Source organism: Paraburkholderia sp. J11-2, from assembly GCF_905220185.1.
Lineage (GTDB): Bacteria > Pseudomonadota > Gammaproteobacteria > Burkholderiales > Burkholderiaceae > Paraburkholderia.
Genome location: NZ_CAJMYY010000021.1, coordinates 113,699 through 170,000 on the forward strand (window position 1 = coordinate 113,699; position 56,302 = coordinate 170,000).

At 65.7% G+C, this 56,302-nt stretch carries 52 protein-coding genes and 1 tRNA gene (2 of these 53 cut by a window edge); 30 read left to right on the forward strand and 23 right to left on the reverse strand.

The genetic code is table 11. The annotated features are described in order from the left end of the window. Both U5A57_RS27205 and U5A57_RS27210 read left to right on the forward strand, forming a co-directional pair. Positions 1–328: the final stretch of a glycoside hydrolase family 15 protein gene (locus U5A57_RS27205; RefSeq protein WP_321914721.1), read on the forward strand. The gene continues 1,535 nt to the left of window position 1, outside the view; only the last 328 of its 1,863 coding nucleotides appear in the window; its start codon lies off the left edge, out of view; it ends in the stop codon at positions 326–328. A 226-nt stretch (positions 329–554) separates the two neighbouring features. Further along, the gene (locus U5A57_RS27210; protein ID WP_321914722.1) at positions 555–1,862 is read left to right on the forward strand and encodes a polyhydroxyalkanoate depolymerase; all 1,308 of its coding nucleotides are present in this window, start codon (positions 555–557) and stop codon (positions 1,860–1,862) included. Between the two features lie 120 nt (positions 1,863–1,982). Here U5A57_RS27210 and U5A57_RS27215 read toward each other — a convergent pair whose 3' ends face one another. Next, positions 1,983–2,615, reverse strand: coding sequence for a TetR family transcriptional regulator (locus tag U5A57_RS27215; protein WP_321914723.1), 633 nt, complete (start codon positions 2,613–2,615; stop codon positions 1,983–1,985). A 460-nt stretch (positions 2,616–3,075) separates the two neighbouring features. Between U5A57_RS27215 and rsxB the strand changes: the two genes are divergently transcribed. The 3 genes from rsxB (at position 3,076) to U5A57_RS27230 (ending at position 5,115) form a co-directional block, all read left to right on the forward strand. Beyond that, entirely contained in the window at positions 3,076–3,921 is an 846-nt protein-coding gene (gene rsxB, locus U5A57_RS27220; RefSeq protein ID WP_321914724.1) for an electron transport complex subunit RsxB, read from the forward strand. A gap of 36 nt (positions 3,922–3,957) precedes the next feature. Further along, a complete protein-coding gene (nth, locus tag U5A57_RS27225; RefSeq protein ID WP_321914725.1) occupies positions 3,958–4,602 on the forward strand; it encodes an endonuclease III in 645 nt (214 codons plus the stop codon). Positions 4,603–4,680: 78 nt separating this feature from the next. Further along, positions 4,681–5,115 (forward strand): DUF1841 family protein, encoded by a 435-nt coding sequence (locus U5A57_RS27230; protein WP_158757325.1) that lies wholly within the window; start codon positions 4,681–4,683, stop codon positions 5,113–5,115. Between the two features lie 129 nt (positions 5,116–5,244). On the opposite strand, the gene U5A57_RS27235 is transcribed toward U5A57_RS27230, so the two are convergent. Further along, positions 5,245–5,640, reverse strand: a complete 396-nt coding sequence (locus U5A57_RS27235) for a cytochrome c (RefSeq protein ID WP_321914726.1) — start codon at positions 5,638–5,640, stop codon at positions 5,245–5,247. 18 nt (positions 5,641–5,658) lie between these two features. Further along, the gene (locus tag U5A57_RS27240; protein WP_158757323.1) at positions 5,659–6,024 is read right to left on the reverse strand and encodes a c-type cytochrome; all 366 of its coding nucleotides are present in this window, start codon (positions 6,022–6,024) and stop codon (positions 5,659–5,661) included. Between the two features lie 430 nt (positions 6,025–6,454). On the opposite strand from U5A57_RS27240, the gene U5A57_RS27245 reads away from it, so the two are divergent. The 5 genes from U5A57_RS27245 to U5A57_RS27265 all read left to right on the forward strand — a co-directional run bounded on the left by U5A57_RS27245 (position 6,455) and on the right by U5A57_RS27265 (position 11,735). Beyond that, positions 6,455–7,306 carry an AAA family ATPase gene (locus tag U5A57_RS27245; RefSeq protein ID WP_158757322.1) on the forward strand — a complete coding sequence of 284 codons (852 nt, stop codon included), beginning with the start codon at positions 6,455–6,457 and terminating at the stop codon, positions 7,304–7,306. A gap of 34 nt (positions 7,307–7,340) precedes the next feature. Further along, complete coding sequence (locus U5A57_RS27250) at positions 7,341–8,513, forward strand: VWA domain-containing protein (protein WP_321914728.1); 1,173 nt, start codon at positions 7,341–7,343, stop codon at positions 8,511–8,513. A gap of 112 nt (positions 8,514–8,625) precedes the next feature. Further along, positions 8,626–9,852, forward strand: a complete 1,227-nt coding sequence (locus tag U5A57_RS27255; protein WP_321914730.1) for a benzoate/H(+) symporter BenE family transporter — start codon at positions 8,626–8,628, stop codon at positions 9,850–9,852. 232 nt (positions 9,853–10,084) lie between these two features. Next, positions 10,085–11,044 carry a transaldolase gene (gene tal, locus U5A57_RS27260; RefSeq protein ID WP_321914731.1) on the forward strand — a complete coding sequence of 320 codons (960 nt, stop codon included), beginning with the start codon at positions 10,085–10,087 and terminating at the stop codon, positions 11,042–11,044. A 265-nt stretch (positions 11,045–11,309) separates the two neighbouring features. Further along, the gene (locus tag U5A57_RS27265; RefSeq protein WP_321914732.1) at positions 11,310–11,735 is read left to right on the forward strand and encodes a VOC family protein; all 426 of its coding nucleotides are present in this window, start codon (positions 11,310–11,312) and stop codon (positions 11,733–11,735) included. A gap of 33 nt (positions 11,736–11,768) precedes the next feature. On the opposite strand, the gene U5A57_RS27270 is transcribed toward U5A57_RS27265, so the two are convergent. From U5A57_RS27270 to U5A57_RS27310, 9 genes are all read right to left on the reverse strand, one after another. Beyond that, complete coding sequence (locus U5A57_RS27270) at positions 11,769–12,905, reverse strand: FUSC family protein (RefSeq protein WP_321914776.1); 1,137 nt, start codon at positions 12,903–12,905, stop codon at positions 11,769–11,771. Positions 12,906–13,131: 226 nt separating this feature from the next. Continuing rightward, on the reverse strand, positions 13,132–14,682 hold the full coding sequence (gene mctP / locus U5A57_RS27275) for a monocarboxylate uptake permease MctP (protein ID WP_321914733.1): 1,551 nt from the start codon (positions 14,680–14,682) through the stop codon (positions 13,132–13,134). Beyond that, positions 14,679–14,915, reverse strand: coding sequence for a DUF3311 domain-containing protein (locus U5A57_RS27280; protein ID WP_321914734.1), 237 nt, complete (start codon positions 14,913–14,915; stop codon positions 14,679–14,681). Before U5A57_RS27280 ends, mctP begins: the two co-directional genes overlap by 4 nt. A 312-nt stretch (positions 14,916–15,227) precedes the next feature. Further along, positions 15,228–16,163 (reverse strand): spermidine synthase, encoded by a 936-nt coding sequence (locus U5A57_RS27285; protein ID WP_321914735.1) that lies wholly within the window; start codon positions 16,161–16,163, stop codon positions 15,228–15,230. 259 nt (positions 16,164–16,422) lie between these two features. Beyond that, the gene (locus tag U5A57_RS27290; protein ID WP_321914736.1) at positions 16,423–17,043 is read right to left on the reverse strand and encodes a hypothetical protein; all 621 of its coding nucleotides are present in this window, start codon (positions 17,041–17,043) and stop codon (positions 16,423–16,425) included. Positions 17,044–17,156: 113 nt separating this feature from the next. Continuing rightward, complete coding sequence (locus U5A57_RS27295) at positions 17,157–17,651, reverse strand: DNA-deoxyinosine glycosylase (RefSeq protein ID WP_321914737.1); 495 nt, start codon at positions 17,649–17,651, stop codon at positions 17,157–17,159. Between the two features lie 18 nt (positions 17,652–17,669). Next, complete coding sequence (locus tag U5A57_RS27300; RefSeq protein ID WP_321914738.1) at positions 17,670–18,320, reverse strand: chorismate--pyruvate lyase family protein; 651 nt, start codon at positions 18,318–18,320, stop codon at positions 17,670–17,672. Positions 18,321–18,434: 114 nt separating this feature from the next. After that, entirely contained in the window at positions 18,435–20,348 is a 1,914-nt protein-coding gene (htpG, locus tag U5A57_RS27305; RefSeq protein WP_321914739.1) for a molecular chaperone HtpG, read from the reverse strand. Positions 20,349–20,472: 124 nt separating this feature from the next. Then, on the reverse strand, positions 20,473–21,978 hold the full coding sequence (locus tag U5A57_RS27310) for a PLP-dependent aminotransferase family protein (protein WP_321914740.1): 1,506 nt from the start codon (positions 21,976–21,978) through the stop codon (positions 20,473–20,475). Positions 21,979–22,169: 191 nt separating this feature from the next. Between U5A57_RS27310 and U5A57_RS27315 the strand changes: the two genes are divergently transcribed. From U5A57_RS27315 to U5A57_RS27345, 7 genes are all read left to right on the forward strand, one after another. Then, positions 22,170–22,859, forward strand: a complete 690-nt coding sequence (locus U5A57_RS27315) for a VOC family protein (protein WP_321914742.1) — start codon at positions 22,170–22,172, stop codon at positions 22,857–22,859. 22 nt (positions 22,860–22,881) lie between these two features. Beyond that, a complete protein-coding gene (locus U5A57_RS27320; RefSeq protein WP_321914743.1) occupies positions 22,882–23,787 on the forward strand; it encodes a DMT family transporter in 906 nt (301 codons plus the stop codon). A gap of 109 nt (positions 23,788–23,896) precedes the next feature. Then, positions 23,897–25,105: a PLP-dependent aminotransferase family protein gene (locus U5A57_RS27325; RefSeq protein ID WP_321914744.1), complete on the forward strand. Its 1,209-nt coding sequence runs from the start codon at positions 23,897–23,899 to the stop codon at positions 25,103–25,105. A gap of 51 nt (positions 25,106–25,156) precedes the next feature. Then, positions 25,157–25,621, forward strand: coding sequence for a RidA family protein (locus tag U5A57_RS27330; protein ID WP_321914745.1), 465 nt, complete (start codon positions 25,157–25,159; stop codon positions 25,619–25,621). Between the two features lie 127 nt (positions 25,622–25,748). Then, positions 25,749–26,627 (forward strand): PhzF family phenazine biosynthesis protein, encoded by an 879-nt coding sequence (locus U5A57_RS27335; RefSeq protein WP_321914746.1) that lies wholly within the window; start codon positions 25,749–25,751, stop codon positions 26,625–26,627. A gap of 314 nt (positions 26,628–26,941) precedes the next feature. Next, the gene (locus U5A57_RS27340) at positions 26,942–29,314 is read left to right on the forward strand and encodes an EAL domain-containing protein (protein WP_321914747.1); all 2,373 of its coding nucleotides are present in this window, start codon (positions 26,942–26,944) and stop codon (positions 29,312–29,314) included. Positions 29,315–29,426: 112 nt separating this feature from the next. Further along, positions 29,427–30,644, forward strand: a complete 1,218-nt coding sequence (locus U5A57_RS27345) for a chromate transporter (protein WP_321914748.1) — start codon at positions 29,427–29,429, stop codon at positions 30,642–30,644. A gap of 20 nt (positions 30,645–30,664) precedes the next feature. On the opposite strand, the gene U5A57_RS27350 is transcribed toward U5A57_RS27345, so the two are convergent. Genes U5A57_RS27350 through U5A57_RS27360 form a run of 3 tightly spaced genes read right to left on the reverse strand, consistent with a single transcriptional unit; the run spans position 30,665 to position 34,335 of the window. Next, positions 30,665–31,687, reverse strand: a complete 1,023-nt coding sequence (locus U5A57_RS27350) for a histone deacetylase family protein (protein WP_321914749.1) — start codon at positions 31,685–31,687, stop codon at positions 30,665–30,667. A gap of 23 nt (positions 31,688–31,710) precedes the next feature. After that, positions 31,711–32,970, reverse strand: a complete 1,260-nt coding sequence (locus U5A57_RS27355; protein ID WP_321914750.1) for a Zn-dependent hydrolase — start codon at positions 32,968–32,970, stop codon at positions 31,711–31,713. A 45-nt stretch (positions 32,971–33,015) separates the two neighbouring features. Continuing rightward, positions 33,016–34,335 (reverse strand): MFS transporter, encoded by a 1,320-nt coding sequence (locus U5A57_RS27360; RefSeq protein WP_321914751.1) that lies wholly within the window; start codon positions 34,333–34,335, stop codon positions 33,016–33,018. Positions 34,336–34,486: 151 nt separating this feature from the next. Here U5A57_RS27360 and U5A57_RS27365 point away from each other — a divergent pair, with 151 nt between their 5' ends. Further along, a complete protein-coding gene (locus U5A57_RS27365) occupies positions 34,487–35,437 on the forward strand; it encodes a LysR family transcriptional regulator (protein WP_321914752.1) in 951 nt (316 codons plus the stop codon). A gap of 66 nt (positions 35,438–35,503) precedes the next feature. Here U5A57_RS27365 and U5A57_RS27370 read toward each other — a convergent pair whose 3' ends face one another. The 4 genes from U5A57_RS27370 to U5A57_RS27385 form a co-directional block, all read right to left on the reverse strand. Then, positions 35,504–35,962 carry a CopD family protein gene (locus U5A57_RS27370; protein WP_201693629.1) on the reverse strand — a complete coding sequence of 153 codons (459 nt, stop codon included), beginning with the start codon at positions 35,960–35,962 and terminating at the stop codon, positions 35,504–35,506. A 109-nt stretch (positions 35,963–36,071) separates the two neighbouring features. Continuing rightward, positions 36,072–38,387 carry a DNA topoisomerase IV subunit A gene (parC, locus tag U5A57_RS27375; protein ID WP_321914753.1) on the reverse strand — a complete coding sequence of 772 codons (2,316 nt, stop codon included), beginning with the start codon at positions 38,385–38,387 and terminating at the stop codon, positions 36,072–36,074. 78 nt (positions 38,388–38,465) lie between these two features. Then, complete coding sequence (locus U5A57_RS27380) at positions 38,466–40,457, reverse strand: DNA topoisomerase IV subunit B (RefSeq protein ID WP_321914754.1); 1,992 nt, start codon at positions 40,455–40,457, stop codon at positions 38,466–38,468. Between the two features lie 302 nt (positions 40,458–40,759). Continuing rightward, entirely contained in the window at positions 40,760–42,688 is a 1,929-nt protein-coding gene (locus tag U5A57_RS27385; RefSeq protein WP_321914755.1) for an ATP-binding cassette domain-containing protein, read from the reverse strand. A 240-nt stretch (positions 42,689–42,928) separates the two neighbouring features. Between U5A57_RS27385 and U5A57_RS27390 the strand changes: the two genes are divergently transcribed. From U5A57_RS27390 to U5A57_RS27430, 9 genes are all read left to right on the forward strand, one after another. Beyond that, complete coding sequence (locus U5A57_RS27390; protein ID WP_158757294.1) at positions 42,929–43,111, forward strand: rubredoxin; 183 nt, start codon at positions 42,929–42,931, stop codon at positions 43,109–43,111. 234 nt (positions 43,112–43,345) lie between these two features. After that, a tRNA-Arg gene (locus U5A57_RS27395) sits at positions 43,346–43,420 on the forward strand. A gap of 100 nt (positions 43,421–43,520) precedes the next feature. Further along, complete coding sequence (locus tag U5A57_RS27400) at positions 43,521–43,793, forward strand: hypothetical protein (RefSeq protein WP_321914756.1); 273 nt, start codon at positions 43,521–43,523, stop codon at positions 43,791–43,793. Between the two features lie 93 nt (positions 43,794–43,886). Next, positions 43,887–44,186 carry a hypothetical protein gene (locus tag U5A57_RS27405; RefSeq protein WP_321914757.1) on the forward strand — a complete coding sequence of 100 codons (300 nt, stop codon included), beginning with the start codon at positions 43,887–43,889 and terminating at the stop codon, positions 44,184–44,186. A 138-nt stretch (positions 44,187–44,324) separates the two neighbouring features. Continuing rightward, positions 44,325–45,668, forward strand: a complete 1,344-nt coding sequence (gene dcm / locus U5A57_RS27410) for a DNA (cytosine-5-)-methyltransferase (RefSeq protein ID WP_321914758.1) — start codon at positions 44,325–44,327, stop codon at positions 45,666–45,668. 50 nt (positions 45,669–45,718) lie between these two features. Next, a complete protein-coding gene (locus tag U5A57_RS27415; RefSeq protein WP_321914759.1) occupies positions 45,719–46,168 on the forward strand; it encodes a very short patch repair endonuclease in 450 nt (149 codons plus the stop codon). A gap of 181 nt (positions 46,169–46,349) precedes the next feature. Continuing rightward, positions 46,350–46,853 carry a YbhB/YbcL family Raf kinase inhibitor-like protein gene (locus tag U5A57_RS27420; RefSeq protein ID WP_321914760.1) on the forward strand — a complete coding sequence of 168 codons (504 nt, stop codon included), beginning with the start codon at positions 46,350–46,352 and terminating at the stop codon, positions 46,851–46,853. 71 nt (positions 46,854–46,924) lie between these two features. Next, positions 46,925–48,331, forward strand: coding sequence for an MFS transporter (locus tag U5A57_RS27425; protein ID WP_321914761.1), 1,407 nt, complete (start codon positions 46,925–46,927; stop codon positions 48,329–48,331). Between the two features lie 110 nt (positions 48,332–48,441). Further along, positions 48,442–49,038 (forward strand): hypothetical protein, encoded by a 597-nt coding sequence (locus tag U5A57_RS27430; protein WP_321914762.1) that lies wholly within the window; start codon positions 48,442–48,444, stop codon positions 49,036–49,038. Between the two features lie 135 nt (positions 49,039–49,173). Here the strand turns inward: U5A57_RS27430 and otsA are convergent, their stop codons facing one another. From otsA to U5A57_RS27450, 4 genes are all read right to left on the reverse strand, one after another. Beyond that, positions 49,174–50,634, reverse strand: coding sequence for an alpha,alpha-trehalose-phosphate synthase (UDP-forming) (gene otsA, locus U5A57_RS27435; protein WP_321914763.1), 1,461 nt, complete (start codon positions 50,632–50,634; stop codon positions 49,174–49,176). Positions 50,635–50,857: 223 nt separating this feature from the next. Then, positions 50,858–51,079 (reverse strand): hypothetical protein, encoded by a 222-nt coding sequence (locus U5A57_RS27440; protein ID WP_321914764.1) that lies wholly within the window; start codon positions 51,077–51,079, stop codon positions 50,858–50,860. A gap of 481 nt (positions 51,080–51,560) precedes the next feature. Beyond that, positions 51,561–52,946: a sigma-54 dependent transcriptional regulator gene (locus tag U5A57_RS27445; protein WP_321914765.1), complete on the reverse strand. Its 1,386-nt coding sequence runs from the start codon at positions 52,944–52,946 to the stop codon at positions 51,561–51,563. 306 nt (positions 52,947–53,252) lie between these two features. Next, positions 53,253–53,561, reverse strand: a complete 309-nt coding sequence (locus U5A57_RS27450; protein WP_321914766.1) for a hypothetical protein — start codon at positions 53,559–53,561, stop codon at positions 53,253–53,255. A gap of 428 nt (positions 53,562–53,989) precedes the next feature. Here U5A57_RS27450 and U5A57_RS27455 point away from each other — a divergent pair, with 428 nt between their 5' ends. The 3 genes from U5A57_RS27455 to U5A57_RS27465 form a co-directional block, all read left to right on the forward strand. Next, positions 53,990–55,081, forward strand: a complete 1,092-nt coding sequence (locus tag U5A57_RS27455) for a sigma-54 dependent transcriptional regulator (protein ID WP_321914767.1) — start codon at positions 53,990–53,992, stop codon at positions 55,079–55,081. 351 nt (positions 55,082–55,432) lie between these two features. After that, positions 55,433–55,945 (forward strand): hypothetical protein, encoded by a 513-nt coding sequence (locus U5A57_RS27460; RefSeq protein ID WP_321914768.1) that lies wholly within the window; start codon positions 55,433–55,435, stop codon positions 55,943–55,945. Positions 55,946–55,950: 5 nt separating this feature from the next. Then, positions 55,951–56,302 carry the 5' portion of a hypothetical protein gene (locus tag U5A57_RS27465; RefSeq protein WP_321914777.1) on the forward strand. Its footprint extends 206 nt past the window's final position, so 352 of the gene's 558 nt are visible here — the first part of the coding sequence; the start codon lies at positions 55,951–55,953; its stop codon lies beyond the right edge, outside the window.

Genomic DNA, 56,302 nt, shown 5'->3' on the forward strand with positions numbered 1-56,302 from the left:
CAACGATGGACTGCCGCCCGGGGAAGGCACCTTCCTTGCGTGCAGTTTCTGGATGGTCGACAACCTGGCCCTGCAAGGCCGCATGGACGACGCACGCCGCATGTACGAGCGCCTGCTCTCGCTCGCCAATGACGTGGGATTGCTCGCCGAGGAATATGACCCCATTGCGGGGCGTCTGGTCGGCAACTTCCCGCAGGCGTTCTCGCATGTGGCGCTCGTGCATACCGGCTTGAACCTCATGCGGCATGAACAGGACATGGCGAAGGAAACGGGACATCCGGCGGTCGACGGCGCGTCGGCCGAGCCAGCTGTTGCATCCGCATCGTAAATGTTCGAAAGCGCCTGGACGTTTTTGCGAGCTGGGGTACACTAGGCATGCTGCGTTGCACAACGGCCAGGCGCAGAACAGTACCGCCCGCGCTAAAGCCCGCCGGGCGGCGGCCGATAAACAACCTGATTGACTGACCGACCAACCTTGCCGGCCCGCATCTGTTCCGCGCCTCACCCGCGCGCGACCCGGGTGCGAACCGCTCCTTGAAGATGCCGGAGCGCCCATGCTCTATCAAATCCGTGAATTCCAGCGTGCGTTGTTGAGCCCGCTGACCGCCTGGGCCCAGGCCGCCTCGAAATCGTTCTCGAATCCGACGAGCCCGTTTTCACTCGTGCCGGGCGCCACGCGCTTCGCCGCGGGCTACGAACTGCTCTATCGCCTCGGCAAGGACTACGAGAAGCCCGAGTTCAACATTCGCCAGATCGTGAAGGACGGCTTCAATATTCCGATCGTCGAGCAAACCATCATCGAAAAGCCGTTCTGCCGCCTGCTGCGCTTCAAGCGCTACGCCGACGACACCGGCGCCGTGGCCGCGCTCAAGGACGAGCCGAGCGTGCTCGTGTGCGCGCCGCTCTCGGGCCACCACTCCACGCTGCTGCGCGACACCGTGCGCACCCTGCTGCAGGACCACAAGGTGTACATCACCGACTGGATCGACGCGCGCATGGTGCCGCTCGAAGCCGGTGCGTTCCATCTCGACGACTACGTGGCGTACATCCAGGAATTCATCCGCCATATCGGCGCGAAGAACCTGCACGTGCTGTCCGTTTGCCAGCCGACGGTGCCCGTGCTCGCGGCCATCTCGCTCATGGCGAGCCGCGGCGAAGACACCCCGCTCACGATGACGATGATGGGCGGCCCGATCGACGCGCGCCGCAGCCCCACCGCCGTCAACTCGCTCGCCACCGAACACTCGCTCGACTGGTTTGCGAACAACGTGATCCATACGGTGCCGGCCAACTATCCGGGCGAAGGGCGCGAGGTGTATCCGGGCTTCCTGCAGCACGCGGGTTTCGTCGCAATGAATCCGGGCCGTCACACTACGGCGCATTGGGACTTCTACAAGAGCCTGCTGCGCGGCGACGAAGAGGACGCCGAAGCACATCGCCAGTTCTACGACGAATACAACGCGGTGCTCGACATGGCCGCCGAGTATTACCTCGAGACCATCCGCACTGTGTTCCAGGATTTCAGTCTCGCTGAAGGCACGTGGGACGTGGCCGGCGAACGCGTGCGTCCGCAGGACATTCGCGACACGGCGCTCTTCACGATCGAGGGCGAGCTCGACGACATTTCGGGCGCGGGCCAGACGCGCGCCGCGCACGACCTGTGCACGGGCATTCCCGAGGCGAACCGGCATCATCTGACCGCCGAGAAGTGCGGCCACTACGGCATCTTCTCGGGCCGCCGCTGGCGCACGATCATCTATCCGCAACTGCGCGATTTCATCCGTCAACACCAGCAGGGCGCCGGCCAATCGGGCAAAGAAACGCCTGCCCGCGGCCGCTCCGCACAAGGCGCTGTCGCCTGACGCAGACGCGCGCTCCATGCGAGCGCACACAGTACGCGCCAGCAGCACAACCCGCGCGCCGTCCCAGGACGGCGCGCGGCGTTTGTGGAGCGTGAAACGATCTCGTGCGCTTCGCTTGCGCTACTTGCGCATCAGATACGCGAGCAGCATTTCCGTGTTGAGCTGAATCATTTCCGCGCGCTCGGCAGCCGAACTGAAGTCACGACCGAGCGTGGCGTTCAGCGTATAACGGTTCGATACGATGTAGTAACCCATACCCGAGAGCGTCACATAAAGCCGCAGTGGATCGATGCTCGGGCGGAACAGTCCCGCAGACTCGCCGCGTGTGAGGATCGAGCCGAGCGTCGCGACGATCGGCGAGATCATCTCGCGAATTCGTGTGGACTTCTGCATATAGCGCGCCTCGTGCAGATTCTCGTTGTTCACGAGCCGCAGCAGTTCCGGATTGTCTCGATAGTAGTCCCACACGAAATGCGCAAGCCGCGTGATCGCCTCGACGGGTGCAAGCCCCGCGAGATCGAGCGCGCGCTCGGCTTCGTTGAGCGCGCCGAATGCGTGCTCAAGCACTGCCGTGAACAGTTGCTCCTTGCTGCCGAAGTAGTAGTAGAGCATGCGCTCATTGGTTTCCGCGCGTCGCGCGATCTGGTCGACGCGTGCGCCGAACAGGCCGCCATTGGCGAATTCTTCCGCCGCGGCGAGCAGAATGCGGCGGCGTGTGCCTTCAGGATCTCTTTTGATTTTTGGCTGATTCATGGTGGCAGGATCTCGTTAAGCCGCGTTGTCCGGTTTACGTTGTCGGGCGGTACCACGCCGGGCCTCTCCTAGCCCTGGGATCGACAAACGTTGTGCGGGGCGCGCCAGGTTAATGGACAGACACCCTCCGACCTACGGTCTTGCGTTCCTTCTTGTTTGTTTGATGTCGTTGCGAGCCGACACCGTTCTTCCCCCTGTCGCTTCATGCAAGACGCCATGCCAGCCGCCCATGCATTGCGCCACGCTTTTACGTCTACTGATTCCCCCTCAACCGCAAAGCGCTTCGCATTAAGCGCTTTGATTATGGCACATGGCCCGCCGATGGCAATGCGGGAAATCGGCGATAATGCAAGCTTTGGCGCTGTGCGTGTGCGCCCTGTCAGGCCAGCCGCGTAACCCTGCGCATGGCCATGTGCGCCCAAGGTCGCGCCACCGCCCGCCCCGCCCCGATGTAGCGAACGTGAACGATTCCAAAACACTCGCAGATCGCATCGAAGATCTGCTGCCCCAGACCCAATGCACGAAGTGCGGCTACGACGGCTGCCGGCCCTATGCCGAAGCCGTGGCAGCCAGCACCGCCAATTACAACCAGTGTCCGCCCGGCGGTCTCGAAGGCGTCGAGCGCCTCGCGAAACTGCTCGGCAAACCCGTCATCCCGATCAATCCGGACAACGGCGTGGAGCGCCCGCGTCCCGTGGCGTTCATCGACGAACAACTGTGCATCGGCTGCACGCTGTGCATGCAGGCATGTCCCGTCGACGCGATCGTGGGCGCGCCCAAGCAGATGCACACGATCGTCGAGGATCAGTGCACGGGCTGCGACCTGTGCGTCGCGCCCTGCCCGGTCGACTGCATCGCAATGATTCCTGTTACGGGCGAAGCAACCGGCTGGGACGCATGGACACAACAGCAGGCCGACGAAGCCCGCGTGCGACATGACCGGCGCGCAGCGCGCCAGGCCGCCGAACGCAATGCGGCCGAAGCGCGCGCCGCGGCACGCCGCGCGGCCACGAGCGCGCCTGCCGCCCCGGCACCGCAAGACACCGCCATGCAGCCCGCAAGCCCCTCCGCCGACGACGCCGAAGCGAAGAAGAAAGCGATCATCCAGGCGGCACTCGAACGTGCACGCCGCAAGAAGGCGGAACTGGCTGAACAGGGTGTGGGACCGCGCAACGTCGAGCACGTGAGCGCCGATGTTCAAGCGCAGATCGACGCCGCCGAGGCGCGCCGCAAGCGTATCGGTATCGAGTCGAATGCATCGGACGCAGCGAATCCGGCGCCCGACGACGACAAGCCCGCGCGCTAGCGCATCGCACTGCCAAAGGCCCCACGCACAACGAGCATGAACGCCACCAAGCGCCGCGCCATCTACGAAACGCTGCAAAGCCTCAATCCGCACCCCACGACCGAGCTGGAGTTCAGCACGCCGTTCGAACTCCTGATTGCCGTGATGCTCTCCGCGCAGGCCACCGACGTTTCGGTGAACAAGGCCATGCGCAGGATGTTTCCGGTCGCCAACACGCCGGAGACGGTGCTTGCGCTCGGCGAAGAAGGCGTTGCCGATTACATCAAGACGATCGGCCTGTATCGCACCAAGGCCAAAAACGTCATTGCGACCTGCCGCATTCTCATCGAGCAGTACGGCAGCGAGGTGCCGCAAACGCGTGAGGCGCTCGAAGGCCTGCCCGGCGTGGGACGCAAAACCGCGAACGTCGTGCTCAATACGGCGTTCGGCCAGCCGACCATCGCCGTCGACACGCATATCTTTCGGGTTGCGAACCGAACGGGGCTCGCGCCCGGCAAGGACGTGCGCGCCGTCGAAACCGCGCTCGAAAAATTCACGCCGCCGGAGTTCCTCCAGGACGCACATCACTGGCTCATCCTGCACGGGCGCTATGTGTGCAAGGCGCGCCGCCCCGAATGCTGGCATTGCGTAATCGAGCCGCTGTGCGAGTTCAAGCCGAAGACGCCGCCGCCGGAGCTCTGAGCGAGCGCGAGCCCCCGGGCGTAAAATAACGAGTTCACGCGTTGCACGACGCCGCATCCCCCACTCGACCGACTCAAGATGTTCAATCCCAGCCGCGACGAAGTCCGCCGCTTTTTCACCGAGACCTGGCGCAAGCAGCGTGCGGGCGAAATCCTCACGCCGCTAGAGGCGATCGCCGCCGACTGGATCGTCGAGCACCCGGAATATCACGCCGAACTCGCCGACGCCGATGCGGCCGCCGCGCAGGACTACTCGCCCGAGCGCGGCCAGAGCAATCCGTTCCTGCATCTGTCGATGCACCTCGCGATCAGCGAGCAGTTGTCGATCGACCAGCCGCCCGGCATCCGCGCGGCGCACGACCGGCTCGCCGCACGCATGGGCTCCACGCACGACGCGCAGCACGCGATCATGGAGTGCCTCGGCGAAACGATCTGGGAAGCGCAGCGCACGAACACGCCCCCCGACACGGACGCCTATCTCATGCGCATCGAGCGCCGCGCTTCACGCGACTGAGAACGCACGAAAGCGCGACTGAAGCCAACGAAGCCGCAAAAAAACACCCCGCGAACGCCTCGCCGAAAACGAGGCCCACGCGGGGTGTTTCACATGATGCAGCACGCATGACGCGCGCCGCATTCACGCCTACTTCTTGTTGACGAGGTCGCCGCCGAGCGACTCGATATACGCGGCGATATCCTTCATGTCGCTCTGCGAGAGGCTCTGCACCTGCGCCTGCATGATCGGATTGTTGCGGCCAAGGTGCGGATTGCCTGTGCCCATCTGATACTGGCGCAGCGCCCAGTAGATGTAGTCGGCGTGCTGGCCAGCAAGCTTCGGATATTCGGGGCTCACGGGCTTGTTCAGGCCCGGGCCGTGGCAGGCCGCGCAGTTGTGGCTGTCGGCGAGGGCCTTGCCGTTGGAGACGTCGGCCGCGTGCGCGGGATTCAGCGCGAGCGCGGCGGCCAGCGCGAGAGCGGTGCCCGCGAGCTTGATGGTTGCACCGGCAAACGAAGGCATAGCCGTGTAGGGCTTGTTCATGGGTTCTCCACCTGCCGGTTATTTGTTCGGATTGTCTTTCGACGCGGCCGTTTGCGACGCATAGTAGGCCGCGATGTCGGCGATGTCCTGTTCGGTGAGCGAGGACGCGATCGCGTGCATCGTCTCGAAATGCCGGTCGCCCTTCTTGTAGGCGAGCAACGCGTTCATGATGTACTGCGCGTTCTGGCCGCCCAGAATGGGCACGTGGTAGACCTCGGGGTAAGCGGTGCGGTAGTCGGGAATACCATGACAGCCGATACACATCGCCACCTTGTCCTGACCCGCCTTCGCGTTGCCCACGACGTCCGCGTGAGCCGTGACCGCGAAGCACGCCAGCATGGTTATTGCGCCCGTGATGACGTGCTTGCCGACAATTTTTTTCATAGCATCCAACCTGGCTTGAGGGGATTCGAACGCCCGAACCGCAGGCCACGGCCTGCGCCGCATTACTGCTGTTTTACTTTTGGGGTCGCCGTGCAGGCCGAAAAAAATCGGTCCGAGTATACCGCGACGCCGCAGCGGCCGTCCACCGGCCGCGCCACGCCTGGCGGGCCTCGGAGCGCCTGACGGGGCCCTGCGGCAGGCCGGCGGGGCCCACCGGGCGGCCACGCAGCGCCGTGTCGCGCAGGCTCGCTGGCAAGCAACCCGGAGGAACCCTGGCACACACAACGGACTCGCCGCGCGCTCGCCGCAGACGCCTCTGAGCCTGCGTGACCGTGCCCCAAAGAGCGGACCCAACGATACGCGGTGGCGCGCCGACGCAACACCCCATCTGACTTATACTGGGATTTTTTTCCCAGCGAGCGGATTCACCATGCGCGCCACGCGTTTCGAAGGCTCATCGCAGTACGTCGCCACCGACGATCTCAAGCTTGCGGTCAACGCCGCGATCACGTTGAAGCGCCCCCTGCTCATCAAGGGCGAGCCCGGCACGGGCAAGACCATGCTGGCCGAAGAAGTGGCCGCGGCGCTGGGCATGCCGCTCATGCAGTGGCACATCAAGTCCACCACGAAGGCGCAGCAAGGGCTCTACGAGTACGACGCGGTCTCGCGCCTGCGCGACTCGCAGCTCGGCGACGAGCGCGTGAAGGACATCGCCAACTACATCGTGAAAGGCGTGCTGTGGCAGGCGTTCGAGTCGGAAGAGCAAAGCGTGCTGCTGATCGACGAGATCGACAAGGCCGACATCGAGTTCCCGAACGACCTGTTGCGCGAACTCGACCGCATGGAGTTCTACGTGTACGAGACGCGCCAGCTCATCAAGGCGAAGCAGCGTCCGCTCGTGATCATCACGTCGAACAACGAGAAGGAGCTGCCCGACGCTTTCCTGCGCCGCTGCTTCTTCCACTACATTAGCTTTCCCGATCCGGCCACGATGCAGCGCATCGTCGAGGTGCACTATCCGGGCATCCGCAAGGAACTGCTCAACGCGGCGATGGAAAGCTTCTTCGAACTGCGCAACGTCGCGGGCCTGAAGAAAAAGCCGTCTACGTCCGAACTGCTCGACTGGCTCAAGCTCCTGCTCGCGGAAGAGATTCCGCCCTCGGCGCTGCGCGCGGCCGACGGCTCGAAGTCCATGCCGCCGCTCGCGGGCGCGCTGCTCAAGAACGAGCAGGACATGACGCTGTTCGAGCGCCTCATCTACATGAACCGCCACAACCGTTGACCAGGACCCCGCGCGCGAAAGCCGGAGACACCGCATGCTGATCGACTTCTTCTACACGCTGCGCGACGCGAAGCTGCCGGTTTCCGTGAAGGAGTACCTCACGCTCGTCGAAGCGCTCAAGGCGCGCGTGATCGCGCCCTCGCTCGACGACTTCTACTACCTCGCACGCATGACGCTGGTGAAAGACGAGCAATACTTCGACCGCTTCGATCAGGCGTTCGGCGCGTATTTTCGCGGCATCGAGAAGAAGTCCGAACTCGCCTTCGAGATACCCGAAGACTGGCTCAAGAAGCGTCTGGAGCGCGACTTCACGCCCGAGCAGCGCGCGCAGATCGAAGCCATGGGCGGGCTCGACAAGCTCATGGAGCGCCTGAAGGAGCTTTTCGAGGAACAGAAGGAGCGCCACGAAGGCGGTAGCAAATGGATCGGCACGGGCGGCACCTCGCCCTTCGGCCATGGCGGCTATAACCCCGAGGGCATCCGCATTGGCGGCGAAGGCGGCCAGCGCAGCGCCGTGAAAGTGTGGGACGCGCGCGCGTATCGCGACTACGACGACCAGGTCGAAATCGGCACGCGCAACATCAAGGTCGCGTTGCGCCGTCTGCGCCGTTTCGCGCGCGAAGGCGCCGCCGAAGAACTCGATCTCGGCGACACGATCCGCAGCACCGCCGCGAACGCGGGCTGGCTCGACCTCAAGATGGTGCCGGAGCGCCACAACAACGTGAAAGTGCTGATGCTGCTCGACGTGGGCGGCTCGATGGACGATCACATCAAGCGCACGGAAGAACTGTTCTCGGCGGCCAAAGCCGAATTCAAGCACCTCGAGTTCTACTACTTCCACAACTGCGTGTACGACTACCTGTGGAAGAACAATCGCCGCCGCCACGCCGAGCGCACGCCCACGTGGGACCTGCTGCACAAGTTCACGCCCGACTACAAGCTGATCTTCGTCGGCGACGCCACCATGAGCCCGTATGAGGTGCTGCAGCCGGGCGGCTCGGTCGAATACAACAACCCCGAAGCGGGCGCCGTGTGGCTGCGCCGTCTCGCCGACCAGTTCCCCCATTTCGCCTGGCTCAACCCCGAACCCGAGCGACTATGGGAATACCGCCAGTCGGTGTCGATCATCCGCGAGATTCTCGGCCACCGCATGTATCCGCTCACCGTCGCCGGGCTCGAAACGGCCATGCGCGTGCTGAGCAAATAGGCGCCCGCACTCCCGCCCCTTTCCGCTCTTTCGAGGCGGCGCGTTGCCTGAGTGTGACCAGGCCGCGCCGCCCGATGTCGCCATACCTACGCAAAATCTGGAGACCACCTGCATGACCGCCCCCTCCTCCCCTGATCTGCCCACGACGTTCAGGCCAGGACCGCTGCGGCCCTTCGCCGATACCTCGGTCGCCACGATCGTGGCCGGCTTCGTCGCGATGATGACCGGCTACACCAGCTCGCTCGTGCTGATGTTCCAGGCCGGCCAGGCGGCGCATCTTTCCGACGCGCAGATTTCCTCGTGGATCTGGGCGCTTTCCATCGGCATGGCGTTGACGACCATCGGCCTGTCGCTGTGGTTTCGCGCGCCCATCGTGGTCGCGTGGTCCACGCCGGGTGCGGCGCTCCTCATCAGCTCGCTGCCGCATGTGCCCTATGCCGAGGCGATCGGCGCCTATATCGTGTGCGCCGTGCTGCTCACGGCCGTGGGCCTCACCGGCTGGTTCGACACGCTCATGAAGCGCATTCCCGCGGGCATTGCGGCGGCGCTGCTCGCGGGCATCCTGTTCGAGATCGGCATCGAGATCTTCCACGCCGCGCAGGTGCAAACCCCGCTCGTGCTGACGATGTTCTTCGGCTACCTGATCGTGAAGCGCGCCGTGCCGCGCTACGCGATCGTCGCGACGCTCGTGATCGGCATCGCCGCCGCTGCCGTGCTCGGTCTGCTCGACTTCAGCCACTTCCGCGTGGCGGTGGCCAAGCCCGTGTTCACGATGCCGGCGTTCTCGCTCACGGCGGTGGTGAGCATCGGCATTCCGCTTTTCGTCGTGGCGATGGCCTCGCAGAACGTGCCGGGCATCGCCGTGCTGCGCGCCGACGGCTACGACCACACGGCCGCGCCCTCGTCGCCGCTCATCGCCACCACGGGCCTGGCCTCGCTCGTGCTCGCGCCGTTCGGCTCGCACGGCGTGAATCTTGCCGCCATCACCGCGGCGATCTGCACCGGCCCGCACGCCCACGAAGACCGCACGAAGCGCTATATGGCGGCCGTGTGGTGCGGCATTTTCTATCTGATCGCCGGGACCTTCGGCGCGACCATCGCGGCGCTGTTCGCGGCGTTCCCGCAGGCGCTCGTGGTCTCGATCGCGGCGCTCGCGCTGTTCGGCTCGATCATGGGCGGCCTCACCAACGCCATGCAGAACCCGAGGGAGCGCGAAGCCGCGCTCATCACCTTCATGGTGACGGCCTCCGGGCTCACGCTGCTTTCCATCGGCGCGGCGTTCTGGGGGCTCGTGGCGGGCGTGATCACGCAGTTCGTGCTGAATGCGCGGCGCGCGTGAAACGCAACACCAGGCGATTCCGCCATAAAATAATGAAGTCAGCCGCGCCCAAGCGCGCGGCAAATGCGCCAGATCCGGCTGCACGCGCGTCTGCCGTCCATCCGCGCGTGCCGGGCCGCAACGGCGCAGCGCCATTTCGCGTTCCGCCCGGCGCGCCTCAGGTTCACGCCTGAAGCGCACCGGCCGTTCAACTCTCACCGATGCAGGCGCGCACGCGCCCACAAGGCCTGACATGACTACCGCACTCGACCAGCTCAAGCAGTACACCACCGTCGTCGCCGACACGGGCGACTTCCAGCAATTCGTGCAGTACAAGCCGCAGGACGCGACGACCAACCCGTCGCTGATCCTCAAGGCGGTCCAGAAAGCTGAGTACCGTCCGCTGCTCGAAAAAACCGTACGCGATCACGCGAGCGAATCGCTCGAGTCGATCATCGACCATCTGCTGATCGCGTTCGGCACCGAAATCCTCAAGATCATTCCGGGCCGCGTCTCGACCGAAGTCGACGCCCGCCTCTCGTTCGACACGAAAAAGTCGATCGACAAGGCCCACCACATCATCGACCTGTACAAGCAGGCCGGCATCGGCCGCGAGCGCGTGCTGATCAAGCTCGCCTCCACCTGGGAAGGCATTCGCGCCGCCGAAGCGCTGCAAAAGGACGGCATTCACTGCAACATGACGCTGCTCTTCTCGCTCGCGCAAGCCGCCGCGTGCGCCGAAGCGGGCGCGCAGCTGATCTCGCCGTTCGTGGGCCGCATCTACGACTGGTACAAGAAGGCCAAGGGCGCCGACTGGGACGACGCGAAGGACGGCGGCGCGAACGACCCGGGCGTGCAGTCGGTGCGCAAGATCTACGCGTACTACAAGAAGTTCGGCCACAAGACCGAAGTGATGGGTGCGAGCTTCCGCAACACGAGCCAGATCGTCGAGCTGGCCGGCTGCGACCTGCTCACCATCAGCCCGGACCTGCTGCAAAAGCTCCAGGACAGCACCGAGAAGGTCGAGCGCAAGCTTTCGCCGGCAGCGTTCAAGGACGCGAAGATCGAGCGTGTGGCCGTGGACGAGCCGTCGTTCCGCTTCCAGCTCAACGAAGACGCCATGGCGACCGAGAAGCTCGCCGAAGGCATCCGCGCGTTCGCCGCCGACGCGATCAAGCTCGAAAAGATGATCGAAGAGCTGCGCGCGAAGTAACGCGCCGGCGCTCCATGCAGAGCGCATCGAACCATCGATGACCGAGGGCCGCACATGCCGCATGTGCGGCCCTTTCTTTTGCGTGCGGGCGAGCAACGTCCGTTCCCGTCTGCGCTCTCGCAAACCCTGACGACACATCGCTCGGTAATGCCCAGGCGCGCGCCTAGAATCAGGGCAGCGGTGCAACCCGCCGCATGATCCGGCCCCGTGCCTACCCGCGCACGATAACCGGCCGGCCAACGTCCCGTCCGCAAGGAAACCGACGATGCAAATCCAGCCCTACCTCTTTTACCCCGGCAATTGCGACGAAGCGATCGCCTTCTATGGCGAAGCGCTCGGCGCGAAGGAAGTGATCAAGATGCGCTTCAAGGAAGCGCCGCCGGACCCCGCCCGCCCCATGCCGCCCGAATTCGCCGAAAAGATCATGCACGCGACGCTCCAGATCGGCGACGCGCAGATCATGGTGTCCGACGGCGGCTGCATGACGCAGAACGACAAGTTCCTCGGCTTCGGCGTCTCGCTCACCGGGCCCGACGTCGCCACGGCCGAGCGTTACTTCAACGCGCTGGCCAAAGGCGGCACGGTCACAATGCCGTTTGCGAAGACCTTCTGGTCGCCTGGCTTCGGCATGCTGACCGACAAGTTCGGCGTGCCGTGGATGGTCACGGCGCCGCACGACCAGGCCGCCTGACCCCGCGCCGCAGCCGGCGTTGCGCGCCCGGCGTCACACCATGCGGTGCGTCGCGGCGCGCTCGATGTTCCAGCGCGGTTCGGTGTCGAGCAGGAGCGCGCGCAGGCGCTCCACCTGCTCCTCCACACGCAGGCTGAGCCAGTACGGCCCCTGCATCTGCGGCTCGGGGCAGCCCTGCGGCGCCTCCGGCACGCCTTCATGGACGCCCGCGCCCGCCTCGGCCGCCGCCTCGCCCGTCGCATCGTCCTCTGCCCCGCCGTCCACCCATGCCGCAACCGGGCGCAGCGCCTGCTGCGCCGCCTCGGGGTGGCGCCCGCCGCCAAATCGCAGCGCCCGTGCCGTGGCGAGCAGCGCACGGCGCACGGTCTCGCTGCGCTCGGCGAACGCCTCGCGCACGAGCGACTGCTCGTAGCTGCCCGTGCCGGTGCAGAGCATCTCCAGCGCGCTCAGGAGCGAGCGATGCAGACGCTGCACCTGTTCGAGCTGCGCGAGCGGCACATCGATCTCCTTGGCCACCGAAGGCATCAGCGCGCGCAGCTGCACGAGCCGTGCGTTCAGGCGCATGAAGGTCTGCACCTGGTCGTCCGAATCGACGTGCACGCCGCTCGCCACCTGCGCGTACACGCGCGCGCATTCGCGCAGATTGTCGGCGAGGCTGTAGCGCCACGAATACGTGGCGTGCAGCGGCAAGGCGAACGAAAACACGAGCGCGATGACGATGCCGAGAATCACGTTGAGCGTGCGCCAGAGGCCCGTATCGATGAGGTTGTCGCCATGCCCCGCGACGATGCACATGGTGATGGCGGCAAGGAGGGCGACGTAGCCCGGCTTGCCAATGGCGTAGTACCCGCACACGGCCGCCACGAGCGACATCAGCACGTAGGTAAGCGGCACGGAGCCCGTGATGGCCTGCACGACGATCAGCACGAGCCCGATCACGGCGCCCAGCATCGTGCCGAGCGCACGCTCGGCGGCCTTCTTGCGGATGTTGCCTTGGTGCTGCAGCCCGCCGATCACGACGAGCAGCGTGACCGACGCCCAGATGCCATGCGGAATATCGATGCCCGAGGTCGCGAGAATCGAGGCGAGCATGGCGAGGCCCACGCGCACGCTGTGTATCACCTTGGCATTGCGGTAGCGGTAGTACGGCGACGTCAGCGCACGCCACATGCGCGCGAGGCGCGAGCGGCGGCGCGGCGTGCGCACGCGTCGCGCGCCGCTGTGCGCGGACCGGGAGCGGGATTCGGTTTCGGATGGGGCCATGGCGCGGGCTGGACGTGAGCCAAATCAGCCGCCATCGTGCACCAGAAAAACAAATGCCCGCAACTAAGTGTTGCGGGCATTGTCGGCAAGTCCGGACCGGCGGTGCGCGCCGGGCCGAAGTGTACCGAGCGGATCAGCCCTCGACGACGTCGAGATAGTCTTCCGGACGCGTGCGGTCCTGGCTCTTCTGCATGCCAACCAGATGCACGAGCGCCGACACGACAACCGAGACCACGAGGTTCACGATCAGCGACCACACCGCGGCGTAACCCGGAATCGCCATGCCGAACAGGTGAATCGTGAAGATCGAGCCTGCGAGCTTGAGCGAAATGGCCATCCACGTGCCGGTGGCGATGCCGACCGCCCAGCCCACCAGCAGGCCGCGGTAGTCGAGCATGCGCGTGTAGAGACCGAGCACGATGGCGGGCAGCGTCTGGATGATCCAGATACCGCCGAGCAGCTGCAGCTGGATCGCGTACGTGAGCGGCAGGCCCAGGATGAACGCCACCGCGCCGACCTTCACGATCAGCGAGACCAGCTTGGCGATGTTGGTCTCCTGCTCGTGATTCATGTTGCGGTTGATGAACTCCTTGTGGATGTTACGCGTGTACAGGTTGGCCGCTGCAATCGACATGATCGCGGCGGGCACCAGCGCGCCGATACCGATAGCGGCGAACGCCACGCCCACGAACCACGACGGGAAGAAGTGCAGGAACAGCGCCGGCACCGCGAAGTTCGGACCGAAGGCCTTGAAGTACGGCGCGAATTCCGGCATGTCCTTCACGCCCGCGGCAAGCGCCATGTAGCCGAGCAGCGCGAGCAGGCCGAGCACGAGCGAGTACGCGGGCAGCATCGCCATGTTGCGGCGGATGGTGTTGCCCGACGACGACGACAGGATCGCCGTGACCGAGTGCGGGTACAGGAACAGCGCGAGCGCCGACCCCACCGCGAGCGTCGCGTAGGCGCTATATCCGTTCAAACTCGCGGCATCCGGCGACTTGAGCAGCAGCTTGGCCGGCGGCACCGCGCCGAAGATGTGGCCGAAGCCGCCCATCTGCGCGGGAATCACGATGATCGCGACGATGATCGTGATGTAGATGAGGATGTCCTTCACCACCGCGATCATGGCCGGCGCGCGCAGGCCCGAGGTGTACGTGTACGCGGCGAGAATCGCGAATGCGATGATGAGCGGCAGGTCGCCGACGAAACCCGTTGTGTCGAAGCCAAGCGCGCCGATCACCACTTCGATACCCACCAGCTGCAGCGCGATATACGGCATGGTCGCGACGATACCCGTCACGGCGATGGCGAGCGCGAGCATGCGGCTGCCATAGCGCGCGCTCACGAAGTCGGCCGAGGTGACGTATTGATGGCGCTTCGCGACGGCCCAGAGCTTCGGGAACACGACGAACGCGAACGGATAGATCAGGATCGTGTACGGCAGCGCGAAGAAACCCGTTGCGCCCGCACCGAACACGAGCGCCGGCACGGCAATGAACGTGTATGCGGTGTACAGGTCGCCGCCGAGCAGGAACCATGTGACGATCGTGCCGAAGCGGCGGCCGCCGAGGCCCCACTCTTCGAGGTGGGCGAGGTCGCCCTTGCGCCAGTGCGCGGCCACGAAGCCGAGAACCGTGACGCCAAGGAAGAACAGGATAAAGACAATCGTTGCTGTAACGTTCATTGCGCGCCCCCTGCATCGCCCTTGCGGCGAGTCTTCGTCTTGAAGTAGACGAGCGCGGTAATGGCAGCGCTAATCAGCACCCAGAGAAGCTGATACCAGTAGAAAAACGGGAAGTCCCACAGAGTGGGTTCGATCTTGTTGTACGACGGCACCCAGACCATCGCGATCCAGGGCAGCAGCAGAAGCCACAGCCAATGCTTGCTTGATTTTCCGGCGTCGGCGTCGTGAGCCATGACGTCTCCTCGTTGCTTATGTAGTTATGCGGCGTTGCTCTGTTCGCGGTCCGCCGTCCGGCCCGTCTGGCGTATAGCGGCCGATGGCCTCACAGACGGATAGCCCGCAAGGTCCCCGAAAGCGCTGAAAAGAGTATCGAGGCCACGCCGCACGGTCAAGCAGGGCGGACCCGAATTTCGAGGACGTTGTCAAGAGCCAACGGCTTGCGCCAGGTCCAGGAAATCGTCCGCGGATGCCTGGTGCGGGCGAAAAAAAACCGGCCCTGATGCCGGTTTTCTGTGCTGAAACGGCGTTGCCGCCGTTCGCGCGGATCAGATCGAGAACGTCGCGCCGTTCTGGCCGCTCGATTCGCGCAGCGCCTTCACCCACTGGTGCGCCGGCAGGCCGAGCTTGCTCTCGAGCAGGCGCGCACGCTTTTCGAGGGCCTCGTACGTGACTTCGAGCGCCGGGCCCGAAAATGCGAGCGCCACGCGATTGCCTTCGTGCACTTCGGGCAGCGCGATCACGCGGCCGTCGAAGGCTTCATTCAGGCGCTTCATGTTGCGCACGAAGCTCGGGTGGTCGCCGAACAGGTTGATCGTCGCGACGCCGGCATCGGTCAGGCACGCGCGCACGGCGCGGTAGAACGCCACGCTGTCGAGCACCGGGCCGCGCGCGGTCGCGTCGTACACGTCGATCTGCAGCGCGCCGATCGTGCCGTGATTGGCGCGGTCCTGCACGAAGTCCCACGCGTCGAGTTCGCGCACGGTGAGACGCGCGTCGTCGTACGGCAGCTCGAACATCGTGCGCGCGGCCACGACGACCGCCGGATTCAACTCGATCGCCTCGACCTTGGCCGGACGCAGATAGCGATGCGCGAACTTGGTGAGCGCAGCCGCGCCCAGACCCAGTTGCACGATGCGCTCGGGCGTGGCGATAAAGAGCAGCCACGCCATCATTTGCTGCGCGTATTCGAGTTCGATGTGCAGCGGCTTCGAAAGACGCATCGCGCCTTGCACCCACTCCGTGCCGAAGTGGAGATAGCGCACACCGCTCTCTTCCGAGAACGTGACCGGCGCGAAACGCGGCTTGCGCGGCGCTTCGATGACCGGAGCGTTGTCGAGATCGTCGGCGGCTGCAGCGGCTGCGCGGCGCGGGCGCTTCGTGACCTTCGCGGTCTTGCCCGCGGGCTCGCCCGATTGCGTCGCGTTGCCGGATTGCTTGAATGCGCGGGCCTCGGCGGAGGCGCGCTTGATGAGAGTCGTCATGGAGAAAATCGCTTGCTGTGGGGTCGCAAATTCAGGGGCATCTGCCCGGGCGACCGAGAGCATAGCATTCGTGGCGCTTCGGGCCTGATTTGGCGGCCACTTCGCGCGCGGGACCAGACACTCGCGCGGCTAAGTGGCTGCGCGCTTACGCATGTATGTGCCAGCGCTCAGAGGCGCGCGGGGCGCCGTTTCGACCGTCGCTTTCGCGCTGACATTCGAACGTCGGTTCTGCGGCAGACACCGACGTTCGCCCAAGCCGTTAAAGCTTCGCAGCGTTTGGCTGCTGTGCGGTTTTTGACGCGTCCGGCGCGACCGGCTGATTGCGCGTCCAGTTGATGAATCCATTCAGCATCGGGTGAAACAACGGATCATCCAGTCCTGCCATGTTGAAAGCGGTCATATCGATCAGCAGAACGGTCTTTCCGGTGCTGGCGTCGATCGCCTTCAGCGTTCCCTCGAAGTTGTAGCCGCCCTTGAACACTGCATTGGGCTCGACGATAAGGAACGGACCGATCTCCTTGCTGAGGTTATTGAGTCCAACGAGATCGGACACACTCGGAACCTTGCTGCCCAGGTTGCGTTCAATAACGATCGCCTGCAAGTCATCCTTCGTCACGACCTGCTTGAAGACATGCATATCCTTAAGGGCCGCCACAAAAAAATCGACAAATCGTGGATTCGGATTTTCCGCGTTGATCTTCAGATAGACCATCTGCGTGTAAGCCGGATCAAACTTCTCCGCTACACGAATATCGGCGGGCTTCAGTTCGGTGTGGGTGGAATACAAGCCCGAAGCTGGGTCCGGTTTCTCGACATGCAGCGTCGTATTGCAGCCTGCAAGCAGGCCGGCGAGCAAAAATGCAAAGACGAAACGAAGCACCACTCCTCCTTAAATGAATGACGTCTCCAGTGCAATATCGGCATAGGACATAAAACCTTAAGCCTTGCAAAACTGGGCCTCGTCATGGCGCTTCGATCGCGATCAATGCCCGTTCAAATCGACTGTCGTAGTTGTCGCCAAACGGCGAGCTTTTCCGCGTACGGAACGGAGGCATGGGCCGGGCTGCTCGACGGCAGGCGAAGCAGCCGATATCGATCGCCACACTCGCCAAGTGCCTTCACGCCAATCTTCGCTGCCGTCCCGCCATTGAAGGCAATGGTCGACAGATTCGGCAACGCCTCGATAAGCGCAATCAAATCATTGGCTGCATGGTCTCGTATCTGGCTATCGAGGCTTCCAGCGCGACGAGCCTGAGCGACCACGTCCCATAACCCAAAGCGGTTTTCGAGCAACGTATCGAGACGCGCCGCATAGTCCATGTCGACCAGATTACGACCGATCACCTCGCCCACCAGATGCCAGAACTTGTTCTGCTTATGCGCGTAGTACTGCTGATGTGCAAGCGACGCCTCGCCCGGCAGACTGCCGAGAATGAGCACGCGCGTATGCGCATCGACGACGGGATCGAAGCAGGTCTTGAAGGTCATGGCAACAGGACGCGACGTTCAACGCGGCGCGTGATGCGCGCGCGAGGCCGTGTGATCGAGCGGGCCGCGCTCGCGGCCGAGATGCACGCCGGTTTCCTGGGTGAGCGGAGCGCTCGCGAGACGCGACCATAGCGCGGGCAACATGCATTCGGTCACGAGTAGCGGCGCGCCCGCGCGCTCGAACACCGAGCGGCGTGCGACGAACCGCGCGTGCGCCGGCTCGGGCGCGCTCTCGCGAGCCGCAAGCGCATAAAGCGGATGCCGCGCGCTCACGCGCCGGCTCACGAGCGCCGAGCGAGCCACGCCGCTATCGCTATAGAGCAGCTCCGCGAGCGGCCGCGTGCGCAGGCGCCGCATGGCCTGCCACACGCCATGACTCGCGGCGAGCGGCGTCACGCTGTGCGCGGCGACGAACGGCACGCCGTCGACTTCGAGCACGATCTCGCGCACCCACGCGCGCTCGCGGGGCGCGAGGCCGAGCGCGGCGCATTCGTCGGACCACGGCATATCGACGGCTTCGCGCGTCACGCGCACGACCACGCGTCCGAGCGTGCGCAAATGCGCCGTGAGCGAACCGCCGCGCGTGAGCCAGTCCTTCTGGTCGGCGCTCAAGGCGGGCAAGGGCGTGACGCGCCAGTGCGCGTTAGCGGCATCGAATCGGAGAGGCATGGCGCGCATTATAGGCCGCGAGGATTTCAGTTCGCTGCGAGCGGGGCGGACAAAAGAAAAACCCCTTGCGGCGGGCAGCCACAAGGGGTCTCGGACACAACGCTGCGTGACGCCTTAGCCAGCGCGCCCCATCAACAACGCATTCGTGCGCTTCACGAAACTCGCCGGATCCTCCAGCGCGCCGCCTTCCGCCAGCAGCGCCTGATCGAACAGCAGATTGCACCAGTCGCCAAAGTCCGCGCTATCGGTGCGCAGCGCCTTCACGAGCGGATGCTCCGGGTTCACTTCGAGAATCGGCTGCATCTGCGGAGCCTGCTGCCCCGCCGCCTTCAGCATGCGCTGCAGATAACCGCTCATGTCGCCTTCGTCGGCCACGAGGCACGAGGGCGAATCGGTCAGGCGGAACGTGAGGCGCACGTCCTTGGCCTTATCCTTGAGCGCTTCCTTCATGTGCTCGACGAGCGGCTTGAGTTCCTCGCTCACCTTCTCCTGCTGCTGCTTTTCCTCGTCGTTGAGCGCGCCGAGGTCGAGGTCGCCACGCGCCACGCTCGCGAGCGGCTTGCCGTCGAATTCGTTCAGGAACGAGAGCATCCACTCGTCCACGCGGTCCGTGAGCAGCAGCACTTCCACGCCCTTCTTGCGGAACACTTCGAGATGCGGGCTGTTCTTCGCGGCCTGCCACGTGTCGGCGGTGACGTAGTAGATCTTCGTCTGCTCGGGCTTCATGCGCGCAACGTAATCGGCAAGCGCGACGGTCTGCTCGTTCGTGTCGTTGTGCGTGGACGCAAAGCGCGCCAGCTTCGCCACACGCTCGCGATTGGCGTGATCCTCGCCAATGCCTTCCTTGAGCACCTGGCCGAACTCGGTCCAGAACGTCGTGTACTTCGCCTTGTCCTCTTCGCTTGCTTCGGCGTCCGTAACAGCGCCCGCCATTTCTTCGAGCATCGAGAGCACGCGCTTGGTCACGCCGTCGCGAATCGCCTTCACGTCGCGGCTTTCCTGCAGGATTTCGCGCGAGACGTTGAGCGGCAGATCGCTCGAATCGACCACGCCCTTCACGAAGCGCAGATAGTTCGGCAGCAGTTGCTCGGCGTCGTCCATGATGAAGACGCGCTTCACATACAGCTTCAGGCCGCTCTTGTGGTCGCGGTTCCACATGTCGAACGGCGCATGCGACGGCACGTAGAGCAGCTGCGTGTATTCGCTGCGGCCTTCCACACGGTTATGCGTCCACGCGAGCGGATTCTGATGGTCGTGCGCGAGGTGCTGATAGAACTGCTGATACTGCTCGTCGCTGATCTCGCTCTTCGAACGGGTCCACAGCGCGCTCGCCTGGTTGATGGTCTCGTACTCGTCCTTCGTGACCATCTCGCTCTTCTCGGCGTCCCATTCTTCCTTCTTCATCTCGATGGGCAGGCCGACGTGGTCCGAATACTTCTGGATGATCGACTTGATCTTCCAGGCGGAAAGCAGTTCGTCCTCGCCTTCGCGCAGATGCAGCGTGATCGTCGTGCCGCGCTGCGCGCGCTCGATCGTCTCGACGGCGAACTCGCCCTCGCCCGCGCTCGTCCAGCGCACGCCCTCGGCAGCCGTCAGGCCCGCGCGGCGGCTTTCCACCGTGATCTTGTCCGCGACGATGAAGCCCGAATAGAAGCCCACGCCGAACTGGCCGATGAGCGCCGCGTCCTTCTGCTGGTCGCCCGAGAGCTTGCCGAAGAATTCCTTCGTGCCCGAGCGCGCGATCGTACCGAGGTTCGACACGGCTTCGTCATGGCTCATGCCGATGCCGTTGTCGTCGATCGTGATGGTGCGCGCGTCCTTGTCAAAGCCCACGCGAATGCGCAGGTTCGGATCGTTTTCATAGAGCGCGCTGTTCGCGATCGCCTCGAAGCGCAGCTTGTCCGCTGCGTCCGATGCGTTCGAGATCAGCTCGCGCAGGAAGATTTCCTTGTTGCTGTACAGCGAATGGATCATCAGGTGCAGAAGCTGTTTCACTTCTGCCTGGAAGCTCATGGTTTCTTGTGCCATGGTCGAGGGTCCTCTTTCGTTGCAGTTCTGGTCTGACAAATTGATGGCCGCAAGTGCTCAGCGGCGCGCCGCACGCGCAGTTGGGGACAGACGGCGCCGGTTTCAAGAGCCGCCGGCCGCGAAATCACGCTTGTGCGCCGCCGCCGCGCCGGGCCACGCCTTCGAGATAGTCGGCGAGGAATGCAGGCAGCGCCGGATCGCCGCAGTTGGCGATGTTGAAGCGCATCCACGTGGTGGGCGACTGATGCGGCGAAAAAAGGCTCCCCGGCGCGAGCAGGAAGCCCGTTTCGTGGCCCGCCGCGGTGAGCGCGTCCGCGTCGACGCCGGTATCGGCCCACAGGAACATACCCGCGCCCGGTGCCGCGAAAAGGCGCAAGCCGGCGCGCTCCAGCATGCGCGCCGCCTTGTCGCGCACGCCGTCCAGCCGCCCGCGCAGGCGCTCCACGTGGCGCCGGTAGTGGCCCTCCGTGAGCACGCGGTAGAGCACGCGCTCGTTGAGCTCCGGGCTCGTCATGCCGACGAGCATCTTCTGGTCCGCCACCGCTTGGGCCACGTCGAGCGCGCTCGCGATATAGCCCACGCGCAGGTTCGGAGCGAGCGTCTTCGAAAAGCTGCCGAGATAGATCACGCGGCGCAACTGGTCGAGGCTCGCGAGGCGCGTGGCCGGATAGCCCGCCGGGCAGAGGTCGCCGTAGATATCGTCTTCGACGACGATGAAGTCGTACTGTTCCGCCAGCCGCAGAATGCGGAACGCTTGCGCGGCCGTGAGCGACGTGCCGGTGGGGTTTTGCAGCACCGAGTTGATCACGAGCATCCTGGGCCGCCAGGTTTCGACCAGCGCTTCGAGCGCGTCAAGGTCCGGCCCGTCGGGCGTGTACGGCATGCCCACGAGCCGCGCGCCCTGCGAGGCGAAGCGCCCGAACATCTGGAACCACGCGGGGTCGCCCACGATCACCGTGTCGCCGGGCTGCACGTAGATGCGCGCAAGCAGGTCGATCGCCTGGGTGATACCCGAGACGAGCACGATCTGGTCGGGCGTCGCGCCGATCTCGAGTTCCGCCATGCGCGTCTGGAGCTGCTGGCGCAGCGGCAGAAAGCCTTGCGGCGAGCCGAAGCCGAGCAGTTGCGTGCCGCTCTGCCGGCCCAGCGAGCGCATTGCGCCGGTCAGCAGTTCGCCGTCCAGCCAGCGAGCAGGCAGATAGCCCAGACCCGGCCCTTTTTCCGGCCGCGTGGAGGTGTGAAGCATGTTGCGCAGTAGCCAGACCACGTCGATGGTGGACGGCGCGGGCGCGGCGGCGGTCATCGCACCCTCGGCACGGACCGCAGCGCCTGCCGTCACCGGCGCGCGTTCGCCGCCCGCCACGAGCGCCAGCCGCTCGCGCACGTAGAAACCGGAACCGCGCCGCGAGTCGAGGTAGCCCTGCGCGACCAGACGCTCGTACGCCTCGACCACGGTGAAGCGCGACACGCCCTTGTCGAGCGCGAGCTTGCGGATGGACGGCATGCGCATGCCGGGGCGGAACACGCGCTCCTCGATGCGGCGGCGGCCCCACTGCACGAGCTGGTCGACGAGCGTGAGCGTGGCCGCGTCGTGCGGGGCGGGAATCTGGTCTAGCGGGACGGAGGACATGAGGACTCCCGGAACTCGAACTGTACAGAGCACTATCGGGCCGATTGTACCGTTACTGTCCGCAGCCATACCGGTACATTTGATCGCATGCGTACCGGTAAGGATTCGGTGGAGGCGTCGGCACACTGTTGCGGCGCGCGCTTCCGCCCTCTTCGCTCCGGCCCCGAGATCACTCCGCGCCCCGTCCTGACATGAACGCCTCGCCGCTTCGCCTCGATCACCTCGTCGTTGCCGCGCGCACGCTGGAAGAAGGCGTGCAATACGTGAGCGACGCGCTCGGCGTCGCGCCCGCGGGCGGCGGCGCGCACCCGCTCATGCGCACGCACAACCGTCTGCTCGGGCTGTGGGGCGGCGTCTACCTGGAAGTCATCGCGATCGATCCCGCCGCGAAAAACGACGCGAACGCCCGCGCACGCCTGTTCGCGCTCGACGATCCCGCCGTGCAGGCACGCCTTGAACAGGGGCCGTATCTGTCGCATTGGGTCGCCCGCGTCGATCCGCCGAAAAACCTGGCGCGCTGGCGCGAACAGTATCCGCAGCGCATTCCCGAACTCGTGCCGATGACGCGCGGCGATTTTTCGTGGCAGCTCACGGTGCCGCGGGACGGCGCGTTCCCGGCCTGGCAAGGCGCGGGCGACGGCATTCTGCCCTCGCTGATCCAGTGGGATACGGCCCATCACCCGTCGCAGGTGCTGGCCGACACCGGCATCGCGCTCACGTCGCTCTCCGGCTTTCACCCTCAAGCGCAAGCGGTGCGCGAGCAGCTTCAGTGGCTCGGCGCGGCGCATCTGATCGCCGTGGAGGAAGCCCTCTCGCCCGCGCTCGTCGCGCAGTTCGAAACCCCGTCCGGTCCGCGCACGCTCGGCGCGCCGGCACGCTGATCCGTCGAGCGCAAAGTCCCGCATGAAAGCACGCGAAACCCAAGGCATGCTGCTCGGCCTCGTCGGCGTCATGATCTTCAGCCTGACCCTGCCGATGACGCGCATCGTCGTCGCCGAATTCAATCCGCTCCTGAACGGCCTGGGTCGCGCGCTCGCCGCCGCCGTGCCGGCCGCGCTGCTGCTCGCCATCCGCCGCGAGAAGCGGCCCACCTGGCCGCAGGTCAAGAGCCTCGGCGTGGTGTCGCTTGGCGTAATCGTCGCGTTTCCGGTGTTTTCCGCCATTGCGATGAAGACCGTGCCGGCCTCGCATGGAGCCATCGTCAATGGGCTCCAACCGCTCGCCGTGGCGATCTACGCCGCGTGGCTCTCGCACGAGCGGCCCTCGAAGGCGTTCTGGATCAGCGCGCTGATCGGCAGCGCACTCGTGGTCGCGTTCGCGCTCCAGGCGGGCGGCGGCTCGCTGCACGCGGGCGACGCGTGGATGCTCATCGCGGTGGGCATCGGCGCGCTCGGCTACGCCGAAGGCGCGCGCCTCGCACGCCAGCTCGGCGGCTGGCAGGTGATCTGCTGGGCGCTCGTGGTCTCGGCGCCATTCCTCGCGCTGCCGGTCGGCTGGCTCGCCTGGGCGCAGCATGTGGCGCATCCAGGCCCCGTTGCGATGAAAACCTGGCTCGCTTTCGGCTACGTCACGGTGTTCTCGCAGTTCATCGGCTTTTTCGCGTGGTACGCGGGGCTCGCCATGGGCGGCACGGCGCGCGTGGGCCAGGTGCAGCTGCTGCAGATTTTCTTCACGATGGCGTTCTCGGCGCTCTTTTTCGGCGAGCAGGTTGCGCCCTCGGCCTGGCTCTACGCGGCCGCCGTGATCGCCACCGTGGTGCTGGGCCGGCGTGCGGCGATCCGCACGGCCCCGGCGCCCGCGCGCGCATGAGCCGGTTTCGCGTCATAATCGAAGGTTTTCGGCGGCATCCGGCGGCGCGTGATCGCGCCCCATGCCGCCACTGAATCCGTCACTCGCCCCACCCCAACAAGGAGACCCCATGGACCAGAGCGATCTCAAGGCCGCGCCCGCGTGGCAACTGTCCGAGCGTGCAATCAAGCTGACCAGCTCGGCGATTCGCGAAATCCTGAAGGTCACCGAGCGTCCCGAAGTCATTTCGTTCGCAGGCGGCCTGCCCGCGCCGGCCAGCTTCCCGGCCGAGGAAATGCGCGCCGCCGCCGACCGCATCCTGCGCGACGACCCCGCAGCCGCGCTCCAGTACAGCGCGACCGAAGGCTATATGCCGCTGCGCGAATGGATCGCCGCGCGCCACTCGGTGGGCGGCGTGAAGGTTCGCCCCTCTCAGGTGCTCATCACCACAGGCTCGCAGCAGGCGCTCGACCTGCTCGGCAAGGTGCTGATTTCGACCGATAGCCCCGTGCTCGTGGAAACGCCCACCTACCTCGGCGCGCTGCAGTCGTTCTCGCTTTACGAGCCGAAGTACGTCCAGGTCCCGACCGACGAAAAGGGCCTCGTGCCCGAAGGCCTCACGCCCGAGCTGACGGCTGGCGCGCGCCTGCTCTACGCGATCCCGAACTTCCAGAACCCCACGGGCCGCCGCCTGCCGCTCGAGCGCCGCCAGGCGCTCGCGGAGTTCGCGAAGCGCGCGCCCTTCCCCGTGATCGAAGACGATCCCTACGGCGCGCTGCTCTACGCGGGCGAACCGCTGCCCACGGTCCACTCGCTCGCGCCCGAGCATGTCGTGCATCTCGGCTCGTTCTCGAAGATCCTGGCGCCTGGCCTGCGCCTCGGCTACATCATTGCGCCCGAAGATCTGCACTTCAAGCTCGTGCAGGCCAAGCAGGCCACCGACCTCCACACGCCGACCTTCACGCAGCGCATCGTCTACGAGGTGGTGAAGGACGGCTTCCTCGACACGCACATCCCGAAGGTGCGCGCGCTCTATCGCAACCAGTGCGAGGCGATGCTCGACTCGCTCAAGCGCAACATGCCCGAAGGCGTGAGCTGGAACCGCCCCGAAGGCGGCATGTTCATCTGGGTGACGCTGCCCTCGAACATCGACAGCATGAAGCTGCTCGCCGAAGCCGTCGCGCAGAACGTGGCCTTCGTGCCCGGCGCGCCGTTCTTCGCCGACGAGCCGCAACACAACAAGCTGCGCCTGTCGTTCGTCACGGTGCCGCCCGCGAAGATCGAAGAAGGCGTCGCGAAGCTCGCGGCCCTGATCCGCGCGCACGCCTCGCACGCCTGATAGGCACGGCAGGTTTTTTCCGACTCAATACCCGAACGAGGAATCCTGATCATGGCTGACATCAACATCTACGACCGTCTCGAACAGCTCGGCATCACCCTGCCCCAGGCAGGCGCACCCGCCGCGGCTTACGTGATGAGCGCCCAGAGCGGCAACACGGTGTACCTGTCGGGTCACATCGCGAAGAAGGACGGCAAGGTGTGGGCCGGAAAACTCGGCGAGTCGCTCACGACCGAAGAAGGCAAGGCTGCCGCACGCTCGATCGCGATCGACCTGATCGCCACGCTGCATGCCCACACGGGCGACCTCAACAAGGTCAAGCGCGTGGTCAAGCTCATGAGCCTCGTGAACTCGACGCTCACGTTCACCGAGCAGCACATCGTCACGAACGGCGCTTCGGAGCTGATCGCCGACGTATTCGGCGAGAAGGGCAAGCATGCACGTTCGGCGTTCGGCGTCGCGCAGATTCCGCTTGGCGCGTGCGTCGAGATCGAGCTGATCGCCGAAGTCGAGTAAGCAAGCTTTGGTAACGTGCGCGGGCCTGCATCAAGGTCCGCGCACTTTCACGCAGTCTTCTGTTGCGCGTTCGCGCAATCGGGCGCATCTTCTCGCGCCACCCCTCCCCCTCTACGATCGTCCCGCCATGACCCTGCACAGCGTCCGCTTCAAACAGGTCGACGTCTTCACGTCGGTACCCTTCAAAGGCAACCCGCTCGCCGTGGTGTTCGACGCCGATGGCTTGAGCGGCGACGCAATGCAGGCCATCGCGCGCTGGACGAATCTCTCGGAAACCAGCTTCCTGCTCGCCCCGACCGACGTGCGCGCCGACTATCGCGTGCGCATCTTCACGACCAAGGGCGAGCTGCCCTTCGCGGGCCACCCGACGCTCGGCACTGCGCACGCGTTCCTCGAAAGCGGCCGCACGCCGAAAACGCCGGGCCGCCTCGTGCAGGAATGCGGCGCCGGTCTCATCGACCTGGCAGCAGGCGAGAACGGCGCATGGGCTTTCGCCGCGCCGCCCGCGCAGATCACGCCGCTCGCCGCCGCGCAGTTCGATGCGTTGCGCACTGCGCTTCGCTCGCAAGCCATCGACTTCACGGCGACGCCTTGCGGCGTCGATAACGGCGCGCCGTGGCTCGTCGTGCGCCTCGCATCGGCGCAAGCGGTGCTCGCGCTCGACGTGGACTATGCGGCGATCGAAGCCGTGGCCGCGAGCGTGGGCGCGCACGGCGTGGCCGCCTATGGCCCGCATGAGGCCGGCGGCCCCGCCACCTTCGAAGTGCGCTGCCTGATGACGGGCCTCGGCAAGGGCGAAGACCCCGTGACCGGCAGCGCGAACGCTGCCATCGCCATGCTGCTCGCACAGCAGAACCGGCGTCCGGGCGCCCGCTATACGGTGCGCCAGGGCACGGCGCTCGGGCGCGACGGGCGCGTGCACGTCGAATATGACGATGCGGCGAACAAGATCTGGATTGGCGGTCATTCATTAACCGTCGTCGACGGAACCTGCCAGCTCGGCTAAGCGCCAGCAGCGCCCTTCTCATGCATGGTGCATGGCCCACCATGCGCCGCTGCGCATCTATGCACCGCACATGGGCATCGCGCGCGTGTTGAGGTAACCCTCGCGTATACCCGGGGGACCACAGCTTCCTTAATCATTCCCCAACCATTAATATCGAAACATCGGACGCATGACGCGTCCGGCGTTCATTGCTCGCGCGCAATGCGCGTATTCCCCAGCCACCCGTTATTCATGCCGCCGACTCAACTGAGCGCATCGTTGCCGTTCTGCCCACCGCATCCGCGGTGCGAACTCACGCGCCTACGGCGGCCGAGATGAGCGCCACGCGGGGTCCGTTCTCGCGCGATTCGAGCCTGCGCAACGCGCCTGGCCCGGCATACACGCGCCCGCGCGCGTTGCTTGCCATTCCGCTGCTCGGCGTGCTGGTGCTCTTGCTGCTTTGGGCGGTGATCTTCACGCGCCTCTCGGTCGAGAAGGAAGCGACCCTGCGCGAGGCCACGGCCTCGGCGGCGATCCTCTCGGCGGCGCTCGAACAGCACACCGTCAAGGCGATCCACCAGGTCGACCAGATCACGCGCTTCGTGAAGTACGAGTTCGAGAAGTCGCCGGGCCGCTTCGATCTCGCGAGCACGGTCGAGAAGGGCGTGGTGCAGAGCGACTCGCTCGTGCAGGTGTCGATCATCGACGAGCACGGCAAGCTCGTTGCCAATACGGCCGACCCGAACCCCAAGCCCATCGATCTCTCGGACCGCGAGCACTTCAGGGTGCACGAGCACGAGAACGACGATCAGCTCTTTATCAGCAAGCCGGTGCTCGGCCGCGTGTCCGGCCACTGGACCCTGCAGATGACGCGCCGCCTCAATCACCCGGACGGCTCGTTCGCGGGCGTCGTGGTCGTGTCGGAAGACCCGAGCTATTTCACGAGCGACTTCTACAACAACGCGGCGATCGGCCGTGACGGCGTGATCGCCGTGATCTCGGACAGCGGCGCCGTGCTCGCGCGCCGCACCGGCAGCGCCGAACGTGCGAACGGCACGTTCTCGGCGAGCGGCGTGTATCCGATCTCGGAGCACGTATCGGGCACCTATGTCGACCCGATCGATCACGTCACGCGCATTGTCTCGTACCGCCATATCGACGGTTATCCGCTCGCCGTGCTGGTCGGTCTCTCGCAAGCCGAGGAGTTCGCCGACTACAACCACACGCGCGACGTCTACCTGATGATGGCGACGTTCATCTCGCTCGCCATGCTGTCGTTCTTCGCCGTGGCCACGGGGTTGATCGGCAAGCTGCTCGGGCGCGAGCGCGAGATGTCGCAACTCGTGCAGTACGACCTGCTCACGGGCCTGCCCAACCGCTACGCCACGCTGCAACGTCTGCGTCACGAAGTCTCGCAGCCAGGCAACCTCGGGCGTCTCGCCATTCTCTTCATCGACCTCGACAACTTCAAGACCGTCAACGACACGCTCGGCCACAACGCCGGCGACATCGTGCTGCAGATGAGCGCCGCGCGCCTTGCCGACGCCGTGGGCGGCGCGGGCACGCTCGCGCGCATCGGCGGCGACGAGTTCGTGGTGATCGTGAAGGGCGACGACATCGAAAAGCGCGCCATCGCGCTCGCCGAAGCGACCAATGCCGCGTTCACGCATCCGTTCGACGTGCGCGGCAGCGCGTTCGTGCTGCATGCGAGCACCGGCATCGCGCTCTTCGCCGTCGCGCACGAGAGCGAAATCGATCTGCTCAAGAAGGCCGACCTTGCGATGTACGCCGCGAAGGAGGCCGGACGCAACTGTTTCCGCTTCTACTCGCCGCAGCTCGCGCACCGCGCCGACCACCTGATGAAGTGGGAGCAGCAATTGCGCGTTGCGCTCGCCGAGGACCAGCTCTTTCTCGCCTACCAGCCGAAGATCGATTTGCGCCGGCGCTGCATCACGGGCTTCGAGGCGCTCGTGCGCTGGAACCATCCGCAATACGGGCTCATTCCCGCGGGCGAATTCATTCCGGTGGCCGAATCCACGGGCCTCATCGTGCCTGTGGGCGATTTCGTGATCCGCACCGCCTGCGCCCAGCTCGCTCAGTGGCAGCAGCAAGGCTATGAGTCGCTCACGCTCGCCATCAACATTTCGGCGGTGCAATTCTGGCGAGGCGACCTCTACGAGACCGTGGCGCACGCCATCGAAGAAACCGGCATCGCCGCGCACCGGCTCGAACTCGAGATCACCGAAACCGCGATGATGGAGTACCCGGAGCTGGTGTCGGAGAAGATCTTCGCGTTGAAGCGTCTTGGCGTGCGCGTCGCGCTCGACGACTTCGGCACCGGTTATTCGTCGCTCTCCTACCTGAACCGCTTCGCCGTCGACACGCTCAAGGTCGACCGCTCGTTCGTGCAAGCCATTCCCGCGGACCGCAGCGTGTGCGTGATGGTCTCCGCGATCGTCAACCTTGCGCGCTCGCTCGGGCTCACGGTGGTCGTAGAGGGCACCGAAACCGAAGAGCAGATCGCATGGCTCTCCGCGCTCGGGCCGATCGAGGCGCAGGGCTTCCTGTTCTCGCGCCCCGTGCCGGTCGAAGGCGTGGCCGCGCTGATCGAGCGCTTCGGCGTGTGCAGCGCAACGCAGCCTGGCGCACAAGCCGCTCGCGAAGATCACCGCAACGAGCGCCTGAGCGACGCACCGCAATCGCGCTGACGTGTGTCATTGCGCAGGTTGGGCCCATTTTCTGCGCACTTTCTGGTGACTTCCGCGAGCCGCGTGCTTTCGCGCACAGACGTCCACGCCCCCTCGCACGCATGATGCAGCCATGCAAACTCGCACCGACGAAGCGATCGCGGCCCGTGGTACAGGCACATTCCGCGACAACGATGAACCGCTCCTGACGCTCTTTCGCGTTGTGCTGACCGTTTCCGCGGTCTCGTGGGGCGGCCTCGCGCTGATGGCGCAACTGGAGCAGCACTACGTGGAGCGCGAAGCGCGGCTCACGCCAACCGCGTTCTCGGATCTGGTGGCGCTCGCCTGGATGGTGCCGGGGCCGGTGGGCTGCAACGTCGCGGTGCAACTCGGCCACGCGCTGCGCGGGCGCGCGGGTGCCTGGATCGCGGGCGTGGCAAGCGTGCTGCCGTTCTTCGCGCTGATGACGGCGTTCGCCGTCTTCTATCGCACGCCGCTCGTGCACTCGATTGCCTCACGCACGCTGCTCGACCATTTCAGCGTCGTGCTCGCCATGCTGATTGGAGTAACCTGGTACCGTCAAACCCGCGCGCTCGTACGCGGCCCGCTCGAATGGGGCGTGGCGCTCGCGGCTTGTGCGACGCTCGCGCTCGCCGCAAGCGCCGCGGCCTACGTGGCGATTCTGCTTGTCGCGTTTGCCGCGGGCTGGCTCGCGAGCCCCGTGCCTTCGCAGCGGCTCGAATTGCGCGTGACGCGGCGCGACGTGCAGTTGCTCGCCGCGCTTGCGGCGCTGATCGTCGTGTTCGCGCTGCCGCTGCCACACCCACTCGACGCAGCGCTGCTCTGGCCGCGTCTCGCGGGCGCGGGCATGACGTTGTTCGGGGGCGGCTTTTCCGCGCTGCCCGTATTGAAAACGCTGTTCGTCACGCCAGCGGTGGGCATCACCAACGACGACTTCACGCTGGCGTTCACGCTCTCGCCGCTTTCGCCGGGGCCGCTCTTGAACGTGGTGCCCTTCTTCGGCTATCTCGTGGATGGCTGGGTCGGCGCGCTCGTCGCCACGCTCGCGCTCTTCGTGCCTTCGGGCTGCCTCGTCGTGCTCGCGCGGCGGCACCTGCATCGCATGAAGGCGAACCCGCGCTTCGAGCACGCCATGCGCGTGCTGCGCGCGGCGACTACCGCGTTTCTCGCCATTGCCGTCTGGCATATCGCGCGGCACGTGCCGCCGCATCCGTCGTATCTGCTGACGGCCGTGTTCTCGGCGATGTGCTTTGGCAAACTCAAGCTCCCCGCTTACGCGGTCTACGCGACGGTCGGGCTCGCGTGCGGGGCGTGGCTGCTGTGGGCCTGAAACGCGGCATCACGCGCTGATCAGCGTGCTCCCATCAAGCCGCCAAAGAACGCGCGCGCGTTGTCTTCGAGGCTTTCGAGGTGATAGCCGCCCTCCTGCACGATGACCGAAGGCAGGTTAAGCGCGCCGATCGCCGTGCCGAGCCGCCCGAAGCCTTCGGTGCTCACGGCAACCTTCGACTGCGGATCGTCCTTGTAGATGTCGAAGCCGAGCGCAAGCACGAGCGCGTCCGGCTCGAAGCGCTTGAGCACGCGCAGCGCCGACTCCACGCGCTCGAAGAACACCGCCTCGGATGCGCCGTGCGGCATCGGCAGATTGACGTTGTAGCCCTCGCCCGCGCCATGGCCGCGCTCGTCCTCGTAGCCCGCGACCACCGGATAGAAGTTGGTCGGGTCGCCATGGATCGAGATGTAGAGCACGTCGCTGCGGCCATAGAAGATTTCCTGCACGCCCTGGCCGTGGTGCATGTCGGTGTCGAGGATCGCCACGCGCTTGAAGCGGCTGCGCAGCGACTGCGCAGCGATAGCCGCGTTGTTCAGATAGCAGAAGCCGCCAGCCGCGTCCGCGCGTGCATGATGGCCGGGCGGACGTGACAGCGCATACGACTCGCGCGCGCCTTCGTTCACGCACGCCGCTGCCGCCAACGCACTTTGCGCCGACCAGTAGGCCGCGCGCCACGTGTTCGCCCCCACGGGGCAACTGCCGTCCGCGAGATAGCGCGCCGCCTGCGCGAGTACGCCGCGCAGCGGATTCGGCTCGCGCACGTAGATGTTCGACATCACTTCTTCGCCCCAGTCTTCGGGCACGCGCTTCCATTCGGTGTGCGCTTCTTCGAGAAAGCGCAGATAGTTCATGTCGTGCACGGCGGCGATGGGCGCCGTGCCGAAGTCGGCGGGCGCCGCTACGTCGAAGCCGAGCGAGCGCGCCGCGGCAACGAGATGCTCGGCGCGCTGCGGCACTTCCTGCGGCTCACGCAGCTGGCCGCGCGAAAAATAGGCGCGCGGACGGTGCAGCAGCTGATCGGGGTGGAACCAGGTTTTCATGTTCAGTTCTCCTTCTATTTGTTTCACGCGGTGGCGGCGGCAGCGACGCGCACGCCCGCACGCGCCGCAACGGCGTTGAGCAGCACGTTCGCGCCAGCCGTGACGTCTTCCGGCAGGGCGTCTTCGGCTTCGTTGTGCGACAGGCCGTCCACGCAGGGGATGAACACCATCGCAGTCGGGCAGTAGCGGGCGAGGTGGATCGCGTCGTGGCCCGCACCGCTCACGATACGCTCGTGTGGATAGCCAAAGCGCTGCGTTGCATCGGCCACCAGTGCGACGCACTGCGCGTCGAACGGCGTCGCCGGGCTCGTCCAGCAATGCGCGATCTGCACGCCCAGGCCACGCGCCGTGGCCACCTGTTCGCATAGCGCGCGCAAGTCGCGCTCCATCGCGTCGAGCTGCGCATCGTCGGGATGGCGCAGATCGACCGTGAAGGTCAGATTCGCCGCGATCGTGTTGCGCGACGAATTCGCGATCTGCGCCTGGCCGATCGTCACGAGACCAAGCGGCGCGTAGCGCGCCATCACGCGCTCGATCTCGAGCGACATGTGCGCCGCGCCGAACCACGCGTCCTTGCGATAGCGCATGGGCGTCGTGCCTGCGTGCGCGGCCACGCCCGTCACGCTCACGTCGAACCAGCGGATCGCCTGGCCACCCGTCACGACGCCGATGGTCGTGCCGTTCGCCTCCAGAATCGGGCCCTGCTCGATATGCGCTTCGAAGTAGGCGTCGACGGCCACGCCTTGCACGGCGCGCGTGCCGCGCGCGCCGCATGCGTCGAGCGCGGCGCCGAGCGTCACGCCATCGGCGTCCGTGCGCGCCAAGGCGTCCGCCAGCGTCATCGCGCCCGCGAACACGGCCGAGCCCAGCATCGCCGGCGTGAAGCGCGCGCCCTCCTCGTTGGTCCACGAGCAAATCTCGATGGGCTTCACGGTGCGCGCACCCGCGTCGTTGAGCGCGCGCACGACTTCGAGCGCGGCGAGCACGCCGTACACCCCGTCGAAGCGGCCGCCTTCGGGCTGCGTGTCGAGGTGGCTGCCCATCAGCACGGGCGCGGCCTGCGCGTCATCGCCCTCGCGCCGCGCGAACAGGTTCCCCACTGCGTCGGTCCACACCGTCATGCCCGCCTCGCGGCACCAGCGCGCGAACAGGTCGCGTCCGCGCCGGTCTTCTTCCGTGAGCGCGAGACGGCGCACGCCGCCGCCCGCCGTCGCGCCAATGCGCGCCATCTCCATGAGGCTCGCCCACAGGCGCGGGCCGTCGATCTGCAAAAGGTCTTTCATCGGTCCATCCATTTCAGTCGAACTAATCAGTACACCTGCACAGCATCAGTGCGCGCTCAGCGCTTCGGCTGCCGCTTCGTCATGCGCATGGGCGTGGCGGCGCGCGTCGAGCGCGACGATGCACAGCAGCGAGACGCCCGCGAGGCACGTATAGAACACGGCGAGCGGCCACCACTGCCCCACATAGCGATGCGCGAGCCACGTGCCGACGAGCGGCGTGAGGCCGCCCGCGATCGCGCCGCACACCTGGTAAGAGAGCGAGATCGCGGAGTAGCGCACGCGCGTTGCGAACACACCCGAAACGAAGCCCGCGATCACCGAATAGAAGCTCGCCATGCAGACCACGGCGATCGCGATGCCGATCACCATCGGCACGACCTTGCCGCTTTGCACGAGCACGAACATCGGATATGGCGAGAACATCGCGGCGATGGCGGCGCACTTGAGGAAACGCGCCCCGCCCATGCGTTCCGCGAGCCAGGCGGCGAGCGGCTGCACAAGGAACTGGATGATCGCGACGGCGAACAGGCAATCGAGAATGAGCGAGCGCGTGATGCCGACGTACTGCGTGGTGTACGCGATCATGAACGTGTTGGTGAAGTACACGCCCGCAATGCCGATGGTATTCGCGCCGATGCACAGCAGCACGAGGCCCCACGCCGAGCGGAATACTTCGGCGACGGGCAGCTTGAGCGTGCGCCGCTGATCCTTGAGCTTCTCGAACTCGGGCGACTCGTTCACGCCGAGTCGGATCAAGATGCCGACCACGAGCAGCACCGCCGAAACGAGAAACGGCAGACGCCAGCCCCACGAAAGAAAGTCGGCCTTCTCGAGCGAGGTGACCGAGCGGAACGCCAGCAGCGAGAGAATGAGCCCCGCGGGCGAACCCAGCTGCGCAAACGAAGCGAAGAACGTGCGGCGGCCTTCGGGCGCGTGCTCGCCCGCCATCAGCACGGCGCCGCCCCACTCGCCGCCCACGGCGATGCCCTGCACCACGCGCAGCAGCACGAGCAGCACGGGCGCGAGCATGCCGACGATCGCGTACGAAGGCAGCAGGCCGACACACACGGTGGCGACGCCCATCATCATGAGCGTGGTCATGAGCGCCTTCTTGCGGCCAATGCGGTCGCCGAGGTGGCCGAAGATCAGGCCGCCCAGCGGGCGCGCGAAAAAGCCGACGGCGAAAGTCGCGAACGACGCCATCGTGCTCACGAAGCGGTCTTCGGAAGGGAAATACAGCTCGCCGAACACGAGCGCGGCGGCCGTGGCATAGATGTAGAAGTCGTACCACTCGATCATCGTGCCGATGAACGCCGCGGCGGCGGCGCGCACCGGCTGGCGGGTGCCGGGTTGTGGGTTAGGCATGCGTCGGTCTCCTTCAGGCGCGTTTGAGATGAATTCGTGTTGCATGCACGCTTTATCGCCAGCCACAAATCATTAGTCAAATTTCGCGTTATTATTCAGCGCATAAATTTAGCTAATACCCGTGGCGCAGCCCCGCGCCGGGAGATCGCCCATGCGCGCCGACACCACCCGCTTTCTCAACGACCGTCTCGACTGGAACCTGCTGCGCACCTATCTCGCGATCATGCAGGAGCGCAGCCTGAGCCGCGCGGCCGCGCGCCTGTACGTCACCCAGCCGGCCGTGAGCCAGGCGCTCAAGCGCCTCGAAGACGCGCTCGGGCGCAAGCTCATCGAGCGGCGCGGCGCGCAGTTCGTGCCGACCGAAGCGGGCGAAGAGGTCTATCGCATTGCGAGCGACATCTACGGCACGATTTCCCAGCTCGAAACCGGGCTCGACGAGCGCACCGCCGACATCACCGGCTCGATCCGCCTGCTCACGGTGAGCCGCATCGAGTCGCGCGTGTACGACGAATTTCTCGCCGAATTCCACACGGCCTACCCGCGCGTCGACCTGCAGATCGAGGTCATGCGCTCGTCGGACATCATCTCGTCGCTGCTGCAGAAAACCGCGACCGCGGGCTTGAGCCTGTGCCGCACGCCCATCGACAAGCTCGACATGCGCTGCTTCCTGCGCCAGCGCTATGCGATGTTCTGCGGCCGGCATCACCGGCTCTTCGGGCTTTCGCAACTGACGATGGACGATCTGCTCGCGGAGAACTTTGTCTCCTTCACGAGCGACCAGATCGGCGACAGCCTCTCGCCGCTCACGGTGTTTCGCGATCAGCGCGGCTTCACGGGGCGCATCGTGGCGTCGTCACCGAGTCTCGATGAAGTGCGGCGGCTGATCTTCGCGGGCTATGGCATTGGCTGCCTGCCCGAGCATACGGTGCGGGACGATCTGGCGCGGCAGCGCCTGTGGCGGCTGCCGCCGGAGGAAGGGCTCGTGGACGTCGACATCCACTTGCTGTGGCATCGCGAGCGCAAGCGCAATGCGGCCGAAGAAGCGTTCTTCGACGCGATGGAGCGCTGCATGCAGCGCCACGCGCTCGCGGAGCGCCTGTAGACCCTCAGGCGCGGGCCGCGAACGTTGCGGGAGAAACGGGGGAGAGACGCGGAAATGAAGCGCGGATCAGAACCCGCGCGCGAGCACCGCAACGCCGATCGTCACGATGCCTAGCACGAGATTGATGACAACGAGCCGGCGCACGGTGCCCACGGCGCGCGCACCGTCGGGCCACTTCTGCGCCTGCACGGCGCGGCGAATGCGCGGAAACACGGCGAAGCGGATGTGGCCGAAGATCAGCATCATCAGCACGCCGAGGCCTGCCATGGCATGCAGTTGCCAGGTGGCGTGCTCGCCGCCGAGTTGCATGAGCAGGAAGCCGCCGGAAAGCAGGATCACGATGACCGAGACGCCCACCCAGTTGAAGAAGCGGCCGAACACCGATTCAATGAGCGGCAGGCGCAGTTGCGGCGAGAGGTCCTCGAGCGCCGGGCGCAGACAGAAGTGCGCGAAGATCATGCCGCCCACCCAGACGGCGACGCCCAGCAGATGCAGAAAGAGCGCGACTGCGATCGCGTGGCCCATGCTTGTATTTCCTCGTAACGTGTAATTATGCGGCGCGAGCCGTTGTGCGCGGCATTATTCCATGCCGCGCAGCGATTCGCGCCGGATATGTACGCTTACTGCAGTACTTTTACTGCGGCAACACCGGACGCATGCCCGTCACGACCTTGAGCTTCGAGTCCGGCGCGCGGCCCTTGCGTGCGCGCTTGCCGATCTGCGGAGCCAGCACGGCCCCCACCATCAGGTCCTCGCCCGCCTTGCCGCCACGGCCCGTGCCCACGAGCACGACGCCCGCCGCGTTGATCGCGAGCGCCTGCACGAGCTTCTCGCTGTCGTCGAGTTGCATGAGCGTGACGCCGCGGCCGCCGCCAGAAAGCGTCTTCATTTCGTCGAGGCCGAACACCAGCAAACGGCCGCCCGACGAAAGACACGCCACCTGCAGCGCGCCGGGCAGCATCGGCATCGGCGCGAGCGGCACGCAGCCCTCGTCGATCGTCATGAACGCCTTGCCCGCCTTCACGCGGCTCACCATGTCGCCGATCTTCGCGATGAAGCCGAAGCCGTTGCTCGACGCCAGCAGCAATGGCTGCTCCGCGTTCGCCGCGAAGTAATGCAGCAGATGCGTGCCCGCCTCGAGTTCGATGAGCGACGTGACCGGCACGCCGTCGCCACGCCCGCCCGGCAGGTTCGCAATCGACACCGAATACACGCGGCCATTGCTGCCCCACGCGATGAGCGTGTCGGGCGTGCGGCACTGGAACGCCGCATACAGACCGTCGCCGGCCTTGAACGTGAAGCCTTGCGTATCGAGCCCGTGGCCCTTGAGCGCACGCACCCAGCCCTTCTGCGAGACGACGACCGTGACCGGCTCGTCCACCACGCGCGCTTCGAAGCTCGCGCGCTTTTCCTGCTGGATCAGCGTGCGGCGATCGTCGCCGTACTGCTTCGCATCGCTTTCGATTTCCTTCACGATGAGCCGCTTCATCGACGCGTCGTTCGCGAGCAGCTCTTCGAGCTTCGCCTTCTCTTCGCGCAGTTCCGCGAGTTCCTTCTCGATCTTGATCTTCTCGAGCCGCGCCAACTGGCGCAGACGGATTTCAAGAATGTCCTCGGCCTGGCGCTCGGACAGCCCGAACGCGCTCATCAGCGCGCTCTTGGGCTCGTCCGACTCGCGGATGATGCGGATGACTTCGTCGATATTGAGGAAGACGATCATCCGACCTTCGAGGATATGGATGCGGTCGTCGACCTTGGTCAGGCGGTGTTGCGTGCGGCGCGTGACCGTCGCGAAGCGGAAACCGATCCACTCGCCCAGAATCTCGCTGATGCCCTTCTGACGCGGACGGCCATCGGCGCCGATCATGACGAGGTTCAGCGACGCGTTCGATTCGAGGCTCGTGTTCGCGAGCAGCGAATTGACGAACTCCGACTGGTCGATCTTGCTCGTCTTCGGCTCGAACACGAGGCGCACGGGCGCGTCCTTGCCCGACTCGTCGCGCACGGCGTCGAGCAGCGCGAGCATGGTCTGCTTGCTCTGCAACTGCTCGGGCGTGAGCGTCTTCTTGCCGAGCTTGAGCTTCGGGTTCGTCAGCTCCTCGATCTCTTCGAGCACCTTCTGGCCCGAGGTGTTCGGCGGCAGCTCGGTCACGACCAGTTGCCACTGGCCGCGCGCAAGTTCCTCGATCTTCCAGCGCGCGCGCACCTTGAGGCTGCCGCGCCCCGACTCATAGGCCGCTGCAATTTCGGCGTCGCTCGAAATGATCTGGCCGCCGCCCGGGAAATCGGGCCCCGGCAGCTTCTCCATGATCTCCGCATGCGAGAGCTTCGGATTCCGGATCATCGCGACGGCTGCCGACGCGACTTCGCGCAGATTATGCGAGGGAATTTCGGTCGCGAGGCCCACCGCGATACCCGACGCGCCGTTGAGCAGCAGCATGGGCAGGCGCGCGGGCAGCGTCTTCGGCTCCTGGAACGAGCCGTCGTAGTTCGGCATGAAATCGACCGTGCCCATGTCGATTTCGTCGAGCAGCAGCTTGGCGATGGGCGTCAAGCGCGCTTCGGTGTAGCGCATGGCCGCCGCGCCGTCGCCGTCGCGCGAGCCGAAATTGCCCTGGCCGTCGATGAGCGGATAGCGCATCGAGAAGTCCTGCGCCAGACGCACGAGCGCGTCGTAGGCCGACTGGTCGCCGTGCGGATGGTACTTACCGAGCACGTCGCCCACCACGCGCGCCGACTTCACGGGCTTGGCGTTGTCGCCGAGCCCCATTTCGTTCATCGCGAAGAGAATGCGCCGCTGCACCGGCTTCTGGCCGTCGCAGACGTCGGGCAGCGCGCGGCCCTTCACCACGCTCACCGCGTAGTCGAGATAGGCGCGTTCCGCGTAGTGGCCGAGCGTGAGCGTGTCGCCGTTCGGGGCGTCCGTCACTTCAGCAAAGAGATCGTCCATGTTTCAATCAATCCGTAATCGTGTACGCGTTCAGACGTGTGCCTGGTTATCTGCTCAGTTATCTGCTCAGTTATCCGCTTAGATGTCCGCTTCGACTTCGTTGCCCTTCTCTTCGAGCCACGAGCGGCGCGAGGCGGCTTCGCCCTTGCCCATCAGCATCGTCATGCGCGCAACGGTAGCCTCGTAGTCGAGGTCGCCGAGCGCGATGGGCGAGAGGCGCCGCGTGTCGGGATTCATCGTCGTGTCCCAGAGCTGCTCGGCGCTCATTTCGCCAAGGCCCTTGAAGCGGCTGATGGTCCATTGCGTGTCGCGCACGCCGTCCTTGCGCAGCTTGTCGAGAATTGCTTCGAGTTCGCCTTCGTCGAGCGCATAGAGCTTCTGCGCAGGCTTCTTGCCACGCGCTGGCGCATCCACGCGGAACAGCGGCGGGCGCGCCACGCACACGTGGCCGCGCTCGATCAGCTGCGGGAAATGCTTGAAGAAGAGCGTGAGCAGCAGCACCTGGATGTGCGAGCCATCCACGTCGGCATCGGAAAGAATGCAGATCTTGCCGTAGCGCAGGTTCGACAGATCGACGGTCTCGTCGGGGCTGTGCGGATCGACGCCGATCGCCACCGAAATATCGTGCACTTCGTTGTTCGCAAAGAGCCGGTCGCGCTCGGTCTCCCACGTGTTGAGCACCTTGCCGCGCAGCGGCAGGATGGCCTGGTATTCCTTGTCGCGCCCCATCTTCGCGGAGCCGCCAGCGGAATCGCCCTCAACCAGGAAGAGTTCGTTGCGCGCGATGTCGGTCGATTCGCAGTCGGTGAGCTTGCCCGGCAGCACGGCCACGCCCGAGCTCTTGCGCTTCTCGACCTTCTGGCCCGCGCGCGTGCGCGCCTGCGCCTGCTTGATGACGAGATCGGCGAGTTTCTTGCCGTGCTCGACGTGCTGGTTGAGCCAAAGCTCCAGAGCCGGACGCGAGAACGACGACACGAGCTTCACGGCGTCGCGGCTGTTCAGGCGCTCCTTGATCTGCCCCTGGAACTGCGGGTCGAGCACCTTGGCCGAGAGCACGAACGAGACGCGCGCAAAGACGTCTTCGGGCAGGAGCTTCACGCCTTTGGGCTGAAGATTGTGCAACTCGACGAAACTCTTCACGGCCTGGAAGAGACCATCGCGCAGACCGCTTTCATGCGTGCCGCCCGCGGGCGTCGGAATCAGGTTCACGTACGACTCGCGCGTGAGCGAGCCTTCCTCGCTCCACGCCACGACCCACGCGGCGCCCTCGCCTTCGGCGAAGGTGTCGTCGGTGGTGCGCGCGTCGGCGTAGCGCTCGCCTTCGAAGAGCGGGATCAGCAGGTCGGCGCCGCCCATGCCTTCGAGCAGGTAGCCGCGCAGGCCGTCTTCGTACTTCCAGCTTTGGCGCTCACCGGTCTTCTCGACGATCAGTTCGACCTCGACGCCCGGCAGCAGCACGGCCTTCGAGCGCAACAGACGTTGCAGTTCGCCGAGCGGCAAATTGGGCGAATCGAAATACTTGGGGTCGGCCCACGCGGTCACGCGCGTGCCGGTTTTCTTCTCGTCGCGCGCGGCGTTGCGCGTGGTGAGCGGGCGCGTGACGTTGCCGTCCGAGAAGCCGATTTCGGCGACCTTGCCGTCGCGCCAGACAGTGACGTCCAGACGCGTGGAGAGCGCATTGGTGACCGAGACGCCCACGCCGTGCAGGCCGCCCGAAAAGGTATAGGCGCCGCCGGCGGCCTTGTCGAATTTGCCGCCCGCGTGCAGTCGCGTGAAGACGATCTCGACGACCGGGACTTTTTCGTCGGGGTGCAGGCCGAACGGAATGCCGCGGCCGTCGTCCTCGACGGAGACGGAATGGTCGGCATGCAGCGTGACGGTGATGCGACGGCCGTAGCCGCCGAGCGCTTCGTCCGAGGCGTTGTCGATGACTTCCTGGATGATGTGCAGCGGATTCTCGGTGCGCGTATACATGCCCGGCCGCTGCCGGACGGGCTCGAGGCCCTTGAGCACCTTGATCGACGCTTCGCTATAGCCAGTGTTTCCAGCGTTGGACTTCTTCGTTGACATGGTGATCCACAGGGGGTTGTCCGCGCGCTTGTCCACAGGTCCTGTGGACATCTGCGGGGAAAACGCGTTGAGCGTTCAAAAAAACCGATACGAAACAACGAGGTGAACCGGCTGCGCGCCGCGGTGGCAGATGCGCTCGCGGCGGCGAGGTGGTTCGCTCAGTTGTTCGAATTCGCGAGGTATTGTACTGATTTGGGCTCGCACGGCAATTTGCGCGAGGGTTGGCTGGCCGACCGGATGAGTACGTCGTACTCATGCGCCGTAAAAAAAAGCGGCCTTCATCAGGCCGCTCTCTCTCGCATTCACTTGCGCTTGCTCTCCAACTCTTCCCACCGCTCCAGCGCCACGAGCAATTCCTCGTCGATCTGCGCGTAGCGCTCGGTGAGGCGAGCGCCCTCCTGCGCGTCCTTCGCGAAGATCGACCCGTCCTCGATCTTCGCGCCGATGGTCTTCTGCTCCGTTTCGAGCGCCTCGATACGCTTGGGCAGTTCTTCGAGTTCGCGCTGCTCCTTGAACGAAAGCTTCACGCTGCGCTGGGCATTGCGTCCCGCCGCGCTGTCCTTGGGCGCGGCCACCGCTGCAGCCGCTTCCTTCGGCGCGCGCGCCTCGGCAATTTCCTGCGCGCGTGCGCTCTGCGTCTGCCAGTCCGTGAAGCCGCCCACGTACTCGCGCCAGCGCCCCTCGCCCTCGGACGCGATCACCGAAGTCACCACGTTGTCGAGGAACGCGCGGTCGTGGCTCACGAGCAGCACGGTGCCGTCGTAGTCGGTCAGCAGTTCTTCGAGCAGCTCGAGCGTGGGGATGTCGAGATCGTTGGTCGGTTCGTCGAGCACCAGCACGTTCGCCGGCCGCGCGAACAAACGCGCGAGCAGCAGACGGTTGCGCTCGCCGCCCGAAAGCGACTTCACGGGCGAACGCGCGCGTTCGGGTGCAAACAGGAAGTCGCCCAGATAGCTCATCACGTGCTTCTTCGCGCCGTTGATCTCGACCCAGTCGCTGCCGGGGCTGATCGTGTCGGCGAGACTCTTTTCCATGTCGAGCTGCGCGCGCATCTGGTCGAAGTACGCGACCTGCAGATTCGTCCCCACGCGCACCGTGCCAACGTCGGGCTTCAGCTCGCCGAGGATCAGCTTCAGCAGCGTGGTCTTGCCCGCACCGTTCGGACCGACGAAGCCGATCTTGTCGCCGCGCATGACCGTCGACGAGAAGTTGTCGACGATCGTGCGGCCGCCATAGCGCTTCGTCACATCCGTGAGTTCCGCGACGATCTTGCCGGACTTCTCGCCTTGTGCGACGTCGAGCTTCACGTTGCCCTGCACGTTGCGGCGTTCCTCGCGCTCATGGCGCATCTGCACGAGGCGCGCGATGCGGCCCACGCTGCGCGTGCGGCGCGCTTCCACGCCCTTGCGGATCCACACTTCTTCCTGCGCGAGCAGTTTGTCGAACTTCTCGTTCTCCACGCGCTCGACTTCGAGCTGCTGCGCCTTGCGCTCCTGGTACTGCGTGAAGTTGCCCGGATACGAAAGCAGCTTGCCGCGATCGAGTTCGACGATACGTGTCGCCACGCGGTCGAGAAACGCGCGATCGTGGGTGATGAACAAGAGGCTCGAGCGCTGCGCCACGAGCAATTCTTCGAGCCAGCGGATGCCGTCGAAGTCGAGGTGGTTGGTCGGTTCGTCGAGCAGCAGGATGTCGGGCTGCACGACGAGCGCGCGCGCAAGCGCCACGCGCTTTTGCATCCCGCCCGAGAGCGCGCCCACGCGCGCTTCGCCTTCCAGGCCGATCTGCGCGAGCGTCGTGGATACACGCGTGCGCCAGCTCCAGGCGTCGGCGTGATCGAGCGACGACTGCAGCGTGTTCATGCGCGCGAGCAGCGCGTCGTGTTCTGCGCCTTCGGGCGTGTCTGCGAGCCGGTGCGCGACGGTGTCGTATTCGTCGAGCAGCGCACGCACGTCGGCGAGGCCCGAGGCGACGGTGTCGAACACCGTGGCGTCGGCGTCGAAGTCGGGCTCCTGCGGCACGTAGACGGTCGAGAGATCCTGCTGGCGCGTGACGAGGCCGTCGTCGGGCTTCGCGAGATCGGCGACGATGGTCAGCAGCGACGACTTGCCCGCGCCGTTGCGGCCGATCAGCCCGACGCGCTCGCCGGCTTCGAGCGAAAAGTCCGCGTGATCGAGCAGCGCGACGTGGCCGAAAGCCAGTTGCGCGCCTGTGATGGTGTAAAGCGACATGGATGGAAAGCGATGCGTGCGTTGGACCTGAAGCGGGCATTGTACCGGGCCGCGTAGGTCGGGCCGCGTAGGTCGGGCCGCGTAGGTCGCGCCGCGTAGGTCGCGGAATACAGCGACCCTTTAGCGCAGCGGCACGCGATCCGTTTTCCTGTACTATCGCGGGTTGCCCGCTCCGCCCAGCATTAGATAAAGGGCCGCATGACGGGTGATGCATCGAATCGACTGAACGAAGGACACGCTGTGAGTGAAGTAATCGAGTACAAGAGCTGGGTCTGCCTGATTTGCGGCTGGATCTACAACGAAGAAGAAGGTCTGCCCGACGAGGGGATCGCCGCCGGCACGCGCTTTGACGACATTCCCGACGACTGGCGCTGCCCGCTGTGCGACGTGGGCAAGCCGGAATTCGCCGTCGTCGAGTTCTGATCGCGACGACTTGCCCTGCTGCGGCGGCTCGCGGGGAGCGATCGACGCGAGACCCAAAATGCGGCGCTGGGGCTAAGTGGCGTCATTTTCGCGCCCGAACACGTTTGCTATACTCTTGGCCCTACGCCGCGATATGGCTCGGGCCCGCAAGGCCGGACCGCTTCGCGCGCCGCTCCGCGCCATGACGGGTCACTTGGGAAACATGGCGATCGAACGGAGCCATGCTCGACCGCGCTCCCTGTAGTTCAATGGATAGAACAAGTGCCTCCTAAGCGCTAGATGCAGGTTCGATTCCTGCCAGGGGGACCACCTACCCGAGCATGTCGGGCCGCGAAGACCGCAACCGGTTCGCGCGCCCCGTCCCTTCTCTTTCTCGCATTCGCGCCCCTCTATCCCGAGCAGGTTTTCCATGGACATCAACAAGCAAGTCGCCGCCCTCACTGCCTCCGAACTGCAGACGGCAGGAGCCAGTCAGGCCACCGCCATTGCCGTGAGCGTGCTGCTGCGCCATCTCAATTCGCCTGAACTCGCGCGCCAGTTGGGCGCGGCCTTCGAAAACCATCAGGCCGTGATGCTGCAAACACCGTGGCCCGAGCAGATGCTGAACGCGTTCGAAGCGACGCGGCGTTTCTTCGAAAGCGCGGCTCAGGTGCAAGGCGCGACGCCGCCGGCTGCCGAATAAACGGCAAAGCGAACCGCGGATAACCGGCGAATTCAGGGTAAGTACTGAGATATTTTCCCTAAAGAAGAAAAAAATAGTGCCGTAATGGCCTTCATGGACACCCCGCGTCCCCTTCCCGCTGGTTATATGATGTCGAACCTTATCGACCAGGATATCACGCACATTCGTCGCGTGATGCCCTTGTCGCTCGCCGGCGACTTCGGTGGGCCGATTCTCCCCGCGAACTACTGGCGCCAGCGGCTGCACCGCCTGCTCGACACCGGTCATGTGAACAAGGGGCAGCTGTGCGAAATCGACAGCCTGCTGCTGATCCTCGACCTGCACGAGCTGAACGTCGCCTCGGCCTCCGCGGCGCTCCCGAAGCAGGCGACCGCCGCCCCGCAACACTCCTGACTTTTCCCTGAATTCGACGCACGCACGAGCAGGCTTTCGCCTGCGCGGCGCGCATCTGTGCACGCGCATCGGGAATTCCTGGTGCCGCGGGTCGACCATCGGTCATAATGTCCGCAAAAATACCCTAACGAGGACTCCGTGCACACGGCCGAACCGAGAGACCTGCTCCAGCAGGCACGCAAGCGTTTTACCCAACAGCAAATCGCCACACACGTCGGCCGCGACGTGAAGACCGTGCGACGTTGGGAAAAGGGCGAAACGCCCTGCCCCGCGATGCTCGAAGCCGCCCTGCGCGAGCTGCTGCACAGCGGCGCTCACGCGAGCGGCAGTGCGGCGCGCTTTCGCTTCATCGACCTGTTCGCCGGCATCGGCGGCATCCGCAAGGGTTTCGAAGCGCACGGCGGCGAGTGCGTTTTCACGAGCGAATGGAATCCGTTTTCGCGCAAGACCTACCTGGAAAACTACGGCGAAGACCATCCGTTCATCGGCGACATCACGGCCGTGGACGCCGCCGACGTGCCCGATCACGACGTCCTGCTCGCGGGCTTTCCCTGCCAGCCGTTCTCGATCGCGGGGGTGAGCAAGAAGAACGCGCTTGGCCGTCCGCACGGCTTTGCCTGCACCACGCAGGGCACCCTGTTCTTCGACGTCGCGCGCATCATCGCCGAGAAACGGCCCGCCGCATTTCTGCTCGAGAACGTGAAGAACCTCGTCTCGCACGACCGCGGCCGTACCTTCGACGTGATCCTCCAGGTGCTGCGCGACGAACTCGGCTATGACGTGCACTACCGCGTGATCGATGGAAGCCATTTCACGCCGCAGCATCGCGAGCGCATCATCATCGTCGGTTTTCGCGAGCCAACGCCGTTTTCGTGGGACGCGCTCGCGCTGCCGGAAGACGGCCCGCGGCTCGCCTCGATCCTGCATCGCACCGACGGCGGCGAGCCGCTGCTGCCCTGGGACGGCGAGCGCTTCTTCGATCACGGCGCGCGCAGCGTGCAGCCGAAGTACACGCTCACGCCGGGGCTCTGGGCTTATCTGCAGCAATACGCCGAGAAGCACCGCGCGGCCGGCAACGGCTTCGGCTTCGGCCTCGCATTTCCCGACAGCGTCACGCGCACGCTTTCGGCGCGCTATCACAAGGACGGCTCGGAAATCCTCGTCTATCAAGGCGAAGGATTGCGCCCGCGCCGCCTCACGCCGCGCGAGTGCGCGCGGCTCATGGGTTTGCCCGACACCTTCCGCATTCCGGTGAGCGACACCCAGGCGTACCGCCAGTTCGGCAACAGCGTGGTGATGCCGGTGATGCGCGAAGTCGCGCGCACGATGATGCCGCATCTCGATGCGGTGCTGGCCGCGCAGCCGGAGGCGCTCCCTGCACACGCGTTGCCGGTTCCCGCCGTTGCACGCACAACGCGTACGAACAAGGCCGCGCGCACCACGCGCGCCGCCCCGGCGAGCGCCACGGCGGGAGGCCGCTGACCGGCGCGCGCCACGGCCAACCGCAGCCCACCGCAGCGAGGCAACAGACGATGGTGGACGTCGTCGATACCGCGACCCGCAGCCGGATGATGTCCGGCATACGCGGGCGCAACACGAAGCCCGAAAAGCTGATCCGCAGTCTGCTGCACCGGCGCGGCTTTCGCTTTCGCCTGAACGTGCGCGACCTGCCGGGCCGGCCCGACATCGTGCTGCCGCGCCGGCGCGCTGTGGTGTTCGTCCACGGCTGCTTCTGGCACGGCCACAACTGCGCGCTTTTCAAGTGGCCACAAACGCGCCCCGAGTTCTGGCGCGAGAAGATCGCACGCAACCGTCTGAACGACGCCAAAGCGCTCGCCGCGCTCGCCGCGCAAGGCTGGCGTGTGGCGGTGATCTGGGAATGCGCGTTACGTGGCGCGCAGCACGATCCGCAGGCGGTCGTCGAGCGGCTTGCCGCGTGGCTCGAAGACGAGTCGTCCGCATGGTTCGAGGCGCGCTCGTGATCGCGGCTCGACTAATCTCAAGCGCGACGATATCCCGCCGATGCGCCGTGCATGTCACGCTGCAAAGCTGGCCCTGGCTGAACAGCCTGCAGTGCTAAACTCAATCGATCGGCTGCGCACAAATGGCGCGTCACGCGCGCAAGCGCCGCCGTCCCACAACGCGAAGTGAAGGAGACAACCGATGGCTGATTTCCGACTTTGGTCCGATGACTTTCCCAGCAACGGTTTCATGCCGAAGGCGCAGGAGTTCGACGACCGGGCCTTCGGTGTCGACGGCGACAACGTCTCGCCCGCGCTGCAGTGGGACGATCCACCCGCCGACACGCAAAGCTTCGCGCTCACCGTCTACGATCCGGACGCGCCAACAGGCAGCGGCTTCTGGCACTGGGTCGTGGTAAACATTGCGCCCGACGTGCGCTCGCTCGCCCGCAACGCCGGCAAGCCCGACGGCAGCCTGCTCCCGCAGGGCGCGGTGCAGATGCGCAACGACTACGGCACGGTGGGCTTCGGCGGCGCGGCGCCCCCGCGCGGCGACAAGCCCCATCGCTACATCTTCCGCGTGCACGCGCTCAAGGCGGCGCAACTGCCCGTCACGCCGGAAACGACCAACGCGGTGGCGCGCTTCATGACGCACTTGAACGAGGTCGACTCGACCACCTACGTCGGGCTCTACGAGCTGAAATAAGCCGACAGACAACACCACAAAACAACCGCCAGCCGGCGGCGCACGACCGTCGCGCGCCGCCTTGCCCATCGATGCCCACGCTTTCCGAACGCTCCGCCACGCCCTCCGCCGACATCGAAACCGGCCTGCCCTTCCCACAGCGTTACTACGCGATCCTCGTGGTCGCGCTCGGCATCACACTCGCCGTGCTCGACGGCGCGATCGCCAATGTCGCGTTGCCAACCATCGCGCGCCACCTTCATGCGAGCGCGGCCAGTTCGATCTGGATCGTCAACGCGTATCAGCTATCGGTGACAATCTCGCTCTTGCCGCTCGCCTCGCTCGGCGACCGCATCGGCTACAAGCGCGTGTACCTGGCTGGCATGGTGCTTTTCACCATCGCGTCGCTCGGCTGCGCGCTGGCGACCACGCTGCCCCAACTCGCGTTCGCGCGCATGGTGCAAGGCTTCGGCGGCGCGGGGATCATGAGTGTGAACACCGCGCTCGTGCGCATGATCTATCCGCGCGCGCAACTGGGCCGCGGTGTCGCCATCAATGCCATGGTCGTGGCGATCGCCTCGGCGGTCGGACCGACGCTCGCCTCGGGCGTGCTCGCCATCGCGACATGGCCCTGGCTCTTCGCGATCAACGTGCCGATCGGCATCGCTGCGCTCGCACTGGGTCTGCGCGCACTGCCCGTGAACGAACGGCATCCCGCGCCCTACGACTATTTGAGCGCCGTGCTCAATGCCATCGTGTTCGGTCTCCTGATCTTTGCCGTCGACGGCCTCGGCCACGGCGAGAGCAATCGCCTCGTCGCGCTCGAGTTCGCGCTCGCGATCGTGATCGGCTGGTTCTTCGTGCGCCGCCAGCTCACGCAGCCCGCGCCGCTCTTGCCCGTCGACCTGCTCGCCAACCCCGTGTTCGCGCTGTCGATCAGCACCTCGGTCTGTTCGTTCTGCGCGCAAATGCTCGCGTTTGTCGCGCTGCCGTTCATGCTGCAGGAAACCCTCGGCTTCTCGCAGGTCGACACAGGCCTTCTCATGACGCCGTGGCCACTCGTCATCATCGGCGCCGCGCCGCTTTCGGGCGCGCTCTCCGACCGCTATCCGGCGGGCATGCTCGGCGGCATCGGCCTCGCGCTGTTCGCGCTGGGCTTGCTCTCGCTCGCCACGCTCGGCGCGCATCCGACGGTGTTCGACATCTGCTGGCGCATGGCCTTGTGCGGCGTGGGTTTCGGCGTGTTCCAGTCGCCCAATAACCGGCAGATTCTCTCCTCCGCGCCGCGCGAGCGCAGCGGCGGCGCAAGCGGCATGCTCGGCACCGCGCGCCTCACAGGCCAGACGCTTGGCGCGGCGCTCGTCGCGCTCATCTTTGGCATTGCACCGCAACACGGACCGACCGTCGCACTCTACGTGGCGACGGCCTTCGCCGCCGTCGCGGCGGTGGTGAGCCTGCTGCGCCTGATGCCGGGCGCCGCGGCGCAGACACCAGGCTAAGCACGGCCTAACCCTGCGCGCGCGCAGGCACTAACATGGGTCTAGGGCGAGCCATATTCGCGGCCGCGCCCGGCGAGTCAACCTGCCGAACCAGGCAAAGGGGGCTTCCCATGTCACTGATCGTCGCCGGTCGGTTCACGACCTTCCCCGCTGCCGAAGCAGCAGCTGAAAAGCTGTACGCGGGCGGCTTCCTCGAAGAAGACGTCAACCTGTTCTTCGTCAATCCACGCGGCCAGCATGCGCGCCATGCCATGCCGGACACGCGCTCCGCCGCAGGCGCGCCGCCCACGGCCGTCGGCGTGCCGCCGCATCACACGCGCAATATCACTGCGGGCGCGGTGGCGGGCGCCGTGGTGGGCGTGGTGCTCTTCAGCGCGTTCTCGGCTGCGCTGCCCTCGGTCGTGATCGCCGCCGGCGTGGGCGCCTGGCTCGGGGCGCGCATCGGCGCGAGCGTGGGCGCGAAAGCCACCGCGCAGCAGATGTCGGCGCACCATGAGCGGGTGCACCGCGAAACGCGCATCGACGGCGTCCTGCTCTCCGTGCACGTGTGCTACGAGAATCAGGATCTGGCCGCGCAGTTGCTGCGCGAAGGTGGCGCCGTCGATATCGAGTGCGCCTCGGGCCAATGGCACGACGGCCACTGGGCCGACTTCGATCCGACCCGCGCGCCGATGCCGTTCGCGGCGCCAGGCGGCCAGCGGATCTGAGCGCCCGCCGCCTCGTCTATGACCCTGTGAGGCGGACGTAAAAAAACGCGGCGGCGCGAAGGCCGCCGCGTGACTGCGTTTGCGTCGAGAGAACGTTAGACACTCGAAGGCGGCGCGCACACCGCCTCGGCGTGGCTACGCGCGCGCTGCGCGCTGCGCCTGTTCGGGCGCGGGAGCTTTCCCGGCCGGCGCGGCATTACGCGCTCTCGCCGTGACCGAAGCCGCCGTCGCGACGCTGCGCAGGTCGGCGAGGAACGTATCGCGCCAAACCGATAGATTGTTCTCGCGCAGCGACGCCATCATGTCGTTGTAGCGCGACACGCGCTCGGCGTGCGGCATGGAGAGCGCGCGCTCCAGCGCCTCGGCCGTCTGATTCAGGTCATACGGATTCACGACCAGCGCGCCCGGCATCTGCTCGGCCGCGCCCGCGAACTGCGAAAGCACCAGCACACCGGGATCGTCGGGATTCTGCGAAGCCACGTACTCCTTCGCCACGAGATTCATGCCGTCGCGCAGCGGCGCCACATAGCCCACCTGCGCCTCGCGGAACAGCGCCATCAGCAGGTTGCGCTCGTACTTGCGGTTCAGGTACTGGATCGGCGTCCAGTCGAGCTGCGCGAAACGCCCGTTGATGCGCCCGGCCTCGCCTTCGAGATTGCGGCGGATCGTCTGGTAGGTCTGCACGTCGGAGCGCGTCGGCGGCGCAATCTGCAGGAGCGAGACGCGGCCATGCCAGCCCGGCCCGTTCTGCAGCAGGCGCTCGAACGCCTGGAAGCGCTCGGCGAGCCCCTTGGAATAATCGAGCCGGTCCACGCTCATGATCAGCTTGCGCCCGCGCATGGCTTCTCGCAGGCTGCGCACGGCCTTGCGGTCGGCGAACTGCGAAGAGGCCTTGGCGATGGCATCCGGATAGATGCCGATCGGGTACGCCCCGACCTTCAGGAAACGGTCCCACGCGTGCACCATGCCGTCATCGCTCGCCGTGCCATGGCCGCCGCGCTCGATGTAGTCGAGGAAGGCCTGGCGGTCGGCGTCGGTCTGGAAGCCGACCACGTCGTAGTGGCACATGAACTTCATGAGCTCTTCGTGCGGCGGCACCGAGCGCATGACTTCAGGCACCGGCAGCGGAATGTGCAGGAAGAAGCCGATCGGGTTCTTCACCCCGAGGTCGCGCAGGCAGCGCGCGAATGGAATCAGGTGATAGTCGTGCACCCAGATGATGTCGTCGGGCTCGATGAGCGGCTGCAACTGACGCGCAAGCGAGACGTTCACGCGCAGGTAGCCGCCGTACTCCTGGCGCTCGTAGCGCGCGAGGTCGTTGCGGTAATGGAACGTCGGCCAGAGCGTCGTGTTCGAGAAGCCCTTGTAGTACTGGTCATAATCACGCCGGGTAAGACCCACCGTCGCGTAGGTGACGCTGCCCTGCTGCTCGATGACCGGTGCGGACGGCTCGGCGACCGTTTCGCCACTCCACCCGAACCACACACCGCCGGTTTCCTTGAGCGCGTCCAACACGCCGACTGCGAGCCCGCCCGCTGCGGGACGGCCCTCCTGGGTCGGCGCAACGCGATTCGATACCACGATCAGTCTGCCCATTGCGGCTCTACCTCCTGTTTCGTTGGGTCCGAAGACGATGCTTCAGGTATGTACGCAAGACGCGTGCCGGTTCGGCAGGGTCTGGAGCAAAAACCTTTTCTTGCCGCTAACCAGACGAGCGAAATCCGCGCGGCAAGCACGCAAGTGCGCAATACCCCGGTGATTCATCAGGCCAGGAAACCGGCCTGCAAACAGCGCGTGGCGAGCGGCGGTTCGAAGCGAATCAGGCGTCCTGCTCCGAGCCGAGATCGCGCTGGTACTCGATGCCCTCCGCCCGCGCCCCGCCTTGGTTGTGCTCGCCATCGGGCGGCACGCCCGGCGCCGCGCGGTTCTGGCCTGCGGGGTCCGGCGTGACTGACGGCGGAGGATTGCTTTTCTCTTGCGAATCGCGCGGGCCACGCTTGCCCGTGTAACGTGCGGAGCGGCGCAAGGCAGGATGTCTCATGTCAATGCCTCCAGCGGCAGGCGGCCACGCGGTGGTGGCGTTTTTTTATAGTCTAGGGTTCGCCGCGTGAATTCGCCGGTAAAAATGGTCGGGCTTTTGTAACTAATACATAAAAGCCATCGGGGTCGTCCGATGACCTCGGCAGGCCGAGCGAGCAGCGGCCGGCGTTGCGCGCGACGCGCCAGGCGAGCGATCAATTCGAAAGGAGACCGAAGAGTCGAATGAATGTGCCGAATGCACCGAATGCGGCGCTTCGTCCGGTTGCGTTGGCGGATCGCCGATGGGCGGCACGTCGGGCTCGCCGGGCTGATCCGGCGGCGGTTCGTCGGGCTGCGGGGTATGCGCGAGCCAAGGCTTCACGCGAACGGCATCACTGGATTGGCAGCTCGGCATCTTTCGCTCCTCATGATGGACGCGAAACTCACACTGCAAGCGTCGTACCGTGCGTGCGCGCCCGCGCGGGCGCACACGCGAGCGCTGCTCAGGCGCCCGCTACGCGCGCCGGCGCATCGCCCTTGCCGGCGCTTTCGTTGCCGTACTCCACAAGACGGTTATAGAGCGTCTTCAGGCTGATGCCGAGAATTTCCGCCGCGCGCGTCTTCACGCCGCCGCACTGCTCGAGCGTCGCGAGAATGAGTTGGCGATCGGCGTCGGCAAGCGAGGTGCCGAACGGAATCGTGACCGCGGTGCCCGCAATCGGCTTCGAGAGCGAGATCTGCAACGGTACCGTGGCTGTGAAGTCGCCTTCGTTGCCCGACATGATGTGCGCGCGCTGCACGTAGTTCTTCAGCTCGCGCACGTTGCCGGGCCACGGGTAGGCCGCCAGCATGTCGCGCACAGCCGCCGGAAACTGCTTTTTCGTGCCGTGGCGCTCGTTCAGTTCGTCGAGGAACGCCTGGGCGAGCAGTTCGACGTCCTTGCCCCGCTCGCGCAGCGGCGGCAGGCTGATCGGAAACACATTCAGGCGGTGATACAGGTCAAGACGCAGCTTGCCTTCGGCCACGGCCTGCTCCGGGTCGCGGTTGGTCGCCGCGATCAGGCGCACATCGGTCTCGATTTCCTTGGTCGTGCCCACGCGCATGAACATGCCGGTTTCGAGCACGCGCAGCAGCTTCACTTGCAGCTCGATCGGCATTTCGGTGATTTCGTCGAGGAACAGCGTGCCGCCGTTCGCGCGCTCGAAATAGCCCTTGTGCTGCCGGTCCGCTCCCGTGAACGATCCGCGCTCGTGACCGAACATTTCGGACTCGATCAGGTTCGGCGAGATCGCCCCGCAGTTCACGGCGAGGAATTCGTGCTTGCGGCGCAGGCTCAACTGGTGGATGGTCTGCGCGGCCACTTCCTTGCCGGTGCCCGACTCGCCCACCAGCATGACCGAAGCGGGCGTGACCGCCACACGGCTGATCTGGTCGTAGACCTCCTGCATGGCCGGCGAATTGCCGAGCATCAGGCCAAAGCGCCCCATGCGGCGCAACTCGCCGCGCAGCGTGCCGATTTCGGCCTTGAGGTCGCCCGCGCGCGGCAGGCGGTTCAGGATCGCCTTCACGCGCTGGAGATTGATCGGCTTGACCAGGTAGTCGATCGCGCCGGACTTGAGCGCATCGACCGCCGTCTCGACGCTCGCGTGCCCGGTGATGATCACGAACTCCACGCCCGAGCGCGGGTCGAGATCCTCGAAAAGGTCGGTGCCACTGCCGTCGGGCAGCTTCAGGTCGGTGAAGACCACGTCCGGCGTCTGCCGCACGAGCTGGATGCGCGCCTCGCGCAGGTCGCCTGCCTGCGCGGTGGTGAGCCCATCTTCGCTCACCACGGCCGCCAGCGCCTCGCGGGTTTGCGCATCGTCATCGACAATCAATACATGTGGCATCGCGTCTCGTCAGCCCTGGTAGGTGAGTGGCTCCAAAGCGCGAGCGCCGCGCCCTTCGCAAGCGCGCCAGGCAGGGTTGCCCGGCGCGGCGGAAGTCGCGACGCACGTGATTGCGCTGCAGTGGAGTACGAAACGGTCGGACGTACGCCCCAGACGGCAAAAGCCTGAAATTCGCGGTTTTGCTACAACTGAGCAACAATACCGTCAGCCGTGGGCCGCCCGAACCTCGATTGTTGTTGATATGACCATTATAGACACATTCGAGACAAGCGGGCACGGCTCTCGCATGGCGCCGGCCCCGCCCGCCTAGCTATGCGGAAACGGCCAGGGCATACCGTTCGAGCCGTTCACGCCATGGGTCACGCGGCCCTTCATACCGTGTTCCGGCGAGTCCGGAGCCCCTGCGGCCATCGCCATTTCCGGAGCCTGGTCGTCGTTGCCCACGCTATCCGCAAGCGAGCCGCCTTCGCCTTCCCAGCGGCTCAAGTCGCGATAAAAAGTTTGCCGTTGCAGGCGGTGACGCTGCGAGAAACGCCAGGCCAGCATGCCCGCCATGGCGCCCAGCGCGCCGACGGTCACCAAGGTTCCTACCAAACCGCTGCGGTTCTTCGACATATCGCTCTCCCAGATACGCCTCGTCAAAGACGGAAGACGCGCGAGTTGACTCCGAGTTGGCTCAAGCGGCATCGCCGGGGGCGCGGCCAATGCGCCGCCCCTACAACGCAGACGACGCGCACTTGTGCAAGTTCCGCAGCAGGATGCGTGCCACGCCTCGCTCGCGGATGCCTGGGCAGGTCCATTGCCCTGTCAGGCGCGGCAGTGGTTAAATGTTTACGCGTTAACGAGCAAAAGCCGAGCAAAAGCCGGGCAACCCCCGAGCCAATCTCGGAGATGCAAACCTCGCGGCCGTCGGAGCGGCAAGTTCCGCACCTGTCCTGGACGGCCAGCCCCGGATCGCAGGGCCTGTTCCCGATGCGCGCAAAAGCATGCAGATGCGCGCAGAAGCGAACGCCCCGCACTACATTTGCAGGACGAACATCCCTATGGCGTCAATCGAGCCGGGCTCGCCCGCCGCCACGAAACGAACCAGTGGAACCCGCGCAAACCCAGGAAACACCGGACCGGACGCCGACACGCGCGTCGCGGGACTGCAGTCGTACGGTCTGCTGTACGGCTCGTCGGCGGTCATGCTGGAACTTTACGCGCAGATCGAACGCGTGGCCGTGACCGAGGCCACGGCGCTCATCGTCGGCGAATCGGGCACGGGCAAGGAACTGATCGCCCGCACGATCCACGCGAACAGCGAACGCCGCGACGGCCCGTTCATCGCGGTCAACTGCGGTGCGATTCCCGACGAACTGATCGAGGCCGAACTGTTCGGCCACGAAAAAGGCAGCTTCACGGGCGCCGTGCAAGCGCGCGACGGTCACTTCGAGCACGCGCGCGGCGGCACGCTGTTCCTCGACGAAATCACCGAAATGTCGCTGCTGCACCAGGTGAAGCTGCTGCGCGCGCTCGAAACCGGCGAGTACTTTCCGGTGGGCGGCAACGAAGCGATTCGCGGCGACGTGCGCATCATCGCCGCCACCAACCGCGACCCAATCACAGCCGTGAAGGAAAACTGCCTGCGCGAAGACCTGATGTACCGGCTCGCGGTGTTTCCCTTGCGCGCCCCGCCGCTGCGCGAACGCGAGCGCGACCGCGAACTGCTCGCGCAGCATTTCCTCACCGAACTGAACGACCAGGAAGGCACGCAAAAGACCTTCAGCAAGCGGGCGCTCGAGACAGTGCGCAACTGGTCGTGGCCCGGCAACGTGCGCGAACTGAAGAACGCCGTGTACCGCGCGTTTATCCTTGCGGAAAAGGTTGTTGAGATCGCGCACCCCCAACTGGTGCCGCGCGTGAAGAAGCCCGTCACCCAGGGCGATGCGATGAGCGTATGGATCGGCACGCCGCTCGCCGATGCGCAAAAGCAGATCATTCTCGGCACGCTCAAATATTGCGGCGGCGATAAACGTCTCGCGGCACGCACGCTCGGCGTGAGCCTCAAGACGCTCTACAACCGGCTAGGCAGCTACGGCGCCGACGACGGCGAAGCCGAAGCGGGCGCCGACCCGGACACGAACGAAGCCTGATTGCCCTTCCCACGCCTCGCGCGTTGCGCCGCTCTCGCGGCACGATCGTTGCGCGCCGAGGCTCAAGCCGAGCGGCAGGCCGATCAAAGATCGGTCTGCCGCGCACGCCCTTTTGCAATTTCTTGCACTTTACCTATCCCGGTTAACAATCGCCTGTTGCACAATCCGCAGCACGTTAAGTAAGCAAAACATGCTGGATGTGCACGCAACGTGACGCTATCCGGCAAGCGGCAGGGAATCATCATGCAAGAACGAAGTGCCCGGGCGCGCGTTGCGCCGTCCATGTCAGCGGCAGTCGCGGGAACGATTGCCGGTGTGCCCCCGCTTTCCCGCGCCCCCTGGCGACGCGTCATGTCGCTCACGCTGCTCGCCACGGTGGCGAGCCTCGCATGCTCGGCCTGCAGTTCGCTCTACTCCGAAGGGGCGCAAACGGGCGCAGGCATTGCCGGCGCCGCGGTCGCCTCGAAAGTAACGAGCAACGCCGCCGTCGCGACTGGCATCGGCCTGGGCGCCGTGGCCGCGGCGAAGGCCGGCGTGCAGTACTCCGAGCGCGTCGTCCACACCAACACCCAGAACAGCATTGCGAAGGCCGCGGGCCCGCTCGACGTCGGCGCGGTCGCGCCCTGGTCGATCGTGCACTCGTTCCCGATCGAGGACGACGAGCATGGCCGCGTCACGGTGAGCCGCACGATCAGCAGCGGCGCGCTCGATTGCAAGGAAATCGTCTTCTCCGTCGACCACGAGGCCACGAAGGACAAGGCTGCTTCGAGCGCCTTCTTCGTCGCTTCGGTGTGCCGCGACGGCGACAACTGGAAGTGGGCCTCGGCCGAACCCGCCACCGCCCGCTGGGGTGCGCTGCAATGAACGGCATGAACGCGCGCGCGCGTCGCGTACGCCACGTGGAAACGGATTCGCCGACGTCTCGCCCCGTGAAGCTCATCGCGCTGGCCACGCTCTGCGCGGGCATCGCACTCGGCTCGAGCGGCTGCTCGTCGATTGGCGCAGCGAGCGGCGCCGCAGCGGCAGCGGCCACTGGCATCGTCACGGCGAATCCCGCCGTGGGCATCGGCGTGGGCATCGCCGTGCAAGCGGCCACCGACGAAGCCGTCGGCCGCTTCATGAAGAGCATGCACGCAGACCAGCAGGAATTGATCGCCGAAACCGCCGGCCGCCTGCCCGTGGGCGGCATGGACCTCTGGCGCATCAAGCACCAGCTGCCCG

What these genes read in the sequence shown, in the direction of transcription:
- U5A57_RS27430 (WP_321914762.1), top strand. Translation starts at nt 48,442, where the DNA reads ATGTCACTGATCGTCGCCGGTCGGTTCACGACCTTCCCCGCTGCCGAA.
- U5A57_RS27325 (WP_321914744.1), top strand. Translation starts at nt 23,897, where the DNA reads ATGGACCAGAGCGATCTCAAGGCCGCGCCCGCGTGGCAACTGTCCGAG.
- U5A57_RS27310 (WP_321914740.1), bottom strand. Translation starts at nt 21,978, where the DNA reads ATGTCCTCCGTCCCGCTAGACCAGATTCCCGCCCCGCACGACGCGGCC.
- U5A57_RS27215 (WP_321914723.1), bottom strand. Translation starts at nt 2,615, where the DNA reads ATGAATCAGCCAAAAATCAAAAGAGATCCTGAAGGCACACGCCGCCGC.
- U5A57_RS27210 (WP_321914722.1), top strand. Translation starts at nt 555, where the DNA reads ATGCTCTATCAAATCCGTGAATTCCAGCGTGCGTTGTTGAGCCCGCTG.
- U5A57_RS27235 (WP_321914726.1), bottom strand. Translation starts at nt 5,640, where the DNA reads ATGAACAAGCCCTACACGGCTATGCCTTCGTTTGCCGGTGCAACCATC.
- U5A57_RS27330 (WP_321914745.1), top strand. Translation starts at nt 25,157, where the DNA reads ATGGCTGACATCAACATCTACGACCGTCTCGAACAGCTCGGCATCACC.
- U5A57_RS27230 (WP_158757325.1), top strand. Translation starts at nt 4,681, where the DNA reads ATGTTCAATCCCAGCCGCGACGAAGTCCGCCGCTTTTTCACCGAGACC.
- U5A57_RS27405 (WP_321914757.1), top strand. Translation starts at nt 43,887, where the DNA reads ATGGACACCCCGCGTCCCCTTCCCGCTGGTTATATGATGTCGAACCTT.
- nth (WP_321914725.1), top strand. Translation starts at nt 3,958, where the DNA reads ATGAACGCCACCAAGCGCCGCGCCATCTACGAAACGCTGCAAAGCCTC.
- U5A57_RS27285 (WP_321914735.1), bottom strand. Translation starts at nt 16,163, where the DNA reads ATGACGACTCTCATCAAGCGCGCCTCCGCCGAGGCCCGCGCATTCAAG.
- U5A57_RS27255 (WP_321914730.1), top strand. Translation starts at nt 8,626, where the DNA reads ATGACCGCCCCCTCCTCCCCTGATCTGCCCACGACGTTCAGGCCAGGA.
- U5A57_RS27385 (WP_321914755.1), bottom strand. Translation starts at nt 42,688, where the DNA reads ATGTCGCTTTACACCATCACAGGCGCGCAACTGGCTTTCGGCCACGTC.
- U5A57_RS27300 (WP_321914738.1), bottom strand. Translation starts at nt 18,320, where the DNA reads ATGCCTCTCCGATTCGATGCCGCTAACGCGCACTGGCGCGTCACGCCC.
- U5A57_RS27400 (WP_321914756.1), top strand. Translation starts at nt 43,521, where the DNA reads ATGGACATCAACAAGCAAGTCGCCGCCCTCACTGCCTCCGAACTGCAG.
- U5A57_RS27360 (WP_321914751.1), bottom strand. Translation starts at nt 34,335, where the DNA reads ATGCCTAACCCACAACCCGGCACCCGCCAGCCGGTGCGCGCCGCCGCC.
- U5A57_RS27335 (WP_321914746.1), top strand. Translation starts at nt 25,749, where the DNA reads ATGACCCTGCACAGCGTCCGCTTCAAACAGGTCGACGTCTTCACGTCG.
- otsA (WP_321914763.1), bottom strand. Translation starts at nt 50,634, where the DNA reads ATGGGCAGACTGATCGTGGTATCGAATCGCGTTGCGCCGACCCAGGAG.
- U5A57_RS27425 (WP_321914761.1), top strand. Translation starts at nt 46,925, where the DNA reads ATGCCCACGCTTTCCGAACGCTCCGCCACGCCCTCCGCCGACATCGAA.
- U5A57_RS27460 (WP_321914768.1), top strand. Translation starts at nt 55,433, where the DNA reads ATGTCGCTCACGCTGCTCGCCACGGTGGCGAGCCTCGCATGCTCGGCC.
- U5A57_RS27295 (WP_321914737.1), bottom strand. Translation starts at nt 17,651, where the DNA reads ATGACCTTCAAGACCTGCTTCGATCCCGTCGTCGATGCGCATACGCGC.
- U5A57_RS27420 (WP_321914760.1), top strand. Translation starts at nt 46,350, where the DNA reads ATGGCTGATTTCCGACTTTGGTCCGATGACTTTCCCAGCAACGGTTTC.
- U5A57_RS27345 (WP_321914748.1), top strand. Translation starts at nt 29,427, where the DNA reads ATGCAAACTCGCACCGACGAAGCGATCGCGGCCCGTGGTACAGGCACA.
- U5A57_RS27350 (WP_321914749.1), bottom strand. Translation starts at nt 31,687, where the DNA reads ATGAAAACCTGGTTCCACCCCGATCAGCTGCTGCACCGTCCGCGCGCC.
- U5A57_RS27355 (WP_321914750.1), bottom strand. Translation starts at nt 32,970, where the DNA reads ATGAAAGACCTTTTGCAGATCGACGGCCCGCGCCTGTGGGCGAGCCTC.
- mctP (WP_321914733.1), bottom strand. Translation starts at nt 14,682, where the DNA reads ATGAACGTTACAGCAACGATTGTCTTTATCCTGTTCTTCCTTGGCGTC.
- U5A57_RS27340 (WP_321914747.1), top strand. Translation starts at nt 26,942, where the DNA reads ATGAGCGCCACGCGGGGTCCGTTCTCGCGCGATTCGAGCCTGCGCAAC.
- U5A57_RS27365 (WP_321914752.1), top strand. Translation starts at nt 34,487, where the DNA reads ATGCGCGCCGACACCACCCGCTTTCTCAACGACCGTCTCGACTGGAAC.
- U5A57_RS27415 (WP_321914759.1), top strand. Translation starts at nt 45,719, where the DNA reads ATGGTGGACGTCGTCGATACCGCGACCCGCAGCCGGATGATGTCCGGC.
- U5A57_RS27440 (WP_321914764.1), bottom strand. Translation starts at nt 51,079, where the DNA reads ATGAGACATCCTGCCTTGCGCCGCTCCGCACGTTACACGGGCAAGCGT.
- U5A57_RS27445 (WP_321914765.1), bottom strand. Translation starts at nt 52,946, where the DNA reads ATGCCACATGTATTGATTGTCGATGACGATGCGCAAACCCGCGAGGCG.
- U5A57_RS27250 (WP_321914728.1), top strand. Translation starts at nt 7,341, where the DNA reads ATGCTGATCGACTTCTTCTACACGCTGCGCGACGCGAAGCTGCCGGTT.
- U5A57_RS27240 (WP_158757323.1), bottom strand. Translation starts at nt 6,024, where the DNA reads ATGAAAAAAATTGTCGGCAAGCACGTCATCACGGGCGCAATAACCATG.
- tal (WP_321914731.1), top strand. Translation starts at nt 10,085, where the DNA reads ATGACTACCGCACTCGACCAGCTCAAGCAGTACACCACCGTCGTCGCC.
- U5A57_RS27370 (WP_201693629.1), bottom strand. Translation starts at nt 35,962, where the DNA reads ATGGGCCACGCGATCGCAGTCGCGCTCTTTCTGCATCTGCTGGGCGTC.
- U5A57_RS27380 (WP_321914754.1), bottom strand. Translation starts at nt 40,457, where the DNA reads ATGTCAACGAAGAAGTCCAACGCTGGAAACACTGGCTATAGCGAAGCG.
- htpG (WP_321914739.1), bottom strand. Translation starts at nt 20,348, where the DNA reads ATGGCACAAGAAACCATGAGCTTCCAGGCAGAAGTGAAACAGCTTCTG.
- U5A57_RS27265 (WP_321914732.1), top strand. Translation starts at nt 11,310, where the DNA reads ATGCAAATCCAGCCCTACCTCTTTTACCCCGGCAATTGCGACGAAGCG.
- U5A57_RS27280 (WP_321914734.1), bottom strand. Translation starts at nt 14,915, where the DNA reads ATGGCTCACGACGCCGACGCCGGAAAATCAAGCAAGCATTGGCTGTGG.
- U5A57_RS27450 (WP_321914766.1), bottom strand. Translation starts at nt 53,561, where the DNA reads ATGTCGAAGAACCGCAGCGGTTTGGTAGGAACCTTGGTGACCGTCGGC.
- U5A57_RS27455 (WP_321914767.1), top strand. Translation starts at nt 53,990, where the DNA reads ATGGCGTCAATCGAGCCGGGCTCGCCCGCCGCCACGAAACGAACCAGT.
- U5A57_RS27270 (WP_321914776.1), bottom strand. Translation starts at nt 12,905, where the DNA reads ATGTGGCGTGCGCTGACGTCGCCGTACTACCGCTACCGCAATGCCAAG.
- parC (WP_321914753.1), bottom strand. Translation starts at nt 38,387, where the DNA reads ATGGACGATCTCTTTGCTGAAGTGACGGACGCCCCGAACGGCGACACG.
- U5A57_RS27245 (WP_158757322.1), top strand. Translation starts at nt 6,455, where the DNA reads ATGCGCGCCACGCGTTTCGAAGGCTCATCGCAGTACGTCGCCACCGAC.
- U5A57_RS27320 (WP_321914743.1), top strand. Translation starts at nt 22,882, where the DNA reads ATGAAAGCACGCGAAACCCAAGGCATGCTGCTCGGCCTCGTCGGCGTC.
- U5A57_RS27315 (WP_321914742.1), top strand. Translation starts at nt 22,170, where the DNA reads ATGAACGCCTCGCCGCTTCGCCTCGATCACCTCGTCGTTGCCGCGCGC.